The sequence below is a fragment of the Promicromonospora sp. NPDC019610 genome (genome assembly GCF_044389365.1).
In the GTDB taxonomy this organism is placed as follows: Bacteria; Actinomycetota; Actinomycetes; order Actinomycetales; family Cellulomonadaceae; genus Promicromonospora.
In genome coordinates this window covers 1,838,149-1,893,957 of record NZ_JBIRXX010000002.1, presented here as the reverse complement: position 1 = coordinate 1,893,957, position 55,809 = coordinate 1,838,149, and the positions used below count along the sequence as shown (strand labels likewise).

The 55,809-nt window shown below is 73.7% G+C and carries 50 protein-coding genes (1 of these 50 only partly in view); 26 read left to right on the top strand and 24 right to left on the bottom strand.

Going from position 1 to position 55,809, the window contains the following annotated elements; translation table 11 throughout:
* Positions 1 to 1,209, bottom strand: partial view of an enolase C-terminal domain-like protein gene (locus ACH45N_RS20095; protein WP_397397061.1) — the 5' portion only. The gene continues 168 nt to the left of window position 1, outside the view; only the first 1,209 of its 1,377 coding nucleotides appear in the window; the start codon lies at positions 1,207 to 1,209; its stop codon lies off the left edge, out of view.
* 146 nt (positions 1,210 to 1,355) lie between these two features.
* Positions 1,356 to 2,552: an amidohydrolase gene (locus tag ACH45N_RS20090; RefSeq protein WP_397397059.1), complete on the bottom strand. Its 1,197-nt coding sequence runs from the start codon at positions 2,550 to 2,552 to the stop codon at positions 1,356 to 1,358.
* 43 nt (positions 2,553 to 2,595) lie between these two features.
* On the opposite strand from ACH45N_RS20090, the gene ACH45N_RS20085 reads away from it, so the two are divergent.
* The 4 genes from ACH45N_RS20085 to ACH45N_RS20070 all read left to right on the top strand — a co-directional run bounded on the left by ACH45N_RS20085 (position 2,596) and on the right by ACH45N_RS20070 (position 7,808).
* Positions 2,596 to 3,252, top strand: a complete 657-nt coding sequence (locus ACH45N_RS20085; protein WP_397397057.1) for a GntR family transcriptional regulator — start codon at positions 2,596 to 2,598, stop codon at positions 3,250 to 3,252.
* A gap of 160 nt (positions 3,253 to 3,412) precedes the next feature.
* Positions 3,413 to 5,206, top strand: a complete 1,794-nt coding sequence (locus tag ACH45N_RS20080; RefSeq protein ID WP_397397055.1) for an ABC transporter ATP-binding protein — start codon at positions 3,413 to 3,415, stop codon at positions 5,204 to 5,206.
* Positions 5,203 to 6,942 (top strand): ABC transporter transmembrane domain-containing protein, encoded by a 1,740-nt coding sequence (locus tag ACH45N_RS20075; protein WP_397397053.1) that lies wholly within the window; start codon positions 5,203 to 5,205, stop codon positions 6,940 to 6,942. The genes ACH45N_RS20080 and ACH45N_RS20075 overlap by 4 nt, the downstream gene beginning before the upstream one ends.
* 86 nt (positions 6,943 to 7,028) lie before the next feature.
* Positions 7,029 to 7,808, top strand: a complete 780-nt coding sequence (locus ACH45N_RS20070) for a DUF899 family protein (protein WP_397397051.1) — start codon at positions 7,029 to 7,031, stop codon at positions 7,806 to 7,808.
* A 28-nt stretch (positions 7,809 to 7,836) separates the two neighbouring features.
* Here ACH45N_RS20070 and ACH45N_RS20065 read toward each other — a convergent pair whose 3' ends face one another.
* A complete protein-coding gene (locus tag ACH45N_RS20065; protein ID WP_397397049.1) occupies positions 7,837 to 8,766 on the bottom strand; it encodes an NAD(P)H-binding protein in 930 nt (309 codons plus the stop codon).
* Positions 8,767 to 8,846: 80 nt separating this feature from the next.
* Here ACH45N_RS20065 and ACH45N_RS20060 point away from each other — a divergent pair, with 80 nt between their 5' ends.
* From ACH45N_RS20060 to ACH45N_RS20050, 3 genes are read left to right on the top strand one after another with little or no spacing between them, the layout of a single operon-like run.
* The gene (locus tag ACH45N_RS20060) at positions 8,847 to 9,887 is read left to right on the top strand and encodes a cupin domain-containing protein (protein ID WP_397397047.1); all 1,041 of its coding nucleotides are present in this window, start codon (positions 8,847 to 8,849) and stop codon (positions 9,885 to 9,887) included.
* A 48-nt stretch (positions 9,888 to 9,935) separates the two neighbouring features.
* A complete protein-coding gene (locus ACH45N_RS20055) occupies positions 9,936 to 10,508 on the top strand; it encodes an NUDIX domain-containing protein (RefSeq protein WP_397397045.1) in 573 nt (190 codons plus the stop codon).
* Entirely contained in the window at positions 10,505 to 10,765 is a 261-nt protein-coding gene (locus ACH45N_RS20050; RefSeq protein ID WP_397397043.1) for an L-rhamnose mutarotase, read from the top strand. Before ACH45N_RS20055 ends, ACH45N_RS20050 begins: the two co-directional genes overlap by 4 nt.
* Before the next feature lie 210 nt (positions 10,766 to 10,975).
* Here the strand turns inward: ACH45N_RS20050 and ACH45N_RS20045 are convergent, their stop codons facing one another.
* Entirely contained in the window at positions 10,976 to 11,482 is a 507-nt protein-coding gene (locus tag ACH45N_RS20045) for a cold shock domain-containing protein (protein WP_397397041.1), read from the bottom strand.
* Between the two features lie 83 nt (positions 11,483 to 11,565).
* Positions 11,566 to 12,528: a DUF5937 family protein gene (locus tag ACH45N_RS20040; protein ID WP_397397039.1), complete on the bottom strand. Its 963-nt coding sequence runs from the start codon at positions 12,526 to 12,528 to the stop codon at positions 11,566 to 11,568.
* Positions 12,529 to 12,625: 97 nt separating this feature from the next.
* Here ACH45N_RS20040 and ACH45N_RS20035 point away from each other — a divergent pair, with 97 nt between their 5' ends.
* Genes ACH45N_RS20035 through ACH45N_RS20025 form a run of 3 tightly spaced genes read left to right on the top strand, consistent with a single transcriptional unit; the run spans position 12,626 to position 14,337 of the window.
* Positions 12,626 to 13,096, top strand: coding sequence for a cupin domain-containing protein (locus ACH45N_RS20035; protein WP_397397037.1), 471 nt, complete (start codon positions 12,626 to 12,628; stop codon positions 13,094 to 13,096).
* Complete coding sequence (locus tag ACH45N_RS20030) at positions 13,093 to 13,494, top strand: DUF4267 domain-containing protein (protein WP_397397035.1); 402 nt, start codon at positions 13,093 to 13,095, stop codon at positions 13,492 to 13,494. The genes ACH45N_RS20035 and ACH45N_RS20030 overlap by 4 nt, the downstream gene beginning before the upstream one ends.
* 51 nt (positions 13,495 to 13,545) lie before the next feature.
* Entirely contained in the window at positions 13,546 to 14,337 is a 792-nt protein-coding gene (locus ACH45N_RS20025; RefSeq protein ID WP_397397033.1) for a tetratricopeptide repeat protein, read from the top strand.
* A gap of 15 nt (positions 14,338 to 14,352) precedes the next feature.
* Here ACH45N_RS20025 and poxB read toward each other — a convergent pair whose 3' ends face one another.
* A complete protein-coding gene (gene poxB / locus ACH45N_RS20020; protein WP_397397031.1) occupies positions 14,353 to 16,086 on the bottom strand; it encodes a ubiquinone-dependent pyruvate dehydrogenase in 1,734 nt (577 codons plus the stop codon).
* Between the two features lie 99 nt (positions 16,087 to 16,185).
* Between poxB and ACH45N_RS20015 the strand changes: the two genes are divergently transcribed.
* Positions 16,186 to 17,187 (top strand): squalene cyclase, encoded by a 1,002-nt coding sequence (locus ACH45N_RS20015; RefSeq protein WP_397397029.1) that lies wholly within the window; start codon positions 16,186 to 16,188, stop codon positions 17,185 to 17,187.
* On the opposite strand, the gene ACH45N_RS20010 is transcribed toward ACH45N_RS20015, so the two are convergent.
* Complete coding sequence (locus ACH45N_RS20010; protein ID WP_397397028.1) at positions 17,126 to 18,031, bottom strand: LysR family transcriptional regulator; 906 nt, start codon at positions 18,029 to 18,031, stop codon at positions 17,126 to 17,128. The genes ACH45N_RS20015 and ACH45N_RS20010 overlap by 62 nt on opposite strands.
* A 176-nt stretch (positions 18,032 to 18,207) precedes the next feature.
* Here ACH45N_RS20010 and ACH45N_RS20005 point away from each other — a divergent pair, with 176 nt between their 5' ends.
* Positions 18,208 to 19,071, top strand: coding sequence for an oxidoreductase (locus tag ACH45N_RS20005; RefSeq protein ID WP_397397528.1), 864 nt, complete (start codon positions 18,208 to 18,210; stop codon positions 19,069 to 19,071).
* Between the two features lie 71 nt (positions 19,072 to 19,142).
* Here the strand turns inward: ACH45N_RS20005 and ACH45N_RS20000 are convergent, their stop codons facing one another.
* The 3 genes from ACH45N_RS20000 to ACH45N_RS19990 form a co-directional block, all read right to left on the bottom strand.
* The gene (locus ACH45N_RS20000) at positions 19,143 to 19,667 is read right to left on the bottom strand and encodes a 2'-5' RNA ligase family protein (protein WP_397397026.1); all 525 of its coding nucleotides are present in this window, start codon (positions 19,665 to 19,667) and stop codon (positions 19,143 to 19,145) included.
* 82 nt (positions 19,668 to 19,749) lie between these two features.
* On the bottom strand, positions 19,750 to 21,036 hold the full coding sequence (locus ACH45N_RS19995) for an MFS transporter (protein ID WP_397397024.1): 1,287 nt from the start codon (positions 21,034 to 21,036) through the stop codon (positions 19,750 to 19,752).
* A gap of 128 nt (positions 21,037 to 21,164) precedes the next feature.
* Positions 21,165 to 21,830, bottom strand: a complete 666-nt coding sequence (locus tag ACH45N_RS19990) for a TetR/AcrR family transcriptional regulator (protein ID WP_397397022.1) — start codon at positions 21,828 to 21,830, stop codon at positions 21,165 to 21,167.
* Between the two features lie 81 nt (positions 21,831 to 21,911).
* Between ACH45N_RS19990 and ACH45N_RS19985 the strand changes: the two genes are divergently transcribed.
* Entirely contained in the window at positions 21,912 to 25,004 is a 3,093-nt protein-coding gene (locus ACH45N_RS19985; protein ID WP_397397020.1) for an alpha-mannosidase, read from the top strand.
* 124 nt (positions 25,005 to 25,128) lie between these two features.
* Here the strand turns inward: ACH45N_RS19985 and ACH45N_RS19980 are convergent, their stop codons facing one another.
* Positions 25,129 to 26,256 carry a class I SAM-dependent methyltransferase gene (locus ACH45N_RS19980; protein ID WP_397397018.1) on the bottom strand — a complete coding sequence of 376 codons (1,128 nt, stop codon included), beginning with the start codon at positions 26,254 to 26,256 and terminating at the stop codon, positions 25,129 to 25,131.
* Between the two features lie 82 nt (positions 26,257 to 26,338).
* Positions 26,339 to 26,767 (bottom strand): hypothetical protein, encoded by a 429-nt coding sequence (locus ACH45N_RS19975; protein ID WP_397397016.1) that lies wholly within the window; start codon positions 26,765 to 26,767, stop codon positions 26,339 to 26,341.
* Positions 26,768 to 27,060: 293 nt separating this feature from the next.
* Between ACH45N_RS19975 and ACH45N_RS19970 the strand changes: the two genes are divergently transcribed.
* Both ACH45N_RS19970 and ACH45N_RS19965 read left to right on the top strand, forming a co-directional pair.
* Positions 27,061 to 30,456 (top strand): CARDB domain-containing protein, encoded by a 3,396-nt coding sequence (locus ACH45N_RS19970; protein ID WP_397397014.1) that lies wholly within the window; start codon positions 27,061 to 27,063, stop codon positions 30,454 to 30,456.
* A 149-nt stretch (positions 30,457 to 30,605) separates the two neighbouring features.
* Entirely contained in the window at positions 30,606 to 31,058 is a 453-nt protein-coding gene (locus tag ACH45N_RS19965) for a GNAT family N-acetyltransferase (RefSeq protein ID WP_397397012.1), read from the top strand.
* Here ACH45N_RS19965 and ACH45N_RS19960 read toward each other — a convergent pair.
* Positions 30,983 to 32,437, bottom strand: a complete 1,455-nt coding sequence (locus ACH45N_RS19960) for an MFS transporter (protein ID WP_397397010.1) — start codon at positions 32,435 to 32,437, stop codon at positions 30,983 to 30,985. The two genes, ACH45N_RS19965 and ACH45N_RS19960, sit on opposite strands and share 76 nt — an antisense overlap.
* Before the next feature lie 88 nt (positions 32,438 to 32,525).
* Between ACH45N_RS19960 and ACH45N_RS19955 the strand changes: the two genes are divergently transcribed.
* From ACH45N_RS19955 to ACH45N_RS19940, 4 genes are all read left to right on the top strand, one after another.
* Positions 32,526 to 33,221 (top strand): GntR family transcriptional regulator, encoded by a 696-nt coding sequence (locus tag ACH45N_RS19955; protein WP_397397008.1) that lies wholly within the window; start codon positions 32,526 to 32,528, stop codon positions 33,219 to 33,221.
* A 234-nt stretch (positions 33,222 to 33,455) separates the two neighbouring features.
* On the top strand, positions 33,456 to 33,977 hold the full coding sequence (locus ACH45N_RS19950) for a CGNR zinc finger domain-containing protein (RefSeq protein WP_397397006.1): 522 nt from the start codon (positions 33,456 to 33,458) through the stop codon (positions 33,975 to 33,977).
* A gap of 132 nt (positions 33,978 to 34,109) precedes the next feature.
* Positions 34,110 to 34,514, top strand: a complete 405-nt coding sequence (locus tag ACH45N_RS19945) for a RidA family protein (protein ID WP_397397004.1) — start codon at positions 34,110 to 34,112, stop codon at positions 34,512 to 34,514.
* A gap of 995 nt (positions 34,515 to 35,509) precedes the next feature.
* The gene (locus ACH45N_RS19940; RefSeq protein ID WP_397397002.1) at positions 35,510 to 36,403 is read left to right on the top strand and encodes a VOC family protein; all 894 of its coding nucleotides are present in this window, start codon (positions 35,510 to 35,512) and stop codon (positions 36,401 to 36,403) included.
* A 4-nt stretch (positions 36,404 to 36,407) separates the two neighbouring features.
* On the opposite strand, the gene ACH45N_RS19935 is transcribed toward ACH45N_RS19940, so the two are convergent.
* Both ACH45N_RS19935 and ACH45N_RS19930 read right to left on the bottom strand, forming a co-directional pair.
* On the bottom strand, positions 36,408 to 39,704 hold the full coding sequence (locus ACH45N_RS19935; protein WP_397397000.1) for a family 78 glycoside hydrolase catalytic domain: 3,297 nt from the start codon (positions 39,702 to 39,704) through the stop codon (positions 36,408 to 36,410).
* 178 nt (positions 39,705 to 39,882) lie between these two features.
* Entirely contained in the window at positions 39,883 to 41,283 is a 1,401-nt protein-coding gene (locus ACH45N_RS19930; protein ID WP_397396998.1) for an FAD-binding oxidoreductase, read from the bottom strand.
* Positions 41,284 to 41,333: 50 nt separating this feature from the next.
* Between ACH45N_RS19930 and ACH45N_RS19925 the strand changes: the two genes are divergently transcribed.
* Entirely contained in the window at positions 41,334 to 41,684 is a 351-nt protein-coding gene (locus ACH45N_RS19925) for a pyridoxamine 5'-phosphate oxidase family protein (protein WP_397396996.1), read from the top strand.
* Here the strand turns inward: ACH45N_RS19925 and ACH45N_RS19920 are convergent.
* Positions 41,681 to 41,818, bottom strand: coding sequence for a hypothetical protein (locus ACH45N_RS19920; RefSeq protein ID WP_397396994.1), 138 nt, complete (start codon positions 41,816 to 41,818; stop codon positions 41,681 to 41,683). The genes ACH45N_RS19925 and ACH45N_RS19920 overlap by 4 nt on opposite strands.
* 44 nt (positions 41,819 to 41,862) lie before the next feature.
* Here ACH45N_RS19920 and ACH45N_RS19915 point away from each other — a divergent pair, with 44 nt between their 5' ends.
* The gene (locus ACH45N_RS19915) at positions 41,863 to 42,024 is read left to right on the top strand and encodes a hypothetical protein (protein ID WP_397396992.1); all 162 of its coding nucleotides are present in this window, start codon (positions 41,863 to 41,865) and stop codon (positions 42,022 to 42,024) included.
* 39 nt (positions 42,025 to 42,063) lie between these two features.
* Here the strand turns inward: ACH45N_RS19915 and ACH45N_RS19910 are convergent, their stop codons facing one another.
* On the bottom strand, positions 42,064 to 43,098 hold the full coding sequence (locus tag ACH45N_RS19910; RefSeq protein WP_397396990.1) for an NAD(P)-dependent alcohol dehydrogenase: 1,035 nt from the start codon (positions 43,096 to 43,098) through the stop codon (positions 42,064 to 42,066).
* Positions 43,099 to 43,274: 176 nt separating this feature from the next.
* Here ACH45N_RS19910 and ACH45N_RS19905 point away from each other — a divergent pair, with 176 nt between their 5' ends.
* Positions 43,275 to 44,834, top strand: a complete 1,560-nt coding sequence (locus ACH45N_RS19905) for a GAF domain-containing protein (RefSeq protein ID WP_397396988.1) — start codon at positions 43,275 to 43,277, stop codon at positions 44,832 to 44,834.
* Positions 44,835 to 44,856: 22 nt separating this feature from the next.
* Here ACH45N_RS19905 and arfB read toward each other — a convergent pair whose 3' ends face one another.
* A complete protein-coding gene (arfB, locus tag ACH45N_RS19900) occupies positions 44,857 to 45,303 on the bottom strand; it encodes an alternative ribosome rescue aminoacyl-tRNA hydrolase ArfB (protein ID WP_397396986.1) in 447 nt (148 codons plus the stop codon).
* Positions 45,304 to 45,433: 130 nt separating this feature from the next.
* Between arfB and ACH45N_RS19895 the strand changes: the two genes are divergently transcribed.
* Positions 45,434 to 46,195: a DUF4333 domain-containing protein gene (locus ACH45N_RS19895; RefSeq protein ID WP_397396984.1), complete on the top strand. Its 762-nt coding sequence runs from the start codon at positions 45,434 to 45,436 to the stop codon at positions 46,193 to 46,195.
* A 15-nt stretch (positions 46,196 to 46,210) separates the two neighbouring features.
* On the opposite strand, the gene ACH45N_RS19890 is transcribed toward ACH45N_RS19895, so the two are convergent.
* The 3 genes from ACH45N_RS19890 to ACH45N_RS19880 all read right to left on the bottom strand — a co-directional run bounded on the left by ACH45N_RS19890 (position 46,211) and on the right by ACH45N_RS19880 (position 49,629).
* Entirely contained in the window at positions 46,211 to 47,086 is an 876-nt protein-coding gene (locus ACH45N_RS19890) for a hypothetical protein (RefSeq protein ID WP_397396982.1), read from the bottom strand.
* A 142-nt stretch (positions 47,087 to 47,228) separates the two neighbouring features.
* Positions 47,229 to 48,785, bottom strand: a complete 1,557-nt coding sequence (locus ACH45N_RS19885) for a DUF222 domain-containing protein (protein WP_397397526.1) — start codon at positions 48,783 to 48,785, stop codon at positions 47,229 to 47,231.
* Between the two features lie 304 nt (positions 48,786 to 49,089).
* Positions 49,090 to 49,629 (bottom strand): DinB family protein, encoded by a 540-nt coding sequence (locus ACH45N_RS19880; protein ID WP_397396980.1) that lies wholly within the window; start codon positions 49,627 to 49,629, stop codon positions 49,090 to 49,092.
* 39 nt (positions 49,630 to 49,668) lie between these two features.
* Between ACH45N_RS19880 and ACH45N_RS19875 the strand changes: the two genes are divergently transcribed.
* A complete protein-coding gene (locus ACH45N_RS19875; RefSeq protein ID WP_397396978.1) occupies positions 49,669 to 50,151 on the top strand; it encodes an NUDIX domain-containing protein in 483 nt (160 codons plus the stop codon).
* Between the two features lie 60 nt (positions 50,152 to 50,211).
* Here the strand turns inward: ACH45N_RS19875 and ACH45N_RS19870 are convergent, their stop codons facing one another.
* Positions 50,212 to 50,865, bottom strand: a complete 654-nt coding sequence (locus ACH45N_RS19870) for a hypothetical protein (RefSeq protein WP_397396976.1) — start codon at positions 50,863 to 50,865, stop codon at positions 50,212 to 50,214.
* A 50-nt stretch (positions 50,866 to 50,915) separates the two neighbouring features.
* Entirely contained in the window at positions 50,916 to 51,503 is a 588-nt protein-coding gene (locus tag ACH45N_RS19865) for a CGNR zinc finger domain-containing protein (RefSeq protein ID WP_397396974.1), read from the bottom strand.
* 56 nt (positions 51,504 to 51,559) lie between these two features.
* Between ACH45N_RS19865 and ACH45N_RS19860 the strand changes: the two genes are divergently transcribed.
* Complete coding sequence (locus ACH45N_RS19860) at positions 51,560 to 52,783, top strand: MFS transporter (RefSeq protein WP_397396972.1); 1,224 nt, start codon at positions 51,560 to 51,562, stop codon at positions 52,781 to 52,783.
* A 131-nt stretch (positions 52,784 to 52,914) separates the two neighbouring features.
* Here ACH45N_RS19860 and ACH45N_RS19855 read toward each other — a convergent pair whose 3' ends face one another.
* Positions 52,915 to 54,771, bottom strand: a complete 1,857-nt coding sequence (locus ACH45N_RS19855) for a LamG-like jellyroll fold domain-containing protein (protein ID WP_397396970.1) — start codon at positions 54,769 to 54,771, stop codon at positions 52,915 to 52,917.
* 401 nt (positions 54,772 to 55,172) lie between these two features.
* Here ACH45N_RS19855 and ACH45N_RS19850 point away from each other — a divergent pair, with 401 nt between their 5' ends.
* On the top strand, positions 55,173 to 55,658 hold the full coding sequence (locus ACH45N_RS19850) for a DUF1269 domain-containing protein (protein WP_397396968.1): 486 nt from the start codon (positions 55,173 to 55,175) through the stop codon (positions 55,656 to 55,658).
* Positions 55,659 to 55,809 lie beyond the last annotated feature (151 nt).

Sequence of the window (55,809 nt, the reverse complement as noted above, 5' to 3'; positions counted from 1 at the left end):
CTCGTGCAGGTGGTCCACGTACTCGGTGACGCGGCCGGTGAGGTCGCCGCCGATCGCCACGTAGTCCAGCACCGAGACGTGCTGCACCATCTCGCACAGGCCGACGCCGCCCGCGTGCGGGCACACCGGCACGTCGAACTTGGCCGCGAGCAGCAGCACGGCGACGATCTCGTTGACGCTCGCGAGCCGGCCCGTGTCGAGCTGGCAGTAGTCGATCGCCTCGGCCTGGAAGAGCTGCTTGAACATGACGCGGTTGTGGCAGTGCTCGCCCGTCGCGACGCCGACGGGCGCGACGGCGCGGCGCACCGCGGCGTGCCCGAGGATGTCGTCGGGCGAGGTCGGCTCCTCGATCCACAGCGGGTCGAACCGCGCCAGCTCGCGCATCCACTCGATCGCCTGCGGCACGTCCCACACCTGGTTGGCGTCGATCATCAGGTTGCGGTCGGGGCCCAGCACCTCGCGCGCGATGGTCAGCCGTCGGACGTCCTCGGCGAGGTCCGCCCCGACCTTCAGCTTCACGTGCTGGTACCCGGCGTCCACGGCCTCCTGGCACAGCCGCCGCAGCTTGTCGTCGCTGTAGCCGAGCCAGCCGGCCGACGTCGTGTACACGGGGTAGCCGGTGCGCTCCAGGTGGGCCAGGCGCTCCTGCCGCCCCGGCTCGCGGTCCTTGAGCAGGGCCAGCGCCTCGTCGCGCGTCAGGGCGTCGGAGAGGTAGCGCAGGTCGGCGACGTCGACGAGCTGCTCGGGCGTCATGTCCACGAGCAGGCGCCACAGCGGCTTGCCCGCGCGGCGCGCCACCAGGTCCCAGGCGGCGTTGAGCACGGCAGCCAGCGACAGGTGCACCACGCCCTTCTCCGGCCCGAGCCACCGGAGCTGGCTGTCGGCGGTCAGGTCGCGGTAGACGGCGCCCATGTCCGCGGCGAGGTCGTCGACGTCGCGGCCCACGAGCAGCGCGGCCTGCTGGCGCGCGGCCTCGGCCACGATGTCGTTGCCGCGGCCGATCGTGAACGTCAGGCCGTAGCCGCCCAGGGTGCCGCCCGATCCGGCGGGGTCGCCGGGGTCGGTCCCGGCCGGGTCGGGCGCGTCGGTCTCCAGCACGACGTAGGCCGCCGAGTAGTCGGCGTCCTTGTTCATCGCGTCCGAGCCGTCGGCGGTGGCCGACGTCGGGAACCGCACGTCCTCGACGCGCACTCCGGTGATCGTGGCCATGCCGCTCCTTCGCAAACATCCGATGAAATGCCTGCAATCTACGGATGGAGGTGCCGAAGGTCAAGGTTGGAGTGGCGTCGGCGGGGCGATTGGTTCGATCAATGCGAGGGCGGTGCGGAGGCCCCGACCGATGTCGAGGGCGAGGGTCAGACCAGGACCTCGCCCTCCCGGGCGACGACGCGGCCGGCCGCGACGACGAGGGCCCGACGCGGGGCGCGGACCACGGCGTCGGGCACGTTCTGGGCGTCGACCAGCACGACGTCGGCGGGCGCGCCGACGACCAGGTCGTGCGTCGGGCGGCCGACGAACCGGGCGGCGTCCGCGGAGGCGACCCGTGCCGCGGTGACCAGGTCCTCGTCGCGGCGGAAACCGGCCAGGCGGGCGAGCTGCGTGGTCAGCGTGAGCAGGTCGCCGGTGCCGTACGGGGACCACAGGTCGCGGATGCCGTCGGTGCCCAGGCCGACGGGCACGCCGGCGGCACGCAGCGCGTGCAGCGGCAGGGGAGCGGCGCCGATGGGCGCGACCGTCGTCATGCTGATGCCCGCCTCACCCATCGCCGCGACGAGGTCGGCCTGGCGGGACCCGGCGAGCTGGCCGACGGCGAAGCCGTGCGCGACGTTGACCTTGCCCTGCAGGCCGGACCGGACGGTGCGGTCGATCATCAGCTCGATCTGGAACGCGCCCAGCTCGCCGCCGTCGTGCAGGTGCACGTCGATGCCGACGCCGCGCCGCTCCGCGATCGCGAACAGCCCGTCGAGCTGGCCCACGGGGTCGCGGTCGATGGACGCCGGGTCCAGGCCGCCGATGTGCTCGGCGCCCGCGGCCGCCGCCTGGTCGAGGAGGTCCAGCACGCCCGGGCGGCGCAGCACGCCGTCCTGCGGGAACGCCACGATCTCGGCGTGCACCGCGCCGCCCAGCGCGGCCACGGCCTCGCGCACCACCTCGATGCCGCGCAGCCCCACGCCCAGGTCGACGTCGACGTGCGAGCGGACGGCGGTGGTGCCGGTGCGGACGGACTCGCGCAGCACGGCGAGCGTCACGTCGACGCCCGGGATGCCGAGCTCGTCGCGGTGCGCGCGCTCGTGCGCGATGCGGCCCTGCGTGCCCGGCTCGCCGCCGTAGCTCATCCACGGCTTGCCCCACCACGACTTGTCGACGTGCGCGTGCGCGTTGACCAGGCCGGGCAGGGCGAGCAGGCCGGCGCCGTCGACGGCGCCGTCTCCCTGTGCCGCGGGGTCGTGGGGAACGACGGCGGTGATCACGCCGTCCGCGACGTGGAGGTCGCTGCGCTCGCCGCCCCAGGGGCGGACGTCGCGCAGCACGGTGACAGGGGTGGTACTCATCCAAAAATGGTATCCCATTTGGGATCCTGGCAGGATGGCGCCCATGAGCATGCCGCCGGACGGCGACTTCGAGCCCGAGTCGGTGCGCGTGGCGCGTGCCGTCCGCGAGCAGATCGTGGACGGCACGCGCGCGCCGGGCAGCCGCCTCGTCGAGCGCGACCTGGCCGCGGAGCTGGGCGTGAGCCGCATCCCCGTACGGGACGCCCTGCGCGCGCTCGTCGCGGAGGGGCTGGTCACGCCGCGTCCGCGCACCTGGGCCGTGGTGCGGGAGTTCACCGACGCCGACGTCGCGCACCTGCAGGAGGTGCGCGAGGCGACCGACCCCACCCAGTTCCGGCTCGCCGCCCAGCGGCGTACCGCCGAGCAGCTCGCGGCGCTGACCGAGGCGTGGGAGCGCGAGGACGCCGCCGCGCGCCGCGGTGACGCTCCGGCGGCGCGGCGGGCGGCGGCGGACTTCCACGAGGCGGTCGTCGCGGCGGCGGGCAACCCCGTGCTCGCCGAGCTGCACGCCGTCACCGCCAGCAGGGTGCGGTGGCTCCTGGCCCAGCACTCCGACCTGACGGGCATCGCCGACGAGCACCGGGCGCTGCTGGACGCCGTCCGCGACCGGGACGCTGAGGCGGCCGCGCGGCTCGCCCGCGCGCACCTGCGCACGAGCCGGTCGGCGGCGGCGGAACGGCGGGCGGAACCGACCGGCTGAGCTGCCGGGGCTGGTATCCGTACTGTGCCCTTTGGTAGCGTCCACGTTGTACCAAGTGGTTTGTCATGGTTCCGGCGTGTACGCACACAGGCGTGCGGGCGGGTGTCCAGGCAGAGGTGCAGGCAGAGGTGGGCGCCCGACGGAGTGAGGCTCATGGGTCATGCGTGACTGGGGATTTCTGTGGTCCTACCTGCGGCGCGAACGGCGTCGGACCGCGCTGCTCGGGGTGGTGCTCCTCGCGGGAACGGCATGCGGCCTGGCCAGCCCGTTCGTCGTGCGGGCGTTCATCGACAGCGTGACCGGGGGAGCGGGTCCTGCGCCTGCGGGTCCTGCGCCTGCGGGCCTTGGGCCGGCGGTGCACCTGGTGGGCCTCTTCCTGCTCGTCGGCGTCGTGCGGTTCGCGCTGCAGGCGGTGGAGGCAGGCCTCGCGGAGTCCGTGGCCTGGCGGTCGACCAACCGGCTCCGTGAGCACGTGCTCGACCACTGCCTCCGGCTGCCCGTCGCGTTCCACTACCGCACCACGCCGGGGGAGATGGTCGAGCGGGTCGACGGCGACATCGGGCTCCTGAGCAACCTCTTCTCCCGCTTCGTCGTCGCCGTGGCCGGGGAGGCGCTGCTCGTGGTGGGGGTCGTCGTGGCCATGTTCGCCGTGGAGTGGCGCATCGGTCTCCTGTTCCTGGTCTGCCTGGTGCTCGGCGTGGTGCTGCTGCGGCGCATCGCGGTGCTGGGCCGCGGGGCGCACGTCGGGTACCGCGCGGCGGTGGGCCGGTTCATGGGCTTCGTCGAGGAGCGCATCTCGGGGCTCGAGGACCTCAAGGCCTTCGGCGCCGTCGAGCACACGCTGCGCCGCTACGAGACCCTGAACTCCGCGCTGCTGCGCGGGGACCTGCGGGCCGCCCTCGTCGGCAGCAGCCTGGTGTGGGCCTCCGCCTCGGTGTTCACGGCCGTCGTCACCGCCCTGGCGATGGCGCTCGGCGGCTGGCGGTTCGGCACGGGCGCGATGACGATCGGCACGGTCTACCTGATCTTCGCCTTCGCGCAGCAGATCCAGGAGCCGCTCATCAACCTGTCCACGCAGCTCCAGGACTACCAGCGGGCCATGGCGGGCGTGCAGCGCACCCGGGCGCTCCTCGCGGTCGACGTCGAGCCGGAGGGCGGGGGCGCCCTGCTCGGGCCGAGCGACCCGAGCGGCCCGACCGGCACGAGCGGCCCGACCGGCAGAGCGGGCGAACCCCTGGCCGTCGAGCTCTCCGGCGTGACCTTCGGCTACACGCCGGGTCACCCCGTGCTGCGGGACGTGAGCTTCGCGGTGCCCGCCGGGACGAGCGTGGGCATCGTGGGGCACACGGGCAGCGGCAAGTCGACCATCGCGCGGCTGCTCGTCGGGCTGGCCCGGCCCGACGCCGGCACGGTGCGCCTGGGCGGCCGGCCCGTCGAGGACCTGAGCCTGCGGTCCGTCCGGGAGCACGTCGCGCTCGTCAGCCAGGACGTCTTCGTGCTGGACGCCTCCGTGCGCGACAACATCGCGCTGCTGGACCCTGACGTCGCCGACGAGCGGATCCTCGCCGTGCTCGGCGAGCTCGGCCTCGGGCCGTGGCTCGCGGAGTTCGAGCAGGGTCTCGACACCCAGATCACGGAGCACAGCCTGTCGGCCGGGCAGGCGCAGCTGCTCACCATGGCGCGCACCCTGCTGCGCGACCCGGCGGTGCTCGTCCTGGACGAGGCCTCGGCCCGGCTCGACCCGGCGACCGAGGAACGCCTCGACCAGGCGCTCGCCCCGCTGGTGCGCAGCCGCACGTCGCTCGTGATCGCGCACCGGCTGAGCACGCTCGCGCGCGTCGACCGCATCCTCGTGGTCGACCACGGCCGGGTCGTCGAGTACGGCCCGCGTGCCGAGCTCCTGGCCGACGGCGGGTCCCGCTTCGCGGCGCTGCTGAGGGAGGCGACGGTATGACCGGGCAGCGGTCGCGGCGGGACCTGGGCCGGCTCGGCATCCTCGTGCACGTCACGCGGCGTCACGTCTGGCTGTTCGTGGGCGACGTGCTGGTCGGGATCGTCTTCTTCCTGTGCGCCCTGGTGCCCGGCCTGGCACTGCGGGACTTCCTCAACCAGCTCCCCGGCAGTGACGCCCTCTGGGGCGTGCCGCTGGCGCCGCTGCTCGCCTACGTGGGCTTCAAGATCGCCAACGCGCTCGGCGCCGCCGCGTGGATGGCCGTCGACACGGTCTTCCGGTACCGCGTGTACACCGACGTGCGCACCACGCTGCTCCGGCAGATGTTCGCCCGGCCCGCCGCGCTGCCGCTCAAGGTGCCCGCGGGCGACGTGCTCACCCGGTTCCGCGAGGACACGGTCGAGGTGGCCGAGGTGCTCGGCAAGCGCGGGTTCCAGCTCGTCACCTCGGCCCTCGTGCTCAGCGGCGGTTCGCTCGCCGTGCTGTTCGTGATCGACGTCAGGGTGACGGTGCTGGCCGTGCTGCCCACCCTGGCGCTCGCGGTGATCGCGTTCGTGGTGAGCAAGGAGATCAAGCGGCTGCGGGCCGTCAACCTCGCGGCCGCCAGCAGCGTGTCCGCCTTCCTGCGGGAGTGCTTCGCCGGGATCGAGACCATCAAGATCTCCGGCGCCGCCGACGCGATCGGCAGCTGGGTCCGGGAGCTCAACGCGACCCGCCGCCGGGCCGCGGTGCGCGACGGCGTGTTCGGAGGCGTCCTCGCCTCGACCCAGGGGTTCGTGACGCTGCTGGGCTCCGCGCTGGTGATGGTCGTCGTCGCTGACGGCATCCAGGACGGTACCTTCCTGGTCGGCGACTTCGCCCTGTTCGTCTACACGCTCGGCAACCTCGGCACGCTGGTCGCCGCGATCGGCAACTTCGTCAGCCGGTACCAGCGCTTCTCCGTGACGCGGGGCCGCCTCGCGGAGCTCACGCCCGGCGGTACGGCGCGCGCCGTCGTCACTCCGGTCACGGAGCCGGCGCGGTACTCGGGCGCGGCGGATCCTGTGCCCGACGGCGCGGCGCGTCCCGCGCCGTCCGGCCACGCGAGGCCCGCGCCGTCGGACGACGTGCCGGTCATCGTCGTCGACGACCTGGCCTACGTGCACCCGAACGGCACGCCGTGCTTCTCGGGCGTCGGGTTCACGGGCGTCGCGGGCGACATCGTGCTGATCACGGGGCGGGTCGGCGCGGGCAAGACGACCCTGGTGCGCACCCTGCTCGGGCTGCTCCCCAGGTCGGCCGGGACGGTGACGATCCTCGGCGAGCAGCGCGGTCCGGGCGAGGCGTTCACGCCGCCGCTGGCGGGCTACACGCCGCAGGTGCCGCACGTGTTCAGCGGCCCGCTCCACGAGAACGTGCTGCTCGACCGGCCGCGCGGCGACCTCGACGCCGCCCTGGAGGCCAGCACGCTCTCGGGGGACCTGCCGCACCTCACCGACGGCGCCGACACGGAGGTGGGTCCCAGCGGGCACCGGCTCTCCGGCGGCCAGCTGCACCGGCTCGCGGCGGCGCGGATGCTCGCGCACCCGGCGGCGGTCCGGGTCATCGACGACCTGTCCGCGTCGCTGGACGTGGAGACCGAGCGGCTGCTCGTACGGCGGGTCGTCGAGCGCAGTCGCGACGGGGTGCTGGTCGTCGTCTCCAACCGGCCGCTGCTGCGCGGGTACGCCACGCAGGTGATCGACCTCGACCGGCACTGACCGGCGATGAGTCCGTGCCGCCGCCGTCGTCGGTACTCGCGGGCGCCCGTCCGGGGTGCCCAGGCCCGCATCCTGTGGAGGACATCATGACCGAGACGCCCGTCACGACCAGCGCTCCCGCCCGACCGCCCGTCGTCGACCGGGACGCGTGGCAGGCCGCCCGCGACGAGCTCCTGGTGCTGGAGAAGGCGCACACCCGCGCGGGCGACGCGCTCGCCGCCGCCCGCCGCCGGCTGCCGATGTTCGAGCTCGACGGCACCGTCCCAGTCACCGGGGCCGACGGCCCGGTGTCGTTCGCCGACCTGTTCCAGGGGCGCGACGAGCTCGTGGTCTACCAGCACATGTGGCACGACGGCGACCCGATCAGCGGGCAGTGCCCCGGCTGCACCATGAACGCCTGGCACGTCCAGCAGTCCGCCCCGTACCTCCGCGCCCGCGGCGTCTCGTTCGCGATGCTGACCGAGGGGCCCTGGGCGGAGGTCGCGCCGTTCGTGGAGTTCATGGGCTACACCGAGCCCTGGTACTCGGTACGCGACCTGCCCGCGCCCCTCGGCGTCGACATGGGCCACCTCGCCGCGTTCCTGCGCGACGGCGACCGCGTCTACTTCACCTACCGGACCACGAGCCGGGGCAACGAGCCGGCCGCCGGGATCTTCGGACTGCTCGACATGACGCCGTACGGACGCGGCGAGACCTGGGAGGACGTGCCCGACGGCTGGCCCGAGGGCCACACCTCGTGCTGGTACTGGGCCACCGACGCGGACGGCGAGCCGACCTGGGGGCCGACCAGCCGTCCCACGCCGCAGTGGACCCGGCCCGGGGCGACCCCGGTGGTGCCCGCCGACGGGCACGGGCACCACCACTGACGGTCGTCCCCCCGGGGACGCGTCGGCCTCAGGCCGGGAGCGTCCAGGCGCCGGCCGCCGCGGCGCGGCGGGCGAACACGTCGAACGGGGTCGCGGGCCGGCCGAGCACGCGCTCGACCGTGTCCGTGGTCGCCGTGTTGCGCCCGTCGAGCACCTCCTGGAAGAGCCAGGCGAGGCCCTCGGCCTCCTCGGGGTGCACGTCCGCGGCGGTGAGCTCGGCGACGAACTCGGCGGGCGTGAGCGGCACGTGCTCGACCGTCCGGCCGGTCGCCGCGCTCAGCACACCCGCGACCTCGGTGAAGGTCAGGGCCGCGGGGCCCGTCAGCTCCAGGACCTCCCCCGCGTGGGTGTCGCTCGTGAGCGCGAGCGTGGCGACGTCGGCGACGTCCTCCAGGCTGACGAACGGCTCGCGCACCTGGTCGGCCGGGACGGCGACGCGGCCGGCGAGCACGCCGTCGAGCAGGAAGTGCTCGCTGAAGTTCTCCTGGAACCAGGAGCAGCGCACCACGGTCGTGGCGGCCGAGGCGGCGAGCGCGAGGTCCTCGCAGGCCCGCGCGCCGTCCTCCCCGCGGCCGGAGAGCAGGACGATGCGTTCCACCCCGTGCCGGACGGCGCGCGCGGTGAACGCGTCGATCACCGCGTCGGCGCCGGGCAGGGCGAGGTCGGGGGAGTAGCAGACGTAGACGGCGGAGGTGTCGGCCAGCGCGGCGTCCCAGCCGGCGTCGTCGTGCCAGTCGAAGACGGCCGCGGGGACGGTCGAGGTCACGGCCGAGGTCACGGCCGAGGGCGCGGCGCCCGAGCGCGAGGCGATGCGGACCGGGTGGCCCTGGGCGCGGAGCCGGTCGGCGACGCGGCGGCCGGTGCGGCCGGTGCCGCCGGTGACGAGGACCGGGGCGGTGGTCGCGGTGGTCGTGGTGGGCTGTGTGGTGGTCTGTGCGGTGTTCTCCGAGGTGCTCATAGGCCTATCGAAGCGTCGGACGCCTGGACTCTGAATGGCTCAGGATCCACGTCTCATGTTTCAGCGTCTAGGGTTGGGGGATGGACCCGCTGTCGCAGCTCCTTGCGCACCCGCACGCCAAGGGCGCCTTCACGCTCCTGATGTCGATGCGCGCGCCCTGGGCGGTGCGGGTCGAGGACGAGGCCGCGCTCACGGTCGTGATCGTCACCTCGGGCGGCGGGCTGCTGGAGGTGGGCGACGTCGTGCACGAGCTGCGCACGGGGGACGTCGCGCTGGTCCGCGGCCCGCTGCCCTACCGGGTGGCCGACGCCGCGGGCAGCGCGACCGTCGCGATCATCGAGCCCGGCCAGCGCTGCGTCACGCCGGACGGCGCCCCGCTCGACCTGGCCCTCGCGCACGGGCTGCGGCACTGGGGCAACGACCCCGACGGCCCGGACCGGATGATCGTCGCGTCCTACGCCGATGTCGGCAGCGTGGGCCGGTTCGTCACCGAGGTGCTGCCCGACGCCGCCGTGGTCGAGGCGGGCGTGCTCGACCCGGCGCTCGTCGGACACCTGGCGCGGGAGATCGCGCGCGACGACCTCGGGCAGAGCGTGGTGCTCGACCGGCTGGTCGACGTGGTGACCATCGAGTCGATCCGCGCCTGGACCGCCGCGCACCCGCCGACCACACCGAGCTGGTTGGGCGGCGTCGGCGACCCCGCGGTGAGCGCGGCGCTGCGGGCGATGCACGCCGAGCCCGAACGGCCTTGGACCGTCGCGGACCTCGCCCGGCGGGCCGCCGTCTCCCGCGCGACCCTCGCCGCGCGGTTCACCGAGCGCGTCGGCACACCGCCGCTGCGGTACCTGACGAGCTGGCGGCTCGCCCTCGCGCGCGACCTGCTCGTGGACCGCGCGCTCACGCTCGACGCCGTGGCCCAGCGCGTCGGGTACTCCAGCGGGTTCGCGCTGAGCACGGCGTTCACACGCGCGTTCGGCGTCAGCCCGGCCGCGTACCGGCGTCGCCTCGCGGAGGGGCCGAGGCTGGTCGGGGCGACGGGGACGCCGGCTGGAGCTGCGACAGCGGCGGCGGGGGCGTCGGCGGGGAGGGCGTCGGCGGGGAAGCCGACGGGGCGCGCTTGAGCCCGGATTGCCCTGGCCGCGCCGAATGCCCCGCGGTACGGTCCCCCGATGCCCGCGCTCCCGAACTCTCCGCTCCCTGATCCCGTGCTCCCAGATCCTTCGCTCCCTGATCCTTCGCGGCCCCTGCGCCGGCAGTGCCGGGGCCTCCTCCTCGACGCCGAGGACCGCATCCTGCTCGTCGCGCACGCGATCGAGGAGGGCACCGTCTGGATCGGACCGGGCGGCGGGGTCGAGGCGGGGGAGACCGTGGAGGAGGCCCTGCGCCGCGAGCTCTTCGAGGAGGTGGGGCTCGTCGTGCCCGACGGGCCGCTCGCGCCGGTGTGGACGCGCCAGGTCGAGTATCCGGGGCCGGCCCGGTCCGACTACCGGGGCGTGCACGAGGACTTCTACCTCGTGCGCACCGAGGCCTTCGAGCCGACGTCGGGCCTCGCGCCGGGCACCCCGGGGCACCCGGACACCGAGGGGATCATCGACGCGCGGTGGTGGTCGCGCGCCGACCTGGACGCTCCGGGCGAGGAGGAGTTCTTCGGGCCGCGCGACCTGCCGTCCCTGCTCGCCGCGCTGCTCGCCGCCGAGCGGTCGGGCGCCCTGCCCGACGAGCCGGTCCGCATCGGGTTGTGACCGTCTGGCCGCAGGTCGAGGCGACGCTCCAGGCCTGCAACGTACACAACTACACGATCTTCGTGCTGGAGAACACGCTGTTCGCCTACTACGAGTACACCGGCGACGACCACGAGGCCGACATGGCCCGGGTCGCCCAGGATCCGGTGACGCAGGAGTGGTGGACGCACACCGACCCCTGCCAGACGGCGTTCGGCAAGGACGCCGCGCCGGGCGAGGGCTGGCGTGACATGCAGGAGGTCTGGCACCTGGCCTGAGGTCCGGGAAAGACGTCATTCCTTGGGGGTGGGTAACGGAGAAGTAGCAGTGCTACTTCTCCGTTACCCACCCCGTGGTGCAAGTACTTCCCCGGCCGCGCCGGCGGCGGCCCGGGACCAGGAGCCTCGCCGCGCCGAGCGCGGGGTCGGCCGGCACTGCGTGACCGTGGCCGAGGGTCGCGCACCGGGGTCGCCCTGACCGACCCCCGCTCACCAGAGGTCGTGCGGGATCCACCGGAGCACCACGAGCATGATGACGCCGCTGATCAGCAGCGGCGTCCACTCCTCGTGCCCGTTCGACACCTGGATCACGCCGATCACCAGGCTGGGCAGGGCGGCGAGGGCGACCAGCGCGATCACGGCCCGCATCCAGGTGGGGAGCTTGACCGGCTGGTCGGACGGCGCAGGTGTCGGGCGCGCCGACGTCGAGGACTCCGCCGCCGCACCGTCCTCGCCGGGCGCGGGCCCCGCTACGAGCCCGAGCCCGGCCAGCTCTTCCTCGTCGAGGATCGGGCCGAGCGGGCTGACGGCGGCGGCGCGCGGGCCGTCGTCGTGCTGCTCGATCGTGAAGGCGACCCGCTCGCCCCGCTCCAGCGCCTGGTCGCCGTGCGACCGGATCTCGACCTGGTGCACGCGCACGGGCGGACCGCCGCCGTCCGGCACGATCACGCCCCAGCCGCTCCCGGCGTCGTACGCCGACACGGTCCCCTCGGCCATCACGTGCCCCCTGTGCTGTGTGGTCGTGCGATGCGGTCGCCTGGCCAGGACGCTAGCGGGGGAGCGGGGCTGCGACAAGCAGGTCAGCCGCGCGGCGGGGTGGCGTCCAGCAGCGCACGGCCTGCTGCGGTGAGCTCGTGCGTGACCGTGCGTCCGACCCGGCTGCTGTCGATCAAGCCGGCGTCGCGCAGGATCGTCAGGTGCTCGCTGGCCGTCGGCTTGGTGACGCTGACCAGGTCGGCCACCACGGAGGTCTGCAACGGTGTGACGAGAGCGGCCAGGATCCGCGACCGGGTGGCGCCCAGCAGCCGGTCCAGCGACCGCGGGGTCACGGGCGCCGACCAGAGGTACCGGCCCGTCGCCGGGTAGCAGATCGCCGGGGACCAGTGGTCCGAGGTGGTGCACTGCACGCGGTCGGTGATGAACAGCGACGGCACGAGGATGAGCCCGTCCGGGCAGTCGACGCCGACGTCGACGGCCGACGTGATCGTGACGGTGTCGCCGTCGGCGCTCGCGGAGGGGTGCAGGCGCGGGAGCACGGCCCGCAGGCCCTCGCGGTTGACCTGCACCGCCCGGTCCAGCATCTCGGCGCGGAGCGCCTGCCGCATGGACGGCCACTCCGGTTCCACGGCCGCCTTCCAGAGGCGGCGCACCGCGGCGGCGGCCTCGGCGCGGGCGCGTCCGGGGTCCTCGAGCAGCCGGCGGCGGACGTCGTCGTCGTGCCCGGCGGTGGCGTCGACCAGCTCGGCGTGCACCTGGTCGAGCGGCGCGGCGAGCAGGGAGGCCAGTCCGTCGTCGAAGGTCGGCTCGCTGGACAGCGGCGACGGGTCCAGGAAGTCGGGGCGGTAGGCGCCGTCGGCCATGAAGACCGTCAGTGCCGACAGGTCCAGGCCCGTCAGCCGCTGCCGACGGCGGCGCAGCCACGGCTGGAACGCGGGGTGCCGTCGCGGCTCGGTGAGCAGCCGGGCGAGGCTGACCACCTCGTGGACCGGCGACATCGCCCACCGCACGCTCGCGGCGCCGGCGCCCAGTCGGTAGTGGATCACGGCCCCATTGTCGGGGTATCGCCGCAGGCAGGACCAGACCGTTCGGCCACGGCCGAATCGAGCGCGGGCGGGGTGTGCCGCCGCCGAGACTCGGGACATGACACAGCACATGACACAGGACACGACACAGCAGACCGGCGACCGGCTGATCCACCTCGGCGGCGGCGGCTCGACCATCGAGATCATCGCGAGCGCCGCCGAGACCGACGGGGCCCTGAGCCTCTACCGCTGGCGCCTGGCGCCCACGAGCAGGGGCCCGGCCCCGCACTTCCACACCACGTTCGGCGAGACCTTCGTGGTCGAGGACGGCGAGGTCGACTACTTCGACGGGACGGCGTGGCGCACCCTGCGCCCGGGCGACACGGCGCACTCCCCGCGCGGGACCGTGCACGGGCTCCGCAAGGCGCGCGACGAGCCGGCCACCCTGCTCATGGTGCTCGCGCCGGGTGTGCGCAGGGAGGACTACTTCGCGCAGCTCGCCGCGCTCCAGCACGCCACCGCCGAGGAGGCGGACATGGACCGGCTGCACGAGGCCCACGACAACCACTTCCTCGACGAGGACCGGTGACCGGCGTGCTCGCCGTCGTCGCCACCATTCTCGCCGGGCCGATCGGCGTCGCGATCGTGCTCCTCGGCGCCAACGGGCTCCGGGCGCCGCAGGCAGCCGTGGGTTTCGGCATCCCCGGCACCCCTGCCGACGACCCCGCCTTCCAGTCCTGGCTCGCCGTCAAGGCGGTGCGCGACCTCGCCTGCGGCGTCGCCGTGCTCGTCCTGGTGCTCGCCGTGCTGCTGTCCGCCGTGCCGAGCCACCTGCTGGGCTGGTACCTGGTGATCACCGCGGGCATCCCCGTGGGAGACGCGCTGATCGTGCTGCGCAGCGGCGGGCCGCGGGCGGTCGCCTACGGCGTCCACGCCGCCACCGCGGCGGTGCTGGTCCTGGTCGGCGTGGTGCTGCTCGTCGCGTGACGGCGGCCCCGCACGGCTAGGCTCACCCGGGCTACGAGAGAGGCGACCCGGATGAGTTTCAGCGAGACCGCGCGCGCGGCGTTCCGGCGCGGGGACGACGCCGCCGTCGCGCGCCTGGCGGACGACGAGGCCGAGCGGGCCCGCGCGGCGGACGACCTGCCCGCGCTGGTCGAGGCGCTCTACATGCGTTCCCGGCTCGCGATCCGGGGCGGCGACCTGACCGAGGCGGCGCGGATCGCCTCGGACGCGCTGGCGGTCGCCGTCCGCACCGGCGACCGCCGCCTGGAGGAACGCCCGCGGCACGTGCTGGCCGGCGTGACCCGGATGGCGGGCGACCTGCCCCGCGCCCGCGTGCTCTACCAGGAGAGCATCGACCTCAACGAGGCCCTGGGCAACGACGACACCGTCACCTCCGAGCTGCACAACCTCGCCTTCACGGAGCTGAGCCTCGGCGAGACCGCCGCGGCCCGCGCGCGGTTCGCGACGAGCCGGTCCCGGATCGTCGGCGGCGGGTACCGCGACTTCGTCCCGTACGCGTACGTCGGGGCCGCCGCGACCGCCGTGGCCGACGCCGACCTGGTCCGGGCGGCCCGCCTGCTCGGCCTCGCGCGGCGCGCGTTCGACGACCTGGGCCAGGTGCCCGACCCGGACGACGCCGAGGAGCTCGTCGCCGTCGAGACGGCCGTCCGCGCCGCGCTCGGTACGGAACGCGCCGACGACGAGGAGCGCGCCGGCGCCGGCCTCGACCCGTGGGCGACGCTGGTGCACGCGGTCGAGCACGGCACGGAACCCGCCACAGAACCGGCTACAGAACCCGCCGCGCAACAGGGCACGCAGCCCTGAACCCCCGCCCCGCCCCTAGTCGAACAGCCTCCGGAACACGTTCGTGTCGGCGAGGTCGACCAGTTCGTCACCCTTGCCGGACAGGATCGTGCGGATCGCGTACAGCGTGAAGCCCTTGACCTGCTGGGCGCTGATCGCGGGCGGGATCGACAGCTCCTGCTGCGCGGTGACGACGTCGACGAGCGCCGGGCCGTCGTGCTCGAACGCGGCGCGCAGGGCGCCCTCCAGGTCGTCGGGCTGCTCGACCCGTCGGCCGTGGATGCCCATGGTGTTCGCGACGTCGGCGAAGTTCGGGTTGTCGAGGTGGGTGCCGAAGTTCACGAACCCGGCGGCCTTCATCTCGACCTCGACGAAGTTCAGCGACGAGTTGTTGAACACCACGATCTTCACGGGCAGCTTGTTCTGCCGGATCGTCAGCAGCTCGCCCAGCAGCATCGCGAGCCCGCCGTCGCCCGACAGCGCGACCACCTGGCGCCCCGGGAACGCCGACTGGGCGCCGATCGCGTGCGGCACGGCGTTGGCCATGGTCCCGTGGTTGAACGACCCGATGAGGCGGCGCCGGCCGTTCATCGTCAGGTAGCGGGCGGCCCAGACCACGGGGGAGCCGACGTCGGGGATGAACACCGCGTCGTCGCTCGCCAGCTCGCTGACCAGCCGCGCGACGTACTGCGGGTGGATCGGCTCGCGGTTGCGGTCGTTGTCGGCCAGCTCGTCGAGGCTCTTGCGCGCCCGCGCGTAGTGCTTGAGCGAGGAGTCGAGGTGCCGGCGGTTGCTCTTGTCGTCCAGCCGCGGGAGCAGGGCCTCGATCGTGTCGCCGACGTCCCCCACCAGGCCCAGGTCGATCGGCGTGCGCCGGCCGAGCTGCTCGCCCCGCAGGTCGACCTGCACGATCTGCGCCTTGGACGGGTAGAACTGCTGGTAGGGGAAGTCGGTGCCGAGCATGAGCAGGGCGTCGCAGCTCTCCATGGCCCGGTAGCCGGAGGCGAAGCCGAGCAGCCCCGTCATGCCGACGTCGTACGGGTTGTCGTACTCGAGGAACTCCTTGCCGCGCAGCGCGTGCACCACCGGCGCCTTGAGCTTCTCGGCGATCCGGACCACCTGCTCGTGCGCGCCCTCCGTGCCGGCGCCGCCCAAGATGGTCACCTTCTTCGCCTCGTTCAGGATCTGCGCCGCGATCCCCAGCTCGTGCTCGCCCGGCCGCACCACCGGCTGGGTCGCCCGGATGGGCGCCGACTTCTTGCGGCCCGCGCTCTCGGCGAGGAACACCTCGCCCGGCACGACGACGACGGCGACGCCGCGCCGCTCGACGGCGGTGCGCATCGCGATCTCGAGCACCCGTGGGAGCTGCTCGGGCATGCTCACCAGCTCGGTGTAGACGCTGCACTCGCGGAACAGCTCCTGCGGGTGCGTCTCCTGGAAGTAGGTGCTGCCGATCTCGGCCCCGGGGATGTGCGCGGCGATCGCGAGCACGGGCACCCGGCTCCGGTTGGCGTCGTAGAGCCCGTTGATCAGGTGCAGGTTGCCGGGCCCGCAGCTCCCCGCGCACACCGCGAGCTCGCCGGTCAGCGCGGCCTCGGCGGCCGCGGCGAACGCCGCCGCCTCCTCGTGGCGCACGTGCTGCCAGGTCACCGCGTCGTTGCGCCGGATGGCGTCCGTGAACCCGTTCAGCGAGTCGCCCGGCAGGCCGTAGACCCGCTCGACCCCCGCGTCCTCGATGATCTCGACGATGGTCTCGGCAACGTTGGTCATGGCGTGAACGTATGCCCCGGTGAATCGTGTCGCAACGTCGGGCAGCACGTCACCCGCACTTGCGTGGAACCCGGGTGCGTCGCGTTCTAGTCTCGGCGTATGACCTCCTCGCGGGTGTCCGACGACGTGCTGGCCTGGCTGCTCGACAGCGACCCGGCCCTGCGCTGGCAGGTGGAGCGGGACCTGGTGCGCGCCCCCGACGCCGTCTGGCGGGCCACCCGGGACCGGGTGGCCACGGAGGGCCTCGGGGCCGGCCTGCTGGCCCGGCAGGACGACACCGGGACGTGGGCCGGCGGGGCGTTCTTCCCCGCGGGGTTCGACTTCTCCGGGCCGGAGGCCCAGCCCGGCGCCGGGCAGCCGTGGACGGCGACGACGTGGTCGCTCAACACGCTGCGCGAGTGGGGCCTGGACGCCGCGGTGCTGCACGACCGGGACACCGTGGCGCTGATCTCGGCCAACGCCCGGTGGGAGTACGACGACCTGCCCTACTGGGGCGGCGAGGTCGACGCCTGCATCAACGGGTTCACGCTGGCCAACGGCGTGTGGCTCGGCGCGGACGTCCAGGGGATCGCCGACTGGTTCGTGGCGCACCAGATGGACGAGGGCGGCTGGAACTGCGAGTGGGTCGAGGGGTCGACCCGCGCCTCGGTCCGGTCGACGCTCAACTCCCTCAAGGGCCTGCTCGCCTACGAGGAGGCCACCGGCGGCTCGGACGCCGTCCGCGAGGCGCAGGCGCGGGCCGAGGAGTACCTGCTGGAGCGGCACCTGATCCGGCGCCTGACGACGGGGGAGCCCGTCGCCGACTGGGTGTTCCGGCTCGCCTACCCGTTCCGGTCGTTCTACGACGTGCTCAGCGCGACCGACTACTTCCGCGCGGCCGGCGAGCTCCGCGGCACGCCGCCCGACCCGCGGGTCGCGGAGGCCGTCGAGCTGGTCCGCGCGCAGCGGCAGCCGGACGGCACGTGGCTGCAGGCGCGGCGCCACCCGGGCCGCGTCTGGTTCGAGGTCGACGTCGACGCGGGGCAGCCGTCCAAGTGGCTCACGTTCCACGCAGCGCGGGTGCTGGGCTGGTGGGACGACTCGGTGCACGGGAGCTGCTGAGCCGCGTCGCGGTGTCCACCAGATCGTCCAGCGCCGCCGACCGGACGCCCGCCGGCCAGGCGAGCAGCGTCGTCACCTCGGGGGCGTCGACGACCGGCACCGCCACGTGCTCCGGCCACTGCCAGGCCCGGCTGGAGCCCGGGATGACCAGCAGCGTGCGGCCGAGCGCGACGAGCTGCGCGAGCTGGGACTGGCTGCGGACCTCAGGCCCGGGGCCGGGCGGGTAGGTGCCGTCGTGCCGCGGCCAGCGCGCGATCGGCAGGCCGGGCACGTCGCTCACCTCGGCCATGGTCAGGCTGGTGCGCTGCGCGAGCGGGTGCGCGGCGGGGACGATCGCCACCTGGCCCTCGGTCACGATCTCCACGGTGTCGAGGCCCGTCAGCACGTCGAACGGCGCGTGCACGATCGCGACGTCCGCGCTCCCGTTGCGCAGGAGCCGGCCCTGCCCGCCGATCTCGCACAGCAGCACGTCGACCTCGACGGCACCGGGCCGTGCCGCGTAGGCGTCGAGCAGCCGCTTGAGCAGCTCGTGGGAGGAGCCGGCCTTCGTGGTCAGCACCAGCCCCGGCGTCGCCGCCGCCGCGCGCCGGGTCCGCCGGACGACGGCGTCCACCGCGTCGAGCGCGAGCCGCGCCTCCGCCAGCATGGCCGCCCCGGCGGCCGTGAGCGAGACGCCCCGGCGGTCCCGGTCCAGCAGCACGACACCGAGGCGCCGCTCGAGCTGCTGGACGGCGCGCGACAGCGGCGGCTGGGCCATGTTCAGGCGCTCCGCGGCCCGGCCGAAGTGCAGCTCCTCGGCCACGGCGACGAAGTACCTCAGCTCCCGGGTCTCCAGTCCGTCCACGGGCCCAGGCTATCGGTGGTCGGAGCGCCGCTGATACCGGTGGGGTATCAGCGGCGACCGAACCGGTCTTGGACGCCGCCGCGGTGGCGGCCGCACGATCGACGTCGGAGGCCGGGCGGCAGTACCCCGCCGTCGTCCGCGACCTCCACCGACGAGAGGCCACGACCGTGAGCACCATCGCTCCCACCCTGCCGGGCGGCACCTGGACCCTGGGCGACCTGACCGTCACCCGCTTCGGCTACGGCGCCATGCAGCTCGCCGGTCCGGGGGTGCTGGGGCCGCCCGCCGACCGGGACGGCGCCCTCGCCGTGCTGCGCGAGGTCGTCGACCTGGGCATCACCCACATCGACACCGCCGGCGCGTACGGGCCGCGGATCACCAACGAGCTCATCCGCGAGGCCCTGCACCCCTATCCCGACACGCTGCACGTGGTCACCAAGGCCGGCGCCAACCGCGACGCGCAGGGCGGCTGGCCGGTCGAGCGCCGGCCCGACCAGCTCCGGCGGCAGGTCGACAGCGACCTGGAGACCCTCGGGCTGGACACGCTGGACCTGGTCCACCTGCGCCTGGGCGACGGGTCGGGCCGCAAGGAGGGCTCGCTCGCGGAAGCCTTCGAGACGATGGCCGCGCTGCAGCAGGAGGGGCTGGTGCGACACCTGGGCCTGACCAACGTGACCGCCCGCCAGGTCGCGGAGGCCCGCAGCATCGCGCCGATCGTGAGCGTGCAGAACATGTACAACCTCGCCCACCGGGACGACGACGAGCTGATCGACCGGCTCGCCGCCGACGGCATCGCGTACGTGCCGTGGTTCCCGCTCGGCGGGTTCAGCCCGCTGCAGTCCGAGGCGCTGTCCGCCGTCGCGGCCCGACTGGGCGCCACGACGATCGCGGTGGCGCTGGCGTGGCTGCTGCGGCGTTCGCCCAACGTGCTGCTGATCCCGGGCACGTCGTCGGTGGCGCACCTGCGGGAGAACGTGGCCGGCGCGGGCCTGGTGCTCGGCCCGGACGACGTCGCGGAGCTGGACCGCATCGGAGGCTAGCGCCGGCAGCCCGGTGTGGGTTCTGCTGCCGGGCTGCGATGTGATTGCCTCGAGCCCTCAGGGGACATGCCTCAGGGGACATGCCTCAGCGGGTAAGCGGCGCCCGTTCCCGCGTCGATCAGCGCGGCGTGGGTCAGCGTGCCCGTGAGCGGGACGATCTCGTAGACCGCCTCCAGCACCAGCGGCGTCTGGTCGAGCCGGGCGCGGGTGGCCACGGTGACGTGCGGCGTCCAGACGCCGGGCGCGTAGTGCTTGTGCAGCACGTCGTCGCTCGCGCCGAGCGCCTCGACCACCCGCTCCTGGCGGGCCGTGAGCACGCTCGTCACCGCCGGGACCAGGCTCATCCGGCCCCGGCGGAACGCGGCGACGGCGTCGAACCGCACGGTGGTGGGGCCGGCGTCGGGCAGCGCCTCCATGGCGGCGCGCACCGTGCCCAGGTCCCAGGAGCGCAGCACGGCCAGCGACAGGTGCGGCACGTGCCGGCGGTGGGTGTGGCTCGCGAGCGTGGGCACGCCCTGGTCCTCGAGCCGCTGCCACAGCCGTCGCAGGACCCGCTCGGTGGGCCTGTCGAAGAGCAGGCAGACGGCCAGCGCCACGAGGACAGCCTAGGACGGCGGCCCCTCGGACCGGGCGCGACGCCGCCGTCCGCCCGCCGGGACGCCGCCGTCCGCCCAGCGCCTACCGCACCTGCTTGACCCGGGTGACGCTGATCGCGCCCAGCACACCGAGCAGGGCACCGCTGAGGAACAGGCCGGGATAGCCGAACGCGGCGATCAGGCCGGGTGCGGCGACCGGGATCAGCGACTGGGGGAGCGACTGCGCCAGATTGGCCACGCCCAGGTCCTTGCCGGCGGTGTCCGAGCTGGGCAGCACGTCGGCGATGAGGGCCAGCTCGACGGCGAAGAACGCGCCCAGGCCCGCGCCGAGCACGAGCTCGCCGAGCAGCACCACCTCGATCGACGGCGCCAGCGCGATGACCGTGAGCCCGACGATGGCGATCGCCGCGGAGATGATCACGAACGGCTTGCGGCGCCGGAGGCGGTCGGAGAGCCAGCCGAGCAGGGGCGCGACGAGGACGATGCCGACCGCGTTGGCGAGGATCGCCTGGAAGACCAGGGTGGGTGCCTCGGCGTCCGACACCCCGAACTGGGCGATGAGGAAGTACGTCAGGTAGCTGGTCGCGGTGAACTGCGTGGTGGTCAGGAAGAACCGCGTGAGCCACGCCCAGCCGAAGTCGGGGTTCTTGCGCGGGTCGAAGACGAACGAGCCGAGCAGGGCCCGCAGGCCGAAGGGCTCCCGGGTGCGCTCCGTGCGCACCCGGTCCTTGACGGGCGCCACCATGACGACCATCAGCACCACGCCGATCAGGCTGGGCACCAGGTACTGCACCAGCCCGGACGGGAAGAGCTGCACGAGGAACGTCGCGGCGACGCCGCCGACGTTCTGCGCCAGGCTGATGAACGACGCCACCCGTCCGCGCCGCTCGGGACCGACCTGGTCCGGGAGCAGGGCCACGAGCGCCGCGAGCGCGAAGTTCAGGCCGACCTGCGCGATGCTCCAGCCCACGAGCACCAGCGGCACGTTCGGGGCGAGGGCGATGACGACGATCCCGGCGTAGCCGACGGCGGCGCCCGAGTAGATCCACGGCTTGCGCATACCGAGGCGGCTGGTCGTCCGGTCCGAGAACCGTCCGGCCAGGGGGTTGGCGATGAGCGAGAAGACCGCGCCGACGCCGAGGATCAGGCCGAGGTCGGCGGCGGCGTTGTCCAGGTCCAGCTCGCGCAGCCGCAGCGCGATGGTGACGACGAGCGGCGGGACGAGGGCGATCGAGAATCCGAGGATCGCCAGCGGGATGGCGACCTGGGGATAGCGCGAGCGCAGTGTCCCGGCGGACGCCGGGGTCGGGGGAGCGGCGACGGCCGTCGGGCCGGCGTCGGTGGGCACGGGATGGGGGTTCTCGTCCACGTCGACTTCTCTCTGCGAGCATTCCGGGCTGCGGTGCCCGGGCAGGAGTCAACGTAACACCAAAAAGTTCCGCGTGGAACTTTTTGGGGGTCCGACCCTCGTCGACCGCCTCGCGCCCCTGTCCGGCCCTATCCCTCGGTCGGCCCCGCTGCCGGCGTCAGGAGCTCCTCCAGGAGCCTCATCCCCTCAAGCATGTCCACGTCCGGGTCGAGCAGCCACTGCGTCGAGAGCCCGTCCATGGCGGCGATCACCAGGGAGGCCGCCACCTGCGGAGAGATGTCGGACCGCACCGTGCCGGCGGCCTGCGCGACGCGCAGGATCGTCAGCGCCTCGTCGCGCAGCGACCGGTACCGCTCGACGAAGAACGTGCGGGAGTGCTCGTTGTCGGACTCCAGCGCCCGGGCCACCATGCTGTGCCGCAGCGCCATGAGACCGGGCGTCCGCCGGGCGTACGCCTCCAGGTGCGCGGTGAAATCGGTCGGGGCGGCGCCGCTCTCGCGGGCGTCGGCCAGCGCCTGGCGGTCCTTCTCGCGGAGCACCTCGAGGAAGAGCTCCTCGCGGGTCTCGAAGTACCGGCGCAGGGCGGCGTGGCTCACGCCGATCGCCTCGCCGATGGCGCGCAGGCTGGTGCCCTCGGACCCCAGCTCGGCGAACACCCCGATGGTGCGGTCGAGGATCTGCTGCCGGCGCAGGATCCCCTTGGGATACCTGCCGCGCGGTCGTGACCGGCCCTCCGGTCCCGTGCTCTCCGGCCCCGTGCTCACGGGCGCCTCGGCGCGCTCGCTCTGCGACACGTCCCACCTCCTGTTGCTCGCCGGACCTCAACCTATCAGCGTGAAAAGTTCCACGTGGAGCTTTTCTGTTACGGTGCCCTCATGAACGACAACGCCGTCCAGGTCGAGCACCGGGTCAACAACACGGTCCGCGACCTCCTCGTCCCCGCCCTCTTCCCGCGCAGGGCGCCCGTCCGCGTCACGGCCTGGGAGGTGCCCGACGAACCTGTGCCCTTCGCGGAGGCCGTGCGGCAGGACTTCACGCCGTTCGAGGTGGGCCAGGCCTGGAGCAAGCCCTGGGGCACCACGTGGTTCCACGTCACCGGCTCCGTCCCGGAGGGCTGGGGGCGGGCGGGCACGACCGTGCAGCTCTTCGTCGACCTCGGCTTCTCGCGCCTGATGCCCGCCTTCCAGGCGGAGGGGCTGCTGTACCGGCCGGACGGCTCGATCATCAAGGGCGTCGAGCCGTTCAACCACGTCGTGGACGTCGACGGCGACACGGTCGACGTCTTCGTCGAGGCGGCGTCCAACCCGAACATGCTGGAGCACTTCTTCGCCTCGGCCCCGCCCACCCCGGCAGCCGGGATGGCGGCGGCCCTCCCGGGGACCTTCCTGCCCGCCGGCGCCTCGCACATCGCGCGCCTGGGCCACAAGGCGACGGCCGGCACCGAGCCCGTCTACACGCTGCGCGACGTCACGCTCGTCGAGCGCGATCTCGACGTGGACGCGCTGCTGGGCGACATCGCCGCGCTCGTCGGCCTCGTGCGCGAGCTCGACCCGGGGCTCCCGCGCCGGGCCGAGATCCTGCGTGCGCTCGACCGGGCGTGCGACGCGATCGATCCCGACGACGTCGCACCGACCGTGGCGGCCGCGCGGGACGAGCTCGCGGGCGTGCTCGCCGCCCCGGCCCACGCGACCGCCCACTCGATCGTCGCCGTCGGCCACGCGCACCTCGACTCCGCCTGGCTGTGGCCCACGCGCGAGACCGTGCGCAAAGCCGCCCGCACGTTCTCCAACGTGCTCGACCTGATGGACGCCGACCCCGACTTCGTCTTCGCCTGCTCCAGCGCGCAGCAGCTCGCGTGGGTCAAGGAGTACTACCCCCAGCTCTTCGAGCGCATCCGGGCCCGCGTCGCCGAGGGGCGGTTCGTCCCCGTGGGCGGCATGTGGGTGGAGAGCGACACGAACCTGCCGGGCGGCGAGGCGCTGGTGCGCCAGTTCGTGCACGGGCAGGGGTTCTTCCTCCGCGAGTTCGGGACGCTGTCGCGGGAGGCCTGGCTGCCGGACTCCTTCGGGTTCACCGCTGCGTTCCCCCAGATCGCGCGCTCGGCCGGCACCGACAGCTTCCTCACCCAGAAGATGTCCTGGAACGACACCAACCGGATGCCGCACCACACCTTCCTCTGGGAGGGCCTGGACGGCACCCGGCTCTTCACGCACTTCCCGCCCAACGACACCTACGGCTCGGACCTCGGCGCCGCCGACCTCGCCAAGGCACAGCGGCAGCACGCCGAGAAGGCGACGTCGAACACCTCGGTCACCCTGTTCGGCTGGTCCGACGGCGGCGGCGGGCCTACCCGCGAGATGATCGCCGCCGCGCGCCGCACCCGGGACCTGGAGGGCTCCCCGCGGGTGACGCTCGGCGCGCCGGGCGACTTCTTCGCGGCGGCCAAGGAGAATCTGCCGCACCCCGCCGTCTGGACGGGGGAGATGTACCTGGAGACCCACCGCGGCACCTACACCTCCCAGGCCCGCACCAAGCTCGGCAACCGGCGCAGCGAGCACCTGCTGCGGGAGGCCGAGCTGTGGAGCGCGACGGCCGCCGTCCGCGGCCTGCTCGACTACCCCTACGAGCGGCTCGACACGATCTGGCACACGGTGCTGCTCCAGCAGTTCCACGACATCCTGCCCGGCTCGGCGATCGCCTGGGTCCACGAGGAGGCCGAGGAGGCCTACCGGCGGGTCGGCGAGGAGCTGGAGGACATCATCGCGACCGCCCAGCGGGCGCTCGCCGGCGAGGGGGGAGCCACCGTCGTCTTCAACGCGGCACCGTTCGCCCACGGGGACGTGCCGGCGCTGGGCGCCGCGGTCGTCGCCCCGCGGGACCCGGGCACGGGTTCGACGCCGGACGTGACCCCGGCCGCCGTCCCCGGCGGCTACCGCCTCGACAACGGCCGCCTCTCCGCGCGCTTCGACGCCGCGGGGCTGCTGGTCTCCCTGGTCGACCTGGTGTCGGGCCGCGACGTCATCCCCGACGGCGAGCAGGCCGGGCTGCTGCAGGTCTTCCGGGACCGCCCCAACATGTTCGAGGCGTGGGACATCGACCGCTCCTACGCCCACGCCGTCACCGAGCTCCGCACGCCGGACGCCGTCGAGGTCGTGGGCGACGCCCTGACCGTGACGCACACCCACGGCGGCTCCACGATCGTCCAGCGCTACCGGCTGGCGGCCGACGCCGGGGAGCTGCGGGTCGAGACGGAGGTCGACTGGCACGAGCAGGAGAAGCTGCTCAAGCTCGCCTTCCCCGTGGACGTGCGCGCCGACGCCTTCGCCTCCGAGATCCAGTTCGGGCACGTCATGCGCCCCACCTTCGCGAACACGTCCTGGGACGTCGCGCGGTTCGAGACCGTCGCCCACCGGTGGGTGCACGTCGGCGAGCCGGGGTTCGGCGTGGTCGTGGCCAACGCGTCCACGTACGGGCACGACGTGACCCGCTCCATGCGCGCCGACGGCGGCACGACGACCCTTGTCCGGCAGTCCCTGCTGCGCGCGCCGAAGTTCCCGGACCCGGAGGCCGACCAGGGGTCCCACGTCTTCCGCACCACGATCGGCCCGGCCGCGACCGTGCTCGACGCCGCGGCCGCCGGGTACCGGCTCAACCTCCCGGCGCGCCACGTGCCGGGGGACCCGGGCGCCGCCGTCGACCCGGTCGTGACGGTCTCGGCCCCGTCCGTCCTGGTCGAGTCGGTGAAGCTCGCCGAGGACCGGTCGGGCGACCTCGTCGTCCGGCTGTTCGAGGCGCAGGGCGCGCGGACGCCGGTCACCCTCGGGCTCGGCACGCCGTTCTCGGCGGCGTGGCGCACGGACCTCCTGGAGCGCGACCTCGGCGAGCAGACCTGGGCCGGCGGGGAACCGGTCGGCCTGGAGCTGCGCCCGTTCGAGATCGCGACCGTCCGCGTGCGGACGACGGCCTGAACCGTCAGGCCACGGGCACCGGCGAGGCGGGGGCCGGCGAGGCGGGGGCCGGCGGGGCGGGAGCCGGCGGGTCGGCCGGCCCTGCGCCCAGCGGGGTTCCGCATCCGTGGACCGAGTCCGGCCCCTAGGACGTCCCCGCCTCCTTCAGCCGGTAGAAGCGGAACGACGCGAAGTCCTCGATCGGCAGCACCTCGAACGCGCTGAACCCGGCGGCCGCGCCGTACTCCCGCAGCAGGGAGGGCCGCAGCACCGTCCCCGTGGCGGCGCTCGGCCGGCTGGAGCGGCCGTCGGGCAGGCAGATGAAGATGCTGTAGCCGTACATGAGGCGCTCGACGTCGTCGCCGTCCGGCGCGAACGCCTCGGCCACGGCCTCGTCCATCACGATGAGCGGGGCGCCCGGCGCGAGGGACTGGCGGACGGCGGCGAGCACCTCGACCGGCCGCGGCATGTCGTGGACGCACTCGAAGGCGAAGGCCGCGTCGTACTGCCCGGCGGGCAGGTGGGCGGCGTCGCCGTGGGAGAAGCGGACCCGGTCCTCGACGCCGGCGGCGCGCGCGTTCTCCGTGGCCATGGCCACGGACGGCGCGTCGATGTCGATGCCGTGGACCGTCGCGCCGGGGTAGGCCCGGCCGAGCGCGATGCTCGACCAGCCGCCGCCGGAGCCGACGTCGAGCACCCGGGCGCCGGGCCGCGCGAGCCGCTCGTGCAGGTCGGCGACGCCAGCGAGCGCGTCGGCCAGCCGGTGCTCGAACCACGGCCGGTTCACGTCGGACTGTCCCTCGCGCGCGTCGTCGCCGAGGTCGTCCCAGCTCACGCCGCCGCCGGTGCGGTAGGCGTCGAGCAGCTGGGGGAGCGCGGCGCCGATCGCGCCGAACATCCGCGCGATCGGCGCGTGCAGGTCGAGGCTGTGCGGGTCGGTCAGGATCTCCGCGGTGCCCGGCGGGATGCTGAAGACCCGCGCGTCCGGGGCGCCGTCGGAGTCGAGGCGCAACAGGCCGGTGACGGTCTGCTGCTCCAGCCACTCGCGGGCGTAGCGGGCGTCCGTGCCGGTGCGCTCGGCGAGCTGGGGCGCGGTCGCGGGACCGTCGTCGGCGAGCGACCTGTACCAGCCGAGGCGGTCGCCGAGGAACACCGACAGCAGGTCGACGGTGCCGAGGACGGCGCCGAAGAGGCGCTCGGCCACGGCGGCGGCCTCGGCGGACGCGGGGTCCGTCGCCGGGTCGGTCGGCGCTGCGTCGGTGCTGGGGTCCACGTCTCCACGGTCCGCCTGTCGCGCGCGGCGCACCACTGCGGGAGTGGGGGATCTTTCGGGGACGGCGCGGTGCCGGTGCGTCCTATGCGCCCGCCGACCCCCGGTAGTGCGCGTGCGCCCGCGCCTGAAGCTCCGGCGTCGCCGCCGCGCGGAGCGCGTCGAAGTACTCGCGCAGGGGCTGGCCGGTCTCGATCCAGCGCAGCTCCGCCTTGGACACGTAGTCGCCGCAGCCGGTGCAGAACGAGCGGTCGCCGTAGAGGAACGGGTTGGCGAGGTAGCTGCGGACGATCTCCTCGGGCATGCCCGTGCCCGCCCCGCAGACGAGGTGGCGATAGGCCTGGGGGACGCCGTCGAGCGAGCCCTCGTACCGGGCGTCGGGCGTCAGGGTCACGTGCTCCTTCTGCTGGCCGTCCCGGCGGCGCCGCTGGTGCCACCACGAGTGCAGGCGGAGCGTGGCCTGCGAGACGGCGCGGTGACAGAACGGGCAGGTGAGGCGTGCGGCGTCGGACATGCCGGACATGATGCCAGCGCTTCCGGACGGCTCAGGACCCTTGACGTCCCAGGTTTCGCCCTCGTAATATCCGAACCGCAAGACTGCAAGAACTTGACAGACAACGAGCACAAAGCAGTGCACGTACTGCAACTCTGCACTCTCGCCCCCGGTACGCGGCCCCTTCCCGGGCTGCCTCGGTGGCGCCGACCCGACCCACCCAGGACGTCGACGCACCAGCCGGTCGCGCCGTCGTCGGGCGCCGTTGCCCGCGGGTGGCCGAGCCCGCCGCGAGCGGGAGAACGAGGACGTTCATGAGAATTCCCTGGAAGCACACGGTCGTGACGGGCGCCGCGCTGGCGCTCGTCGCACCGCTCGGCCTGGCCGCCGTCGCGCACGCCGCGGACGCCACGAACCTCGCCCTCGGCAAGCCGATCACGGCGTCGTCCGTGACGCAGACCTACGTCGCGGGCAACGCCAACGACGGGAACACCGCCTCCTACTGGGAGGGCGCGGGCGGGCAGTACCCGGCGCACCTCACCGTCGACCTCGGGCAGGACTCCGACGTCGAGCGCGTCGTCGTCAAGCTCCCGCCGCCCGCCGCGTGGTCCCCGCGCACGCAGACGTTCAGCGTGCTCGGCCGGTCCGACGGCGAGTCGTCGTACCGCACGCTCAAGGCCTCCGCCGCGTACGCGTTCGACCCGGCGAGCGGCAACACGGTCGAGATCCCGCTCGACGCCGAGGCCGACGAGGTGCGCCTCGCGTTCAGCGCCAACACCGGCGCGGGCAACGGGCAGGTCTCCGAGCTCCAGGTCTGGGGCACACCCACGGGCGACCCGACCGACCCGCCGGACCCGACCGATCCCACCGACCCGACCGGCACCAACTACGCCCTGAACCGTCCGGCGGCGGCGTCGTCGACGGAGTGGACGTACGTCGCGGCGAACGCCGTGGACGGGCAGACCGGCACGTACTGGGAGGGCGCCGGCGGGCAGTACCCGTCGACGCTCGACGTCTCGCTGGCCGCGCCCACGCAGGTCAGCAGCGTGCGCGTCCGCGTCAACCCCGACGGCGCCTGGGGCGCCCGCACGCAGACCTTCTCGGTCTGGGGGCGCTCGGGGACGGGCGCGTGGCAGGAGATCAAGGCGTCCGCCGGGTACGCGTTCGCGCCCGGGAGCGGCAACCTCGTCGACATCCCCGTGAGCGGCACCGTCACCGACGTCCGCCTGCGCTTCACCGCCAACACGGGCGCGGGCAACGGTCAGGTGGCCGAGCTGGAGGTCTACGGCGCCCCGGCACCCAACCCGAACCTCACCGTCACGGCGGTGACGGCGTCCCCGGCGTCGCCCACCGCGACCACGCCCCTGACGCTCACGGCGACCGTGCAGAACACCGGCGACCGGGCCTCGGCGGCCACGACGCTGGACGGGAAGCTCGGCGGCAGCACGGCCGGCTCGGCGGACGTCGCCGCGCTCCAGCCCGGCGCGACCGCCCAGGTGCAGGTCGCCGCCGGCACCAAGCCCGCCGGCGAGTACACGGTCGGCGCCGTCGTCGACCCCGGCAACACGGTGGCCGAGCAGGACGAGACCGACAACGGCTTCACGGCCACGGCGAAGCTCGTCGTCGGCGAGGCGCCCGGACCCGACCTGGAGGTCGTCTCGGTCACCTCGAACCCGGCCAACCCCGCCGTCGGCGCGGCGGTGTCCTTCTCCGTGCAGGTGCGCAACCGCGGCAACCAGGCGGTCGCGGCCGGCTCCGTGACCCGCGTGGTGGCGGGCTCGACCACCCTGAACGGCACGACGCCGGCCGTCCCGGCGGGCGGCACCGTCACCGTCACGCCCTCCGCGACGTGGACGGCGACCAACGGCGGCGTCACGGTGACCGCCACTGCCGACGCCACCGACGTCGTCGACGAGACGAACGAGGACAACAACACCGGCACGCTCGCGGTGACCGTGGGCCGCGGCGCCGCCGTGCCGTACACCACCTACGAGGCCGAGGCCGGCCAGTACACGGGCGCGCTGCTGCAGACCGACCCGCTGCGCACGTTCGGGCACACCAACTTCGCCACCGAGTCGTCGGGCCGCGAGTCGGTGCGGCTGAACAGCACCGGTCAGTACGTGCAGTTCACCTCGACCAACCCGACCAACTCGATCGTCGTGCGCAATTCGATCCCTGACGCCGCCGGCGGCGGAGGACAGGAGAAGACGATCAGCCTCTACGCGGACGGCCAGTTCGTGCAGAAGCTGACGCTCTCCTCGAAGCACTCCTGGCTGTACGGGACCACCGACCAGCCCGAGGGCCTCGTCAACACCCCGGGCGGCGACGCCCGCCGCCTGTTCGACGAGTCGCACGCCCTTCTGAGCCGGTCCTTCCCGGCGGGCACGGTGTTCAGGCTCCAGCGCGACGCCGGGGACGACGCCGCGTTCTACATCATCGACCTGGTCGAGCTCGAGCAGGTGGCGCCGCCCACCTCGAAGCCCGCGCAGTGCACGTCGATCACCGAGTACGGCGCCGTCCCGAACGACGGGCTCGAGGACACGGCCGCCATCCAGGCCGCCGTCACCGCGAACCAGGAGGGCGAGATCGACTGCGTGTGGATCCCGGCGGGCCAGTGGCGCCAGGAGAAGAAGATCCTCACCGACGACCCGCTCAACCGCGGTACGCACAACCAGGTGGGCATCAGCGACGTCACGATCCGCGGCGCGGGCATGTGGCACTCGCAGCTTTACAGCCTCATCAAGCCGCACCTCGCCCCGGGCGTCATCAACCACCCGCACGAGGGCAACTTCGGGTTCGACATCGACGACAACGTCCAGATCTCCGACATCGCGATCTTCGGCTCCGGCGACATCCGCGGCAACAACGGCCAGGAGGAGGGCGGTGTCGGTCTCAACGGGCGCTTCGGCCAGAACACGAAGATCACGAACGTGTGGATCGAGCACGCCAACGTCGGCGTCTGGGTGGGCCGCGACTACACCAACATCCCCGAGCTGTGGGGGCCGGGCGACGGCGTCGAGTTCTCCGGCATGCGCATCCGCAACACCTACGCGGACGGCATCAACTTCAGCAACGGCACGCGCAACTCGCTCGTCTTCAACTCGTCCTTCCGCAACACGGGCGACGACGCGCTGGCCGTCTGGGCCAACCCGTACGTCAGGGACCGCAACGTCGACATCGGCCACGACAACGCGTTCCGCAACAACACGGTCCAGCTCCCGTGGCGCGCCAACGGCATCGCGATCTACGGCGGTTACGACAACTCCATCGAGAACAACCTGGTCTACGACACGATGAACTACCCCGGCATCATGCTGGCGACCGACCACGACCCCCTGCCGTTCTCGGGGACCACGCTCATCGCCAACAACGGCCTCTACCGCACGGGCGGGGCGTTCTGGAACGAGGACCAGGAGTTCGGGGCGATCACGATCTTCCCGCAGACCCACGACATCACCGGAGTCACCATCCGCGACACGGACATCGTCGACTCCACCTACGACGGCATCCAGTTCAAGAACGGCGGCGGCAACATGCCCGACGTCCGGATCACGAACGTGCGGATCGACCGGTCGAACAACGGCTCCGGCATCCTCGCGATGGGCGGCGCGCGTGGCAACGCGATCCTGTCGAACGTGACCGTCACCAACTCCGGTGAGGGGGACGTCGAGAAGGAGCCGGGTTCGCAGTTCGTGTTCACCGGGCAGTAGTTCGCCCGGGTACGTCTCTGCCTGGAGCAGGGGCGACGGCGGCGGGGCGTCGGCACGTGGTGCCGGCGCCCCGCCCTGGCCGTTCGGCGGCGGGCGGTGTCAGTGGCGCCGCGTACCTTCGGAACCACGGCCCTGCGATGGGAGGAACCATGGTGCTGCGACTCGAGGAACTGAGCGTCGACAATCTCGGCGACGTCCTGCGCCTGCCGCCGCAGGCCGGTGACGACGAGCCGGTCGCCCCCACGGTCTGGTCGGTCGCCGAGGCGTACGTCCATCCGACGGCCTGGCCCCGTGCGGTGACCGACGACGGCGTGGTGGTCGGCTTCGTCATGGCCAACTGGAGCCCCGAGGAGCCGGAGCCGGCCTTCCGCGCGGGCATCTGGCGGCTGAACGTCGCGACGGCGGCCCGCGGGCGCGGGGTGGGGCGGTTCGCCGTCGAGCAGGTCGCCGCCGAGGCCCGACGCCGCGGCGTCGACCGGATCACCGTCCTGTGGGACGCGACCCACGCCAGGAGCCCCGAGCAGTTCTACCTGAGGTGCGGGTTCCGGCCCACGGGCGAGCTGCTGGGCGAGGTGCTCGGGGAGCTCGACCTGCGGACGTGAGGCGGGAGATCGTGCCGGCCTGGGCCAGCGAGATCGTCGGACGCCGCGCCGTCCAGCGCGGGCCAGCTCGCGTACTCCTGCCCGCCACGGCGTGCGGGCGCCGTCTCCGGCAGTGCGACGAGCGCGACGATCGAGCACACGACGAGCAGCGCGGTGTACCCGGCGACCAGCCAGAAGCCGCCGTCCGCCGCGACCAGCAGCGCGGTGGCGACCACCGTGAACGGGCCCGAGGCGACCATCGCGCCGAACTGCCACACCACCGAGACGCCGGAGTAGCGGACCGAGGAGTCGAACAGCTCCGGGAAGAACGACGCCTGCGGCGCGTACGTGCCGGAGTGCCCGAGCCCGAGGCCGACCACCAGCAGGGCCGTGATCACCGCCAGGTTCTCCGTCTGCACCGCGAGGAACGCGGGCACGATGAGCACCAGGTTGAGCACGGCCAGCGCCAGGAAGACGGGACGGCGACCGATGCGGTCGGTCACGTGGCCCCACACCGGGATCATGACGATCTCCACGAGGATCGCGATGATCACCGCCTCCAGCACCAGGCCCGAGCTGTACCCGTTGTTGTCCGCGTACGCGACCAGGAAGATCGTGTAGAAGGGGAACATCGCGGCCTCGACGAACTTGGCGAAGAAGCCGCCCAGCACCTCACGCCGCCGCTGGCCGAAGAGCTGGCGCAGCGGGGCGTGCGACTCGGCCTTGCGCTCGCGGGCGGCCTTGAAGGTCTCGGACTCGTCGACCTTCGACCGGATGTAGAGACCGACGGCGACCACGACGATCGACAGCAGGAACGGCACGCGCCAGCCCCAGGCGAGGAACGCGTCCTCGTCCATCCACTGCTGCAGGCCGGCGAACAGCGCCGTCGGGATGAGGTAGGCCACGGGGGAGCCGAGCTGGACGAAGCTCGCGTAGAAGCCGCGCCGCTTCTGCGGCGCCGCCTCGGCCGTGAGGAGGACGGCGCCGCCCTGCTCGCCGCCGACGCCGAAACCCTGGATGAGCCGGACGACCACGAGGATCACGGCCGCCCACATGCCGATCTGCTCGTAGGTGGGCATGAGGCCGACGGCGAAGGTGCCGAGCCCGGTGAGCAGCAGCGTGAAGACGAGCGCCTTCTTGCGGCCGAGCCGGTCACCGATGTGGCCCCACACCAGGCCGCCGAGCGGTCGGGCGAAGAAGCCGACGGCGTAGGTCGAGAACGCGGCGAGCGTGCCGACCAGCGGGTCGGCCTCGGGGAAGAAGATCTGGTTGAACACCAGGGCCGAGGCCGTGCCGTAGATGAAGAAGTCGTAGTACTCGGCGATGGTGCCGATGACGGACGCGCCGACGGTCTTGCGCAACGTCCTCGGGTCGACCGTTCCGGCCGGGGTGCCGCTCATGCTGCCTCCTCGCAGTGGTTCACGGCCGGGACGCTAGCATACTAGTGCGCTAGAACACGATCGGTCCGGAGTGCGGCAGAATCGGGGCATGTCGACGACGCCGCTCCTGACCGCCCGGGTCCGCGGGGAGAACACCCGCCGTCTGGTCCACACCTGGCTCCGCCGGCAGATCATCGAGCTGGAGCTGGCGCCGGGCGAACCCCTGTCGGAGGCGGAGATCGGCTCGCGGCTCGGCGTGAGCCGCACCCCGGTGCGGGAGAGCCTCATCCTGCTGGCCGAGGAGGGCCTCGTGGAGGTCTTCCCCCAGCGGGGCAGCTTCGTGGGGCCCATCCGCTACGAGGACGTGGTCTCGGCGCAGTTCGTGCGCGAGGCGATCGAGTGCTCCTCGCTGGAGCAGGGGGGAGCACAGGTCACCGCGGGCGACGTCGCCGAGCTGCGCGCCCTCATCGTGCGCCAGCACGAGGCCGAGCAGGGCGAGGACGCCTCGGCGTTCTTCGACCTCGACGAGGAGTTCCACCTGCGGCTCATGCGCGCCTGCGGGCACGAGTCCGCCTGGCGGATCGTGGCGTCCGCGAAGGCTCAGATGGACCGCGCGCGCAGGCTCTCGCTCCCGGAGGGCGGCAAGATGACGGGCCTCATCGAGCAGCACGAGAGCGTCATCGACGCGCTCGACCGGGGCGACGTCGCCGGCGCGGTCGAGCGGCTGCGCGAACACCTGCGGGTGGTGCTGCAGGACATCACGCACATCCAGGCGGAGCGGCCGGAGCTCTTCGCACGGGCTTAGCGCCGCCGGCCGCCCTGCTCAGGGGCGTCGGCGGCGCGTCCGTGCGCGGCTGCAGGTCCACACGGTGCGCCCCGCAGGCCGCGCACCGCACGTAGAGCACGTCGCCGGCCGAGGTCCGGTGGCGCGAGTCCGTGGTCCACGCGTGCTCGTGCCCGGTGTCTGTGTCTGTGGGGGTGGGGAGCGCGGCGCGGGTCTCGGTCGTCGTCATGCACCCCACGATGCTGTAATGGCCTTGTGCATCTCAACCCTTACGGCGAGTACGCCGTCCTGCTCGCGGCGTCCCTCGCCAACGACTGGCCGGACGACCGGGCGGGCATCGAGGCGCGTACCCGCGAGTTCGGCATGACGATGGAGTTCCGGGAGGAGCCCGCGGACCACGCGCGCTCGCGCGAGGCGATCGACGACTGGCTGCGCGTCGTGGACGCCGCCGACCCGGCCGAACGGGCCAGGCTCCTGAACGCCCAGATGGCGGCCGTCGCCGCCTACCCGCGCCTCACCGACCACGACGGGGAGGGCTGGCACCTGCACTACCGGGACGACAACCAGGCGCTGTCCGCGGTGCTGCGCGCCGTGATCGGCGTGGGCACCTCGCTGCACCTTGTCACCCGCGGCATGCACCGACTCGGGCGGTGCGCGTCGGAGCCGTGCACCAACGTGGTGGTCGACGTGACCCGCAACGGGCGGCAGCGGTACTGCTCTGTGCGCTGCGCCAACCGGGCAGCGGTGCGCCGGCACCGGGAGCGCGCGGTCCCGTAGGGCCGGCGCCCAGCCGGCGCCCAGCGCTCTCGGAGAACTCCGAGCCGCACCGGGGCCCTGGGGAGGACGAAGTTTCGGCCGGGCCGGCATCTAGGACAGCGGTTGTCCTCCACCGCGCCTAGCGTGGCCGGCATGGACCAGATCGAGCTGTTGCAGCCAGAAGGACTCGTGAAGAGCCCCGCGTTCAGCCACGTCGCCGTCGTCCCGCCCGGGGCCACGACGATCCACGTGGGCGGGCAGAACGCCGTCGACGCGACCGGTCAGCTCGTCGGCGGCGACGACGTCGGGGCGCAGACCCGGCGGGTCATGGAGAACCTGACCACGGCGCTCGCCGCCGCCGGAGCCGGCGTCGAGCACCTGGTGAGCGTCACCGTCGTGCTCGTCGAGGGCGTGGACATCAACGCCGCCTACGGCGCCGCGTCCGCCTCCCTCGCCGGGCTGTCCGAGCCGCCGCTGGTCATGGGCATGTTCGTCCGCGGGCTCGGCGTGCCCGGCGCACTGGTCGAGGTGTCGGCGCTCGCGGCCGTGGTGCGCTGATCGCCGCGCGTCCGGGCGACGCCGACGGCCACGCCGACCGCCAGGGCGACCGGCCAGAGCAGGGCGAGCCAGCTCGGGACGATCAGGTGGGCGCCCGGCTCCGCGAACGCCGCCCGGAACACGTCCCACGCGATCATCAGCGGCCCCTCCGGGCCGGCGGTCAGCCAGGAGGCGCCGGGGTAGACCGAGCTCGCCGCCGTGTAGAGGGCGGGGGCGGCCGACTGCGCGACCCAGAACATCAGGAGTGCCGGGACCCACGACAGCCACGACCAGCGGCTCCGCGTGACGCTGACGCCGAGCACCACGCCGAGGAGCACGAACACGACCACGGAGACCGCGTGCGCGAGGCCCGGCCCGCCCGTGCGCAGGCCGCTCGTGGCGAGGTGCAGCACGTCCTGGGCGAAGAACACCGGGGCCGCGAGCCAGAACCCGCGCAGCCACACCGGCCCGAGCACGGCGAACAGGCCCGCGAGGAGGCCGAGCAGCGACGCGGCCAGGGCGACGAGGAAGGTCGCCTGGGCCACCACGGTGCCCGCGGAACCCGCGCGCCACGTAGTCGCGAGCAGCGCGTCGAGGTGCTGGGCCTGACCGATCAGCCAGATGGCCCCGGCCACGACGACGATCCCCAGGGCGCCCGCGCCTGCCGCCCAGCGGGGCCGCGAGCTGAGCCACGACGTGCAGAGCGCGGCGGCCGCGCCGGCGAAGGCCACGGTCGCGACGGCCGAGGCCTCGGGCATGCTCGGCGTGGAGACCGCGGCGAGCAGCGCCGCCTGTGGACCCGCACCCACCACCAGCCAGGTCACCGGTGCGATGAGCAGGAAGAACCAGGGCGAGATCCGTGCACGCCGGGTGGTCGTCGACATGCGGCGGATTGTTTCACACAGTTCGGGCGGAAGATCCTATTTGTCCTATCGACGTCATCCGCGACGGGCCCGGCGGCGGGCGTCGCCCCCGCGAGGCAGGATCAGAGGAGCGGAACCGACCTGGAGGACGTCATGGCTGACACACCCACCACGCCCCGGACCTACCCGCACGGCGTACCCAGCTGGATCGACCTGGAGACGCCGGACGTGGACGCGGCGCTCGGGTTCTACGGCGACCTGTTCGGCTGGAGGTTCACCGAGATGCTGCCGCCCGGCGCGCCGGAGCGCTACGTGGTCGCGTCGCTGGACGGTACGGACGCGACCACGGTCGCCGCGGTCGCCACCCCCTCGGCGGGCCTCGACGGCGAGGTCGCGTGGCACACCTACGTCGCCGTGGACGACGTCGACGCCGCGGCGGCGCGCGTCACCGAGCTGGGCGGTTTCGTCAGCTCGGGGCCCGAGGACGTGGGGCCGCCGGGGGAGCCGGTCGGGCGGATGGCGCGGATCGTCGACCCGCAGGGCGCGCCCAGCCGGCTGGTCCAGGCGGGCACCCGCCCCGGCGCGCAGGCCGTCAACGGCCCCAACACGTGGAACTTCAGCAACCTGACCACGCCGGACATCGACGCCGCGCTGCGGTTCTACGGCCCGCTGCTGGGCTGGGAGCACGACGACGAGCTCGGGGCTGGGATGGCGCGCGTCCCCGGGTACGGCGATCACCTGGCCCGCACCTTCGACCCCGACATCTACGAGCGGCAGCACGGCGCGCCGCCCGGCTTCGCCGACGTCGCGGCCGGGATCCTGCGCGGCGAGGGACCGGCGCACTGGTCGGTGTCCTTCTCCGTGGCCGACCGCGACGCGGCGGTCGCCGCCGCGCAGCGCTCCGGAGCCACGGTCCTGGCCACGCAGGACACCGAGTGGAGCAAGGAGGCGACCCTGCGTGACCCGTTCGGCGCCGAGCTGGTGCTCTCCCAGTTCGACCCGCCGGAGTGGTTCCTCGAGGCCGAGGGGCGGGCCCCGGAGGCCTGAGGGGCTAGGCGACGAACGTGTACCGGCCCGACCCGACCCGCACCACGACCGCGCCGTCCGCCACCGAGACGTCCGTGACGCCCTCCGCGCGCCGGAGCGGGCGCCCCTGCTCGGTGACGGCCTCGGGGTCGCCGACCGGGAGCCGCACCGTCGCCGTCGCACCGACGGGGACGGTCACGCCCAGCCGGAGCCGGCCGCCCGCACGGCGCCAGTCGCTCGCGACCGTGCCGAACGGCGTCCGGACGCTCGCGCTCGCCCGGTCCAGGTGTTCCGTAACCGCCGGGGCGATCGTGACGTCGCGGAACCCGGTCTCGGGCGAGGCCTGGATGCCGGCCACGTGCTGGTAGAACCAGTCGTCGACGGTGCCGAGAAAGTAGTGGCCGTAGGAGCGCGCCTCCCGTGACCAGTGCTCCCACATCGAGGTCGCGCCGCTCTCGATCAGGTAGCCCCAGCTCGGGTAGCCGGTCTGCACGGCAAGCTCGTAGGCGAGGCCCGCATGCCCGTGCCGGGTCAGCACCGGCAGCAGCCACTTGGTGCCGAGCACCCCGGTGTTGAGCTTGGTGCCCTTGGCGCGGACGTCGGCCACGAGGCTGTCGACCACCCGGCCCGTCGTCGCGGCGTCCGGCACGAGCCCGAACTCCACCGCGAGCACGTTGTGCGTCTGCCGGTACCCGCGGTCGCCGTCGCCCCGGTAGTACCCGGCGTCGGCGTCGAGGAAGGTCTCGTTGAACGCGGCCCGGATCGTGGCGGCGTTCCGGGCGAAGTGCTCGACGTCGGCGGCCTTGCCGAGAAACCCGGCGCTGCGTCGCATGAACAGTGTCATCGAGTAGAGGAACGCCGTGGCGGAGACCCGGAGGTCCTCGGGCGCGTTGCCGCCCGCAGGGCTCGCCTCGGGGCTGACCCAGTCGCCCAGGCGCGCGTCCGGGACGATCCCGCCCTGCGACCGGTCGAACTCGAGGTCGACGTACCGCTTCATGCCGTCGTAGCACTCGGCCAGCACGCGGGTGTCCCCGCCGTACTGGTAGAGCCACCAGGGGATCATCACGTAGGCCGCGTGCCATGGCGGGCACACGCCCCATTCGCCCCAGTCGCCGGAGCTGGGCGCGATGACCAGCGGCCGGCCCTGCGCGTCGCGCGTCTCGTGCACGTCGCGCAGCCACTTGGCGAACAGCTCGTGCACGTCGAGGTTGAGCAGGAACATCTCCGCGCCGATCGCGGCGTCGCCGGTCCAGCCGTTCTTCTCGAACATCGGGGTGTCGGTCGGGATGCCGTGGATGTTGTTGGTCAGCGTGTCGACGACGGCCCGGTGGGTGCGGTTCATGATCTCGCTGGAGCTGTCGAACGAGCCGGTCTCCGCGGCGGCCGTGTGCACCACCCGCGCGGTGAACGCGTCGAGCGGCGGCGGGCCGTCCGGCGGCCACCCGGTGACCTCGATGTACTGGAAGCCCTTGTACGAGAAGCGCGGCTCCCACGTCTCCGGCCCGCCGGCGCCCGCCAGCGTGAGGCGGTCGGTCTGGAACCCGGCCTGGAACCCGCCGTTGTTGCTCAGGTTCACGCGCCCGGCGGCGGTCAGCTTCTCGCCGTGGGCGGCCCGGACCGTCGCACCGGACGGCCCGGTCACGGTGTACCGCACCCAGCCCGCGAGCACCCGCGGGAACTTCACCACGTACACGCCCGGCGCGGGCTCGGTCACCGCCACGGCCGGCAGCGACTCGATCACCTCGATCGGCTGCTGGCGCTGGTTGACGAGCACCCCGCGCGGGCCGGGCGCGACCGTGGCGGCGGCCCAGCCGGCGTCGTCGAACCCGGCCGTGTCCCAGCCGGGCAGCGTGCGGCGGGCGTCGTAGGCCTCGCCGCCGTAGAGGTCGTCGAACACGGTCGGTCCCGCGTGGACGCGCCAGGTCGCGTCCGTGACCACGTGCTCGACGGCGCCCCGGGCGTACTCCAGGCGCAGCACCGCGCGCACCACGGGCTCGTCGTGCCACGGCGGCGCCTCCCAGCGCCACACGTTGCCGCCCGTCATGCCGTAGAAGCCGCGGCCCAGCTCGATGCCCAGCGCGTTGCGGCCCCGCCGCAGCCCCCGGGTCAGGTCGGTCGCGGTGTACTGGACGGTGTTGTCGTAGTCGGTGAACCCCGGCGCGAGCACGCTGTTGTCGGCGGGCGCGCCGTTCAGCGACACGTTCGCGTACCCGCCCGCGGCCAGGTAGAGCGTGGCGTTCCGCAGGCCAGCGCGGACGTCGAGCTCCGTGCGCAGCAACGGGGCGGGCAGCGGGTCGGGCGTCGGCAGCCGCACGCCGCGACCCCAGGGGCCGGAGCCGTAGGTCGCGACCTGCACGGCCGGCGCCCAGGCGGAGTCGACCAGGTCGGGCCGCGCGAAGTCGTCCTCGAACGCGGTGGCGGCCTTCCAGCCGCTCCCGCTCGTGAGAGTCGCCGTGGTCCCGTCCGAGTACGTGAGGCGGACGACGGCGAGCACCGCGCCCGCACTGACCGCGTCGTTGGTGCCGCGCACCGCGAGCACCGTGGCGGCCCCGGGCGTCCTGGCGGGCAGGTCGACATCGTGGAAGCGGGCCGCCTGCCAGCCGTTCTCGGCGGGCTCCGTGCCGCCCGCCTCGACGCCGTCGACCCAGAGCGTGAACGAGTCGTCGGCCGTGATCAGCACCTCGGCCCGGGTGGCGTGCGCGCCGTCGGGCGCCGGCCGCGCGATCCGGAAGGCACGGTCCTGACCGGGCAGCTCGCCCTCGGCGGCCCACATCCACGCGGCGCCGTCGAACCGCAGGTCGGTCACCTCGTCCGGGACCCGTGCGTTGCCGATCCACGCGGCCCCCGCCCAGTCGCTCTCGGCGTACAGCCCGGTGCGGAAGGCCGCCGTCGTCGAACCGGCACCGTGCGTGGTCGCGACGTCGACCCGCCAGGTGTACTCCGTCGCGGCCCGCAGCGCGGGCCCGTCGTACTCGACGTTCGCCGACTCGCGAGACGGCACCACGCCGCTGTCCCACACCGTGCGCGAGCCCGGCCCGCGGGTGCTGACCCGTAGCCGGTAGGACTCCTGCTCGACGCCGCGATGGTCGGTCTCGATGGTCCACGAGAACCGGGGGCGGTCCACGTCGATCCCGAGCGGGCCGGTCTTCTTCTCGACGAGCGGGTCGGTCAGCCGGATGCCGCCGGGGCCGCCGGGCCGCGGCTCGTGCGCCGCGACGGCGTCCTCCGGCAGGGCGGCCGCTCGTGCGGCGCCGAGGGGGAGCGCGGCGGCGGTGGACGCCACGCCGGCGGTCTTGAGGAAGGTTCTGCGGTCGAGGGCCATGACGCCTCCAGGCATGTGCGGTGTCGAGAGAACGAGCTCCGTTGCAACGTTTCAAACACGCGAGCGCCAGTGTAGGGGTGATATGTCTCCCGGGACCAGGGGTGGTGGTACGGCCGGACCATGCCCTTGCTGCCAAGGAGAGCGCTGTCCTGGCAGCAGGTGCATGGTCGGTCAGGCGTCAGACGGCCGCCGGGAACGCCTTGCCCGGGTTGAGCAGGCCGCGGGGGTCCAGCGCGTCCTTGACGGCGCGGTGCATCGCGAGCACCACGGGGCTCAGCTCCGCCGCCGCGCCCGGGAGCTTGAGCAGGCCGACGCCGTGCTCGCCGGTCACCGTGCCGCCCAGGGCCCGGCACTCGTCGACGATGCGGTCGAACGCCGTCCTGGCGCGGGCCTTGGCGGCGTCGTCGCCCTCGGGCGCGATGATCAGCGGGTGCAGGTTGCCGTCGCCGGCGTGCGCGATGTTGGCGATGACGACGTCGGCCTCGCGGGCGATGGCCTCGATGCGGGCGAGCATCGTGGGCACGGCGCCGCGCGGCACGCAGACGTCCTCGGTGAGCACGGGGCCGAGCCGTTCCAGGGCGGGGTAGGCGAGGCGGCGGGCCAGGAACAGCCGGTCGACGTCGTCCGGCGCGAAGGCGCGCTCCACGTGGGTGCCGCCCGCCTGCTCGAAGTGGGCGGCGACCTGGTCGGCCAGGGCCTCGCCGGCGGCGCCGGGCTCGTCGACCTTCGCCAGGAGCAGGGCGGCCGCGCCCTCGGGGAGCGTCCAGTCCTGCCAGTCGGCGACGGCGCGCAGGCACGTGCTGTCGATCAGCTCCAGGGCGGCGGGCACGATGCCGGCGGCCGAGACGGCGGCGACGGCGTTGCCGGCGTCGGCCAGCGAGGGGAACCAGCCCACGATCGCCCGGTCCTCGCGGCCGCCGACCGGGCGCAGCTTCAGGGTGACGTCGACGATGATGCCCAGCGTGCCCTCGGAGCCGACCAGCAGGCCGGTCAGGTCGTAGCCCGTCACGCCCTTCGCGGTGGTGCGGCCGAGCCGGGCGACCGAGCCGTCGGCGAGCACCGCCGTCATGCCGAGCACGTAGTCGCGCGTGACGCCGTACTTGACGCAGCACAGGCCGCCCGCGTTCGTGGCGACGTTGCCGCCGATCGTGGAGATCGCCTGGCTCGCCGGGTCCGGCGGGTACCAGAGCCCGTGCTGCGCGACGTGCCGGCGCAGGTCGTCGTTGAGCACCCCGGCCTCGACCACGGCGTACCGCTCGGCCGTGTTCACCTCGACGATCCGCGTCATCCGCTCCAGCGACAGCACCACGGAGCCGGCCATGGCGTTCGCTCCGCCGGACAGCCCCGTCCCGGCGCCCCGGGGCACCACGGGCGCGCCGTGCTCGCCCGCGATCCGTACCGTGGCGACCACGTCGTCCAGGCTCGTGGCGAGCACGACGGCGGCCGGCGCGGCGTACTCGGCCCACTCGGCGTCGTCGTGGGCGTAGCGCTCGACCGCCTCCGCGGCGGTGAGCACGGCGTCGTCGGGCAGGGCGGTGCGCAGGGCCGTGGCCAGCACGGCGGATTCGTCGGAGGTCATCGGTCCCGGATCGTAGTCCGGCCACCTGGGACCGCCCGTGACCTGCGCAGATGTTCCGGGGCGGCAACACGGTCGCGTGGCCGGTCTCCGGCGTGTGGCGCCCCGCCGACCAGACCTTCGTCCTGTCGACGTCGATCGGGTTCGCGCAGAAGGCCCTCAACGTCCGCCGGGACCCGCGCGTCGCCGTGCTCTTCTCGGACCCCACGGGCAGCGGCCTGGACCGCTCGGCGCCGGACCAGCCCGGCCAGGTGCTCGTCCAGGGTGACGGCGCGTGCCCGGACGAGATCGTGACCAGCTTCGCGCGCAACGCCGACCTGTGGCGCAGGATCGACGCGGCGCAGCCGTCGTCGCGCGCCCTGTCGGGCAGCGGGCTCGTGCGCCGCCTGCTGGACGTCTACTAGATGCGGCTGATCATCAGCGTGAAGCCCGCCGTCGTCACGACGCGGCCGCCGCTGCCCGGCGCGGGACGGCCGCTCGCCGTGCCCGCGATGCCCGGCCTGCCGGCGGCGTACGCCCGGGAGCTGGGCGACTTCACCAGCGGGGTGCTGGCCCGGATCGACGACGACGGCCGGCCGACCCGTGCGCACCGCGGGCCTGCTGACGCCGTTCCGGTTCGTCCGCGGCCTGCGCGCCCGGGCGCAGGCCTACCTCGACCGGCGCGGCCTGGCCCGCCCGGTCGTCGCGTGGGACGAGCTCGAGGCCATCCAGGCGGGCGTGGACGCGGACAACGCCTCACGCTGACGCCGCCGTGACCGCGGGCGCACCTACCGGCCCCCGCACCTACGGGACCAGGACGGCGCGCCCGCGGACCCGGCCGGCCTCGATGTCGTCGATCGCCGTCTGGAAGTCGTCGAGCGGGTACTTCGCGGTGTGCAGCGTGACCGCGCCGCGGGCGGCGAGCACCATGAGGTCGCAGAGGTCGTTGTAGGACCCGACGAGGTTGCCCACGATGTTGATCTCGCCGGAGATGATGTCGATGGTCGGCACGTCGAGGTTCTCGCCGTACCCGACCACGTGGTAGTCGCCGGCCTCGCGCAGCATGCGCAGGCCCTCGGCGGTCGCGCCGCCCTCACCCACGAAGTCGACCACCACCTCGGCGCCGCTACCGCCGGTCGCCGCGAGCACCTCCTCGACGTGCGCGCCGTCGGCGAGCACACCGTGGTCGGCCCCCATCTCGACGGCCAGCCGGACGGCGTCGGAGTTGCGGTCCACCACGATCAGCTCGGCGGGCGTCAGCGCCTTCAGCACCTGGATCCCGATGTGGCCCAGCCCGCCCGCGCCGATCACCACGCACCGGTCGCGCGCCGTGAGCCGCCGGGCCGCCTTCGCCGCCGCGTGGTACGCCGTGAGTCCGGCGTCGGCGAGGGCCGCGACGTCGGACGGCTCCAGGCGGTCGTCGATGCGCACCACACTGCGCGCGGAGGTCCGCAGGTACTCCGCGTAGCCGCCGTGGGTGTCGATCCCGGGGAAGGCGCTCGCCGCGCAGTGCACGTCGTCGCCCGACCGGCACGCGCGGCACAGCCCGCAGGTGATCAGCGGGTGCACGATCACCGGGTCGCCCTCCGCGACGTTGGTCACCGCGCTGCCGACGGCGTGCACCCACCCGGCGTTCTCGTGCCCGATCGTGTACGGCAGGGTCACCTGGGACTTGTCGGCCCACTGCCCCTGAAGGATGTGCAGGTCGGTGCGGCAGACGCCCGCCCCGCCGATCCTGACGACGACGTCGAACGGGCCGACGGGCTCCGGCACGGGGACCTCGGTCAGCTCCAGCTTCTGGTGGTAGCCGACCACCTGGACGGCGCGCATCGTGGTCATGGGGTTCTCCGTCCTCGGCGCCCCCGTCGACACCGGCTGCCGCGAACGTAGACGCGGGCCGAGCGGCACGGCAGGGGTGCGGTGTCTCAATCTGAGACGGCGGCCCGGTCGGCGGCGAACGGGGCCCGGCGGTAGCGTGGGCCGCCGCACGCCGGGACGGACTGACGGAGGCTCCGATGCGCGAAGGGCACCTGCCGGAGAGGGCGCGGCTGCACGACGCCCCGGTCGTACCCGTGCCGCAGCGGCTCCTCGACTCCTGGCGGCGCAGCGAGGAGTACGGTGTGCCGCTCGACGACGTGGAGCCGGCGTTCACGGGCACCTACGACGACGAGTCGCTCTTCTACCAGTGCGGCCAGGAGGTGCTGACCGACCTGCACCGCACGCTCGCCGGCGAGCCCGTCAGCCTCCTGCTGACCGACGCCGACGGCCTCGTGCTCAACCGCCTCAGCAGCGACCGGGCCCTGCTGCGGTCGCTCGACGCCGTGCACCTGGCGCCCGGGTTCTCGTACGCCGAGCGGGAGGCCGGCACCAACGGGGTCGGGCTGGCCCTGGCCGACCGGGTGCCCACCGTCGTCCGCGCCGACGAGCACTACGCCCTGAGCCTGCGCACCTACACGTGCGCCGCCGCGCCGGTCCTGGACCCGGTCACCGGACGGGTCGAGGGCGCCGTCAACCTCACCACGTGGTCCAGGTCGTCGAGCGACCTGCTCCTGGCCCTGGCCCAGTCCGCGGCAGGGACGACGGCCGCGCTGATGCTGGCCCGCTCGCGCGGTCAGACGCCGCGGCCGCAGCCGCGCGGCGAGGTCTTCCGGATCGAGAAGCCCGGTCCGGAGCCCGGCGCCGGCACCCTCGACGACCTGTCCCGGCCGTGGGCCGAGGCCGTCGGACGCGCGAGCGCGGGCGTCGCCGGGGGCCGGGTCGTCGCCGCCGTCGGCGAACCCGGCTCCGGGCGGGCCACGCTGCTCGCCCAGGCCCTGCGGTCGGTGCGGCCGCGGGGCCGGATCCTCGCCGCCCGCGCCCCCGCGCCGCAGGACATCCAGCCCTGGCTGGACCTGTGGACCCCCGAGCTCGCCAAGCCGAGCACCGCCGTCGTGCTCCGCGGCGTCGAGGCCCTGCCGCTGTGGGCCGCCGAGCGGCTGCGCGACCTGGTGCTCGCCGCCCGCTCACGCACCGGGCCGGTCACCGGGTCGGGCACGGGATCGGGCACAGGGTCGGGCACTGGGTCCGGCACTGGGTCGGGCACAGGGGAGGACGACGTCCGCCGCGTCCTCTTCGCAATCACCGCCGAGCGCTTCGAGGACGTTCCGGCACCGCTGGCGTCCCTGGTCGAGTCCGTGGTGGAGGCGCCGCCCCTGCGCGACCGGCCCGACGACGTCCTGCCGCTCGCCCGGCACCTCGCCCGCCGCCTGCGGGGGCACGAGATCGCGTTCACGCCCGCCGCCGGGCGCGCGCTCGGCAACCACCCCTGGCCCGGCAACGTGCGCGCACTGGCTGATGCCGTCCGGTTCGCCGCCACCCGCGCCGACGTCGTGGACCTGCGGCACCTGCCGCCCGAGGTCCTGTCGGACACCTCGCGCCGGCTTTCCCGCATCGAGTCGTTCGAGCGGGACGAGATCGTGCGGGTGCTCAGCCGGTACGGACCGTCCATGCAGGTCGCCGCCGACGAGCTCGGCATGAGCCGGGCCACCCTGTACCGCAAGGTGTCGCAGTACGGCATCCAGGTGCCGCGGGGGTAGCGGCTCGGCCCTGGCGGCCGGGTCAGTCCTCGCGCCGGGGCTTGGCGGAGCGCAGCTTCTTGGTCGCCGACCGCTGCTTCTTGGCCGTCAGCCGCCGCTCCTGCGAACCCCGGGTGGCGCGCGTGGCCTTCCTGGAGCGTGGTCCCGGGGCCAGTCCGTCGTTGACGACCGCGGCCAGGCGCGTGGCGGCGGCGTCGCGGTTGCGCCGCTGCTCCCGGTGCTCCGAGGCGACGACGGTGAGGACGCCGTCGACCAGGCGGCCCGCGAGCCGCTCCAGGAGGCGCCGGCGCTGCGTGTCGCTCAGGACGGCGGACCGTGCGACGTCCCAGGAGAGCTCGACGCGCGAGTCGGTCGTGTTCACGCCCTGACCGCCCGGGCCGGAGGAGCGCGAGAACCGCTCGGTGAGCTCGGCGCGGGGGATGGTCAGCGCGGGACTGACGGCCAGGCCGGGGCGGACGGGGGAGGGCATGCGCCCATGGTCTCGCACCCGGGGCGCAACCCACGCTCGTGTCGGGTCGACGACGGCGTGACCAGGGGTTTCGCGCTGCCATACTCAGCGGCGTCATAGTCGGACCCCACGATCTGCGAGGGCATCACCCATGCGTTTCAGCTCACCGCCTGGCTGGCCCACGCCCCCGGAGGACTGGTCGCCGGCAGCCGGCTGGCGGCCCCAGCCCGACTGGCCGGCAGCGCCCGAGGACTGGTCGTTCTGGACCGACGACGAGGGACGCCCCGTCGACGGGCCGTGGGTCCCGGAGCACCATGACGCCTCGGAGTTCGACGCGCCGAGCAGCCTCGCCCTGTGGGGGTTCGCGGCCGTGCAGGTCGTCCTGATCCTCGTCGAGATCCTGCTCCTGAGGTTCGGTACGCCGTCGACCGGCGGGATCCTGGCCGTGGGTGGCGTTCTCAACCTGGCCTGTTTCGTCGCCGACGTGACCCTCCTGCGCCAGGCGGGTCACCGCGTGCCGGTCCACCTCTACATCTGCGGGCTGCTGCTCGTGCCGCTCTACCTCATCTTTCGGATCCGGCTGACGAGGACGGGCTGGTGGCCGCTCGTGGGGTGGATCGGTGCGATCGTCGCCTCCGTCCTGGTGACACCGCTCGTGGCCTACGTGGGCGGCGTCGAGCTGGAGGCGGCCGACGTCGAGTCCTCGATCGAGGACTCGTACTCGACCGGGGACGGCGCCTCGATCGTCGAGAGCACCCTGCCGGTCCAGGCGAGCTGCCCGGACCCGCTTGTCGTCCGGGTCGGCGAGACCTTCGACTGCGAGACCGGGGTGGTCGGCGAGGCGCCCGAGACCGTCACGGTCACCCTGGAGTCGTGGCTGGGGGAGATGTCGTGGCGGAGGCCGATGCGGTGACGACCGCCGGTCGCCTTACATGACGTACCGCTGGACCGGGTGATCCCACGAGTTGGTGCAGTAGAAGAGCTGGAGGTTGGTCCAGTTGCCCAGCACGAGTCCCGTGGGCTCGCTGCACTCCGGGCCGCGCGGCTCGTCGGTCGGCGGCACGAGGTAGCTCGTGGTGGTGGTCCGATCGGTGTGGGCGACCTCCGTGCTGGCCAGGCTGAGCAGCGGGCTGAGCGGGGTGCCGCAGTCGCAGACGAAGGCGCCGAAGTAAGGTCCGCCGACGCCGCAGTCCGCATGCCATCCGCCGACCTTGGACCCGTGGGCGAAGGTCCGCACGCGGTTGTAATGGCTGTCCAGCTCGTCGTCGCGGCGCCCCACATGGTCGTCGAAGGCCTCGCCGAGCACCCAGGCCGGCGGGTACTCGGTGACCTGCTCGGGGGCGAGCACGCAGGGGGCGGGCACGTAGCCGTCCATGATGATCTGATCCTCCGTCGGACGCGGCACGTCGGTCAGGACATCGGTGATGTCCTCCGAACGACGCCACACGACCATGAACCCGGCATCGGGGAGCCCGGTGCGGAAGTGGTCCATCTCGAAGGCGTCCACGTTGTCGTCGGGGCACCACAGGATCTGCAGCACGTCCATGCCCTCGGGGTGCGGCAGCTCCGGGAAGTCCCGCACCCAGAGCTGGAGCACCGCGACCAGAGGGATGGTCCCCCTGTCGTCCGGCTCCTGCACCGTCGGCCACGGCTCGTCGTCCGGCCACAGCAGGGGACCGCCCACGGACGAGTCGTGCACCCCGGGCGTGCCCGGGCGCGGATGCAGCATCGTCGTCGTGCGCTCGTACCCGACCAGCTCGGGAAAGACGGTGGTGATGTCCGAGGGCGGAGGCGGGGTGGTCACGGGACCGCATCCTGCCAGGGAGAACAGGTCAATCGTCGGTGGACAGTCGCAGCGGAGCGCCGCTAGCCCGCGGCACCGACGTGACCGCTGGCTATGCGGGGCGGCCGTCGTCCGCCCTGGATTGCCGAGGCCGTGGCGGATGTCAGGTGGGGTGGGTCCAGAAGAGATCGGGTCGACGTGACTTGGCGCGGGCTCGACCAGATGGCCCGTGCGCTGGGCATGGTTGGCGGGATGGCGGGCTCGGTCGATAGGCGATCGCGCCATGGGCGGGGGTGGTGTAGCAGCCGATCGAGTAGCGGCTACGTGGGGTGCGGCCGGGTGCGGGGTCGGTCATGCCGACGGCCGGGGTCCACGCTGGTGTCGTGGCGCGGTCGGGGGCCGAGTCTTCGGGTGTCGCATTGTTGGGGTCCGCGTCGCGGACTACCGCCGTGACGTCTGCTCTGACTGGTGTCGGTGGTGTCGGCGCGACCGAGACATAGGTGTGCCGGGTCGGGGTGACCGTCTCGACGGCGTGGCGCCCGTCGAGCTGGGTGGTCTTCTGCTGCCAGCCCGGTGCCTGCTTGGCGTGGTTGCAGCGGGCGCACAGCCCCTGGCCGTTGTCGAGACTGGTCGGTCCGCCTTCCGAGTGCGGGGTGACGTGGTCGGTGTGTCGGATGGGGGCGTCGCACCAGGCGGTGGCGCAGATGCCCTGCTCCCTGGCCCGCAGGAGGCTCGACAGACCTGGCGGGTGGAACCGGGACGTCGACGTCGTGGCCAGGAGACGGCCGTGCGGGTTGACGTAGATGCTGCGCAGCCACGCCGTGTCGGTGTCGATCGCGTGCGCTACGAGGTGGCGGGCCACGAGTGCGGGGATGACGCCCGCGCCCGCTGGGGCGCCCTCGACCATCACGGCGGGCTGGTTGCCGCCGGCCAGGAGGGTCTCGTCGGAGACCAGGAGGTTGATCGTGACCGGCACATCGCTGGCGTGGCCCGGGCCGCGACCGGTGACGCGTTCGATCAGGGTGTCGGCCATGATCTGACCTACCCCGCGCTCGTCCCCTGCGGCTTTGGTGGTCTCGGCGTGGGTCTTGAGCTGGGCGTAGGCCTGGACGCCCTGTGCCATGGGGACCAGGGCGGTGAGGTAGACCATCAGGTCCGGTGCCGGACGCAGGGAGACCCGCCGCTCGGAGACGGCCTTCGCGTTCCGGTTCACGCAGGCGTGCACGTCCAGCCGGGCCGCGAGTTCCTTGATGCGGGCCACGAGGCGGCGGGTGCCCATGCGGGCCAGCTCGGCCAGGTGTGCGGGTCCGCAGATCTCCTCGTCGATCAGGCCACGGTGCTCGACCGACAGGTGCGACGTCTCCCGGACCAGGAGCGTGGCCCGCCACGGCGAGAGCACCCCGGCCTGCAGGGCGGCGAAGGTGTGCGGCATCTGCGTGACCCAGACCCGCGACGTGGACACGAACCCGGCCCCCGCGTATGGACTGCAACGCAAGGCCGCACCGACCTGGTTGGGCACACCGCGCCCCCGCCGCTCGGCCCGGATGCTCTGCGCGGCTTCGTCGGCGCGCGTGGCCTCGTCCAGTGCGACCGTCAACCGGGCCTGGGTCGCGGTGATCGTGTTCTTCACGGCTTCCAGCTCGCCGAGCAGGTCCACCCACTCCGCCTGGACCACGCCGGGCACAGCGGCAGGAGTATCAGCGGCACCAGGCAGGATCATGCCCGCCAGCATCTGGCGCATCGCCCGCACAGCCGCCACGTCAACGACTCCGTCGAGCGCACCGGGCAGCACCGACCCGGCAGGCCGCTCGCCTGTCGCCGTCAACACCTCACCCGCACGCGTCATGCCACCAAAATATGGCACGCCCGTTCGCATCGCTCGCCCAACCGACCCGATCCGCCGACAGCAGAAAACGACCGCTCAGCCTGTGGACAAGCAGCGGTCAGCGACTCTGATCTGCCCTTCGTCCTTTCGATGACGCCAGGCCCTCGTTGCGAGCACCGAACCTGTCGAGTTCAACGATCTAGATGCCGACCGACCCGTCGATCGCCTCGCGGAGCAGGTCCGCGTGGCCCAGGTGCCGGGCGTACTCCTGGATCAGGTGGAGCAGGATCCACCGCAGCGTGCCTTCCTGGCCCTCCCAGAACGTCTCCTGGGCGATCGTGCCGAGGTCCGCCGTCTCGGCGACGATGCGTTCGGTGCTGCGCTGAGCCTCGTCGAGCCAGGCCAGGAGCTGCTCGGGCGAGTCGTCCGCGGCGGTGGCGAACGTCCAGTCCTGGCGTCCCTGCTGCTCCTTGTACTGGGCGTACCAGGTCGGCGTCTCGACCGTCCCCGCGAACGTCACGTTGACCCAGGCCTGCTCGATGACGGCAAGGTGCTTGAGCAGGCCGCCGAGCGACAGCGTGCTCGGCGCGTGCCGGTAGGCGAGCAGCGTGCCGCTCAGCCCCGAGACCTTCCAGCGCAGCGTGTCGCGCTGGAAGGCGAGGATCCCGAGCAGGGTCTGCTTCTCGTCGGCGGTGAAGGGGATCTCGAAGCGGTCCGTGGGGTCGGTGATCGTGCTCATCCTGGAACCGTAGCGACGTCAGGACGCAGACTGGACCCCATGGCGACGACGAGCGCGGGACTCCTGCCCTTCCGGCGGCTGCCCGACGGCGGGGTCGAGGTGCTGCTCGGCCACATGGGCGGACCGTTCTGGGCCCGCAAGGACGCGGGATCGTGGTCGGTGCTCAAGGGCGAGCTCGAACCCGGCGAGGAGCCCCACGCCGCGGCCCTGCGCGAGGCGGCCGAGGAACTCGGGCTGGAGCTGCCGCCGTCGTCGGGCCCGGACCTGGAGCTCGGCGAGGTGCGGCAGCGCGCCGGCAAGGTGGTCCACGCCTGGGCGCGCGAGTGGCCCGACCCCGGGCCCGATCTGTCGGCGATCAGCAGCAACACGGTCGAGATCGAGTGGCCGCCGCGATCCGGCACGCGCCTCGAGATCCCCGAGATCGACCGCGTCGCCTGGTTCGCGCCCGAGGACGCGCGGCGGGTCGTCGTCAGCGCGCAGGCGGCGTTCGTCGACCGGCTGGTGGAGGCACTCGCGGGCTGAGAAGCGGGCCCCGGCACCGCGCCGGGGCCCGCCTCCGCTCAGCTCAGGATCAGCCGGGGATCAGGGCTCGATCGTGGGCACGAAGTTGTCCAGGAGGAACTGGCCCTCCTCGCCCGGGGGCAGCTCGCCCATGAACCGGCTGACGACGCCGGTGCGCTCCGACTCGACGAAGACCTGGAAGTCGATCGTCTCGACGCCCGGGGCACCCCAGTGCTCGGTCTGCGCGGCCGTGAGCACGGCCTCCGAGGCGCCCTCGATGTCGATGTACGACGCGTACCACCCGAGCTCGTTCAGCACCTCGGGGTCCGGCATCTCCTGGTCGTAGAAGGGCGACTGCATCAGCACGCGCCAGTGCAGGTCGCCGAACTCGTCGGAGTAGATGGTCTCCGGGGACTCCCACTCGTGGCCGGGGCCGCCGTCGCCCACGACCGCGCGCCCGGTCCAGTCGGCGGGGAGCTTGTAGCCCACGCCGTCGGTCTCGGTCGACTGCCAGGTGTCGGTTGCGCCGCCGGTCGGCTCGCCCAGCTTGATCGGGATGCCGACGGGGTCGCACCCGGGCGGGTCCGCCACGTGGCTCGGCGCGTGCGCCGCGACGGCGGAGCAGGCCACCTGCGCCGGCGCGGCGACGGCCGTCGAGGCCGCCCCCGCGGTGAGGCCGACGACGAGGCCGGCCGTCAGGACGATGGAACGTGCCTTCTCGTGTGTGTGTCTCATGACTTCTAGGACGCACCGGCCGGGTGAAAGGTTGTGCCTCCCCGAAAGAATCAGCCAGATGTTCCCGCAGGTCGCGTGCCTTTTTCGGACATTCGGGCCCGTGCCCGGTGCGCGGCGACGCGTTCCCGCGTGGCGCACCGCCGGGAGCAGTAGCGCTGCTCCGGCCCGCTGCCGATGGCGAGGAAGACGCGCTCGCAGCCGTCCGCCCGGCAGGCCCCGCCCGGGAGCTGCTGCCGGTCCCAGACCAGCACCGCCATCGCCAGGCAGGCCGACGCCAGGAACCACTCGTCGAGCGGTCCGTCGTCGTCGCGGTCCAGGTGGAGGTGCCACGCGGTGCCGCCGTGCGCGGTGAGCCGCAGCCGCTGCGTGTGCCGGGCGAGCAGGCCGTTCAGGGCCGCCGTCGCCGTGGTGAGGTCGGCGGCGTCGAAGACCGGCCGGAGCCTTCGGGCGGCCCGGCGCAGCGGCTCGACGTCGGCGGCGGTGACCACCAGCGTCCCGGGCTCGCCGTGGGCGAGCAGCACACGGCGGACCGCTTCCGGCGTCGGGTCCTCCGCCAGGACGTTGATCAGTGCGGCGGTGCGCCGGGCCGCCGTCCGCGGCGAGAGCCGGTCCGGTGTGTCGGCGTTCGGCGAGACCATGCCGGGAGCGTAACGCTCGTAGACCAGTTCTGCGTTACCGATCTACCGTCCGGCGCATGCCTCGACCGAGCGACGACCGACGTCTGCGGACCTACCTGGCCGGTGCGACCGCCGGCCGCACCGGGGACGAGATGTGCGGCCCGGCGCTTCTCCTGCTCGCCCTGGCCGGCTCCGCCGAGGCGTCGACCGGCCCGGCGGTGGTCGCCGCGCTGACCGCCGCGACGGCAGCGGGCGGGCCGGTGCTCGGGGTGCTGCTCGACCGGTCGGCGCACCCGGGACGGCTGCTCGCGCTCGCGCACGTCGGCTTCGCCACGGCGGCCGCCGCCCTCGCGCTGCTGGTCGGACGCGCTCCGGCGCCGGTCGTCCTGGGCGTCGCCCTGGTCGGCGGGCTCTTCCGCCCGGCGCTGTCCGGCGGCTGGAGCGCGCGGTTGTCCGACGTCGTCCCCGCGCGCCGGTTGCCGCGCGCCGTCGCCCTGGACGGCCTGACGTTCGACGTCGCCGCGCTGGCCGCCCCGCTCCTCGTGGGGGTCCTCGCGCTGGCGCTGCCGCCCGTCGCCGCTGTCGCCGTCGCGGTGGTGGCGGTGCTGCTCGCCGTGCCCGCCGCCGGGGGGGCCGGCGGGACACGGGGCGGTACTTGGGTCGCGCCGTCGCCGCGCGGCCTCGGGCGTCAGGTGCTCACCGGGTTCCTCGTCATCGTCCGGGTCCGGACGCTACGGCGGGCGACGATCACCTCGGTCGTCGGCTATGTCGGGATCGGCCTGGTCCTCACTGCGGCGCCGTTGCTCGCCGAGCGGGTGCTCGGCCGGGCCGGGCACGGCCCGTGGCTGCTGGCCCTCACGGCGCTCACGGCCCTGGTCGGCAACGCCGCCTACGCCCGGCGTCCGGACCGGCTGTCGCCCGACCGGGTGCTGGCAGGCACCTTCGGCCTGGTCGCGGTCGCCTCCGGGCTCGCCGCGGCCGCCCTGGTGGTCGAGCACCCCGGTGTCGCGACCGGCTGCCTCCTGGCGGCCGCGGTGCTCGTCGGGGCCGCCGACGGTCCGCAGCTCTCCGCGCTGCTCCGGATCCGGCACCGGGACACCCCGGACGAGGTGCGCGGCCAGGTGTTCACCACGGGCGCGAGCCTCAAGCTGGGTGGCGCGGCGCTCGGCGCCGCGCTGTGCGGCCTGTTCGCGTCCGGCCTGGCCGCGGCGATGCTCGTCGCGCTCACGGCCGAGCTGCTCGCGCTGGCGTGCTTCGGTGTGCTCGGTCGCCGTCGTCCCTCGGCTGACGTGCCGGGGTGACCACTGCCGACGCCGTCCGGACCCGGTTCCTGGACGAGGGGGCTGGTCCGGCACGACCTCGGCGACAGCCCGCCCACGGTCGCCCGGTGCGACCTGCTGCTGGCCCCGGGACGGAGCGCGAGGACGCCGCGTCAGCCCCTGCGCGCCGTGAGGAACTGCTCCGGCCGCAGGGCGCGCGACACGATCCGGGTGTCGCCGATCCAGCCGTAGAAGCCCTGCCCGTACTTCTCGGCGGACTGGGTGCCGCCGATCGCGAACGGCTTGCCCAGCGTCGAGATGCCGCGCGACTCCTCGGCGGCGTTGCGCACGATCTTCGAGCCGTCCACGTACATCACCGTGTGCCGGCCGTCGTTGACGAGCGCGACGTGCATCCACCGGCCCACCGGCACGGCGTGGCTCCAGGAGGTCGGGTCGGCGTCGACGGGCACGGGGTAGACGACGAACTGCAGGAAGCGCTCGCCCGACAGGTTCAGGCTGCACGTCGGCTCGTCGTCGGACCATCCGCTGTGCTTGCCGGCGTCGCCCGCGCGGCCCTCCCAGCTCAGGATCCCCATCCAGGAGTGGTCGCCCTCGAAGGGCTCGGGCAGCTTGAGGAACGTCTCGATCGTGTACCCGGACTCGAACGTCGCGCTGTTGAGCGGCGCGTCCGGACCCGTGCGCAGCACGGCGCCGCGGTCAGGCCTCTTGCCGCCGTCGAACCGCAGGCTCGCCCGGGCCGGCTGGGCGTCGTGGTGCTCGGCCGACCAGGTCAGCGTCTCCGGGGCGCTGGAGTGCAGCAGCTGCGAGGTCAGGTCGTTGCCGTTGCCGGTGAGGTCACGGGCCACGGTCCCGGGTGCGACGGGTGCGCCGTCCGACCCCGCGGAGCCGAGCCCGGCGGCGTCGAACCGCCAGTACGCGACCGTGCCGCGCGGCATCACGGCCGACGGCGGCAGCGGCGCGGGCAGCACCGGCGGCGCGAACGCGGCGAAGCGCTCGTCGAAGTCGATCTCCACGGTGAACCGGTCCACGTCGCCGCTGAGCTCGACGTGCTCCGCCTCCAGGGGCGTGGGGTCGCCCTTGGCGAGCAGCCACGGCGAGAAGGTCTCGACGTCGATCACGCCGCGCACCAGGTCGAAGCTGTAGTACCGCACCATGCCGGCGCCGCCGTAGTAGCGGTCCTGGTAGTTGGTGATGTGCAGGTGCACGGCGTTGCCGGCGTCGTTCGTGAGCGTGGTGCGGCCGGACGGCCAGTAGTGCCCGCCGAGCGCGAGGAAGATCTGGTCGTTGCCCTTGATCAGGCGGTCCCACAGGCGCCGGCCGTTGTCGGACAGGTGGGCCTGGCCGTCGTCCTCGGCCCACACGAGGTCGTGCGTGGTCAGGACCGCCGGCAGCGTGGCGTGGTCGTCCAGCACGCCCTGCGTCCAGGCCAGGCCGGCGTCGGACAGGCGCCAGTCCAGCGCGAGGACCAGCCACTCCCGGCCGCCGCCGCGGACCACGTGGAAGCTGTTGTAGCCGTCGGGGGAGGAGCCGCCGTACGTCTCCATCCGGGAGAAGCGCTGCGGCCCGAACGTGCGCAGGTAGGGCGAGTCGCCGCGCTGGTCGTCGCCGCTGACGTCGTGGTTGCCCGCCAGCACGCTGTACGGCAGGCGGCCGGCGGCGTCGAACGCGCGGCTCGCCGCGCGCATCTCGGTCTCCGTGCCGTGCTCGGTCACGTCGCCGAGCTGCGTCATGAACACGATGTTGTCCTGCGCGCGCTCGCGCACCAGGTGCCGCAGCGTCGCGCGGACCGGCTCGGCGTCGGAACCGCCGTCGTCCAGCAGGTACTGCGTGTCGGGCAGCACGGCGACGGTGAACCGCGCGGCCGCCGCGTCCGGGCGACCGCCGGTCGAGGAGGCCGACGACGGCGCCGCGGCCGCCGACGTCGTGCCGGCGGCCGCGGAGGCCGCCGAGAGAACGGGGACGGCCGCTGCCGCCTGGAGCAGGGAGCGGCGAGAGAGCTTGTTTTCCACGGGTCAGATCGTGGCGGCGCCGTCTGGCGCCGGGGTGACGCGCGGCCGAACGGCGGCTGACCATTGGGCTGAACGGCCGGGCTTCCCGCACTCCCTGGTGATCTCCGAGCCGCTCGTGAACGGGTCCACGCCCGGCGCGCGCCGCAGCGAGGTCGAGGTGCGGCTCGCGGACCTGCGCGACGACGAGACCGACGGCGGGGACCGCCGTGTCGTCGCCGGTCGTCGCCGCTCTGGGCACCGCGCTCCGCCCCCGCGCCGCGGCCTGGGCGGTGGACGCGCCCCCCGCCCGCGGACGTCGAGCGACGGGTCCCGCCGCCGGCGGTGTGACGCGCGCATCGTGCCGCCGGGTGCGACGATCGAAAGGCGGGGGAACAGACCGTCCAGGAGGATGAGGATCACCGATGACCACGTTCACCGTCTGGAAGTTCGACGACCCCGAGGGCGCGCAGGCCGCGGCCGGAAACCTCAAGCAGGCCGCGTCGGAGGGGCTCATCACGGTGGTCGACCATGCCGTGGTGTCCTGGCCCGTCGGGCAGGCGACCCCGACCACCAAGCAGGCCCACGAGAACGAGTGGCGCGGCACCGGCTGGGGCGCGTTCTGGGGGCTGCTCCTGGGCACGCTGTTCTTCATGCCGCTCATCGGCGCCGCCGCAGGCGCGGCGATCGGCGCCCTGGCGAAACACACGGAGGCGGTGGGCATCGACAGCACCCAGCTCGAGACGATCCGGGAGCAGGTCACGGTCGGCACGTCGGCACTGTTCGCCGTGACCCAGGACGGCGACATCGACCGCGTGGGCGAACGGTTCCACGGCATGCGGGGCAAGCTGATCGCGACGAACCTCACCGAGGCGGAGCGGTCGACGCTGGTGGAGACGTTCGGAAGCTGACGCCCTGGCGGACCCGCCGCCCCGCCGCCCCGTCTGGCGTCGAACGTAGGAGTGGTGGGGGGGAGTGGGGGGTGGAAGGGCCCCCAACCACAGGGGGAAGGGGGGGCGGCCAACACCCCGCCCGGGCCGGGGGGGGGGGGGGGGGCCGCCC

Coding starts and splice junctions, on each gene's coding strand:
- ACH45N_RS20090 (WP_397397059.1), bottom strand. CDS start 2,552: ATGAGTACCACCCCTGTCACCGTGCTGCGCGACGTCCGCCCCTGGGGC.
- ACH45N_RS20085 (WP_397397057.1), top strand. CDS start 2,596: ATGAGCATGCCGCCGGACGGCGACTTCGAGCCCGAGTCGGTGCGCGTG.
- ACH45N_RS20080 (WP_397397055.1), top strand. CDS start 3,413: ATGCGTGACTGGGGATTTCTGTGGTCCTACCTGCGGCGCGAACGGCGT.
- ACH45N_RS20075 (WP_397397053.1), top strand. CDS start 5,203: ATGACCGGGCAGCGGTCGCGGCGGGACCTGGGCCGGCTCGGCATCCTC.
- ACH45N_RS20070 (WP_397397051.1), top strand. CDS start 7,029: ATGACCGAGACGCCCGTCACGACCAGCGCTCCCGCCCGACCGCCCGTC.
- ACH45N_RS20065 (WP_397397049.1), bottom strand. CDS start 8,766: ATGAGCACCTCGGAGAACACCGCACAGACCACCACACAGCCCACCACG.
- ACH45N_RS20060 (WP_397397047.1), top strand. CDS start 8,847: ATGGACCCGCTGTCGCAGCTCCTTGCGCACCCGCACGCCAAGGGCGCC.
- ACH45N_RS20055 (WP_397397045.1), top strand. CDS start 9,936: ATGCCCGCGCTCCCGAACTCTCCGCTCCCTGATCCCGTGCTCCCAGAT.
- ACH45N_RS20045 (WP_397397041.1), bottom strand. CDS start 11,482: ATGGCCGAGGGGACCGTGTCGGCGTACGACGCCGGGAGCGGCTGGGGC.
- ACH45N_RS20035 (WP_397397037.1), top strand. CDS start 12,626: ATGACACAGCACATGACACAGGACACGACACAGCAGACCGGCGACCGG.
- ACH45N_RS20025 (WP_397397033.1), top strand. CDS start 13,546: ATGAGTTTCAGCGAGACCGCGCGCGCGGCGTTCCGGCGCGGGGACGAC.
- poxB (WP_397397031.1), bottom strand. CDS start 16,086: ATGACCAACGTTGCCGAGACCATCGTCGAGATCATCGAGGACGCGGGG.
- ACH45N_RS20015 (WP_397397029.1), top strand. CDS start 16,186: ATGACCTCCTCGCGGGTGTCCGACGACGTGCTGGCCTGGCTGCTCGAC.
- ACH45N_RS19985 (WP_397397020.1), top strand. CDS start 21,912: ATGAACGACAACGCCGTCCAGGTCGAGCACCGGGTCAACAACACGGTC.
- ACH45N_RS19975 (WP_397397016.1), bottom strand. CDS start 26,767: ATGTCCGACGCCGCACGCCTCACCTGCCCGTTCTGTCACCGCGCCGTC.
- ACH45N_RS19970 (WP_397397014.1), top strand. CDS start 27,061: ATGAGAATTCCCTGGAAGCACACGGTCGTGACGGGCGCCGCGCTGGCG.
- ACH45N_RS19965 (WP_397397012.1), top strand. CDS start 30,606: ATGGTGCTGCGACTCGAGGAACTGAGCGTCGACAATCTCGGCGACGTC.
- ACH45N_RS19960 (WP_397397010.1), bottom strand. CDS start 32,437: ATGAGCGGCACCCCGGCCGGAACGGTCGACCCGAGGACGTTGCGCAAG.
- ACH45N_RS19955 (WP_397397008.1), top strand. CDS start 32,526: ATGTCGACGACGCCGCTCCTGACCGCCCGGGTCCGCGGGGAGAACACC.
- ACH45N_RS19945 (WP_397397004.1), top strand. CDS start 34,110: ATGGACCAGATCGAGCTGTTGCAGCCAGAAGGACTCGTGAAGAGCCCC.
- ACH45N_RS19940 (WP_397397002.1), top strand. CDS start 35,510: ATGGCTGACACACCCACCACGCCCCGGACCTACCCGCACGGCGTACCC.
- ACH45N_RS19935 (WP_397397000.1), bottom strand. CDS start 39,704: ATGGCCCTCGACCGCAGAACCTTCCTCAAGACCGCCGGCGTGGCGTCC.
- ACH45N_RS19930 (WP_397396998.1), bottom strand. CDS start 41,283: ATGACCTCCGACGAATCCGCCGTGCTGGCCACGGCCCTGCGCACCGCC.
- ACH45N_RS19925 (WP_397396996.1), top strand. CDS start 41,334: ATGTTCCGGGGCGGCAACACGGTCGCGTGGCCGGTCTCCGGCGTGTGG.
- ACH45N_RS19910 (WP_397396990.1), bottom strand. CDS start 43,098: ATGACCACGATGCGCGCCGTCCAGGTGGTCGGCTACCACCAGAAGCTG.
- ACH45N_RS19905 (WP_397396988.1), top strand. CDS start 43,275: ATGCGCGAAGGGCACCTGCCGGAGAGGGCGCGGCTGCACGACGCCCCG.
- arfB (WP_397396986.1), bottom strand. CDS start 45,303: ATGCCCTCCCCCGTCCGCCCCGGCCTGGCCGTCAGTCCCGCGCTGACC.
- ACH45N_RS19895 (WP_397396984.1), top strand. CDS start 45,434: ATGCGTTTCAGCTCACCGCCTGGCTGGCCCACGCCCCCGGAGGACTGG.
- ACH45N_RS19885 (WP_397397526.1), bottom strand. CDS start 48,785: ATGATCCTGCCTGGTGCCGCTGATACTCCTGCCGCTGTGCCCGGCGTG.
- ACH45N_RS19880 (WP_397396980.1), bottom strand. CDS start 49,629: ATGAGCACGATCACCGACCCCACGGACCGCTTCGAGATCCCCTTCACC.
- ACH45N_RS19875 (WP_397396978.1), top strand. CDS start 49,669: ATGGCGACGACGAGCGCGGGACTCCTGCCCTTCCGGCGGCTGCCCGAC.
- ACH45N_RS19870 (WP_397396976.1), bottom strand. CDS start 50,865: ATGAGACACACACACGAGAAGGCACGTTCCATCGTCCTGACGGCCGGC.
- ACH45N_RS19865 (WP_397396974.1), bottom strand. CDS start 51,503: ATGGTCTCGCCGAACGCCGACACACCGGACCGGCTCTCGCCGCGGACG.
- ACH45N_RS19860 (WP_397396972.1), top strand. CDS start 51,560: ATGCCTCGACCGAGCGACGACCGACGTCTGCGGACCTACCTGGCCGGT.
- ACH45N_RS19850 (WP_397396968.1), top strand. CDS start 55,173: ATGACCACGTTCACCGTCTGGAAGTTCGACGACCCCGAGGGCGCGCAG.